General features: G+C 70.8%; 48 protein-coding genes (1 of these 48 running past the window's edge). 26 read left to right on the forward strand and 22 right to left on the reverse strand.

All coding sequences use genetic code 11. The features are described 5' to 3' along the window. Positions 1-210 precede the first annotated feature (210 nt). Positions 211-1,857 (reverse strand): FAD-binding dehydrogenase, encoded by a 1,647-nt coding sequence (locus tag LOY02_RS00410; protein WP_317180333.1) that lies wholly within the window; start codon positions 1,855-1,857, stop codon positions 211-213. 251 nt (positions 1,858-2,108) lie between these two features. Here LOY02_RS00410 and LOY02_RS00415 point away from each other — a divergent pair, with 251 nt between their 5' ends. The 5 genes from LOY02_RS00415 (at position 2,109) to LOY02_RS00435 (ending at position 5,917) form a co-directional block, all read left to right on the forward strand. After that, positions 2,109-2,720 (forward strand): ATP-dependent Clp protease proteolytic subunit, encoded by a 612-nt coding sequence (locus LOY02_RS00415; protein ID WP_317180334.1) that lies wholly within the window; start codon positions 2,109-2,111, stop codon positions 2,718-2,720. Continuing rightward, positions 2,717-3,331, forward strand: a complete 615-nt coding sequence (locus LOY02_RS00420; protein ID WP_317180335.1) for an ATP-dependent Clp protease proteolytic subunit — start codon at positions 2,717-2,719, stop codon at positions 3,329-3,331. Before LOY02_RS00415 ends, LOY02_RS00420 begins: the two co-directional genes overlap by 4 nt. Before the next feature lie 67 nt (positions 3,332-3,398). After that, positions 3,399-3,806, forward strand: a complete 408-nt coding sequence (locus LOY02_RS00425; protein ID WP_317180336.1) for a helix-turn-helix transcriptional regulator — start codon at positions 3,399-3,401, stop codon at positions 3,804-3,806. A 214-nt stretch (positions 3,807-4,020) separates the two neighbouring features. Beyond that, the gene (locus tag LOY02_RS00430; RefSeq protein WP_317180337.1) at positions 4,021-5,064 is read left to right on the forward strand and encodes an ATP-binding cassette domain-containing protein; all 1,044 of its coding nucleotides are present in this window, start codon (positions 4,021-4,023) and stop codon (positions 5,062-5,064) included. Continuing rightward, on the forward strand, positions 5,057-5,917 hold the full coding sequence (locus LOY02_RS00435) for an ABC transporter permease (protein WP_317180338.1): 861 nt from the start codon (positions 5,057-5,059) through the stop codon (positions 5,915-5,917). The genes LOY02_RS00430 and LOY02_RS00435 overlap by 8 nt, the downstream gene beginning before the upstream one ends. Before the next feature lie 115 nt (positions 5,918-6,032). Here LOY02_RS00435 and LOY02_RS00440 read toward each other — a convergent pair whose 3' ends face one another. Together LOY02_RS00440 and LOY02_RS00445 are read right to left on the reverse strand one after the other, a co-directional pair. Then, complete coding sequence (locus tag LOY02_RS00440; RefSeq protein WP_317180339.1) at positions 6,033-6,860, reverse strand: ABC transporter permease; 828 nt, start codon at positions 6,858-6,860, stop codon at positions 6,033-6,035. Beyond that, positions 6,857-7,867 (reverse strand): ATP-binding cassette domain-containing protein, encoded by a 1,011-nt coding sequence (locus tag LOY02_RS00445; protein WP_317180340.1) that lies wholly within the window; start codon positions 7,865-7,867, stop codon positions 6,857-6,859. Before LOY02_RS00445 ends, LOY02_RS00440 begins: the two co-directional genes overlap by 4 nt. Positions 7,868-7,945: 78 nt before the next feature. Here LOY02_RS00445 and LOY02_RS00450 point away from each other — a divergent pair, with 78 nt between their 5' ends. Continuing rightward, positions 7,946-8,755 carry a TetR/AcrR family transcriptional regulator gene (locus tag LOY02_RS00450; RefSeq protein WP_317180341.1) on the forward strand — a complete coding sequence of 270 codons (810 nt, stop codon included), beginning with the start codon at positions 7,946-7,948 and terminating at the stop codon, positions 8,753-8,755. Positions 8,756-8,842: 87 nt separating this feature from the next. On the opposite strand, the gene LOY02_RS00455 is transcribed toward LOY02_RS00450, so the two are convergent. After that, positions 8,843-9,640, reverse strand: coding sequence for a deoxyribonuclease IV (locus tag LOY02_RS00455; protein ID WP_317180342.1), 798 nt, complete (start codon positions 9,638-9,640; stop codon positions 8,843-8,845). 191 nt (positions 9,641-9,831) lie between these two features. Here LOY02_RS00455 and LOY02_RS00460 point away from each other — a divergent pair, with 191 nt between their 5' ends. The 7 genes from LOY02_RS00460 (at position 9,832) to LOY02_RS00490 (ending at position 17,956) form a co-directional block, all read left to right on the forward strand. Then, entirely contained in the window at positions 9,832-11,493 is a 1,662-nt protein-coding gene (locus tag LOY02_RS00460; RefSeq protein ID WP_317180343.1) for an ABC transporter substrate-binding protein, read from the forward strand. Between the two features lie 122 nt (positions 11,494-11,615). After that, the gene (locus LOY02_RS00465) at positions 11,616-12,602 is read left to right on the forward strand and encodes an ABC transporter permease (protein ID WP_317180344.1); all 987 of its coding nucleotides are present in this window, start codon (positions 11,616-11,618) and stop codon (positions 12,600-12,602) included. Between the two features lie 14 nt (positions 12,603-12,616). Next, on the forward strand, positions 12,617-13,546 hold the full coding sequence (locus tag LOY02_RS00470) for an ABC transporter permease (protein ID WP_317180345.1): 930 nt from the start codon (positions 12,617-12,619) through the stop codon (positions 13,544-13,546). 4 nt (positions 13,547-13,550) lie between these two features. After that, the gene (locus tag LOY02_RS00475) at positions 13,551-14,597 is read left to right on the forward strand and encodes an ABC transporter ATP-binding protein (protein WP_317180346.1); all 1,047 of its coding nucleotides are present in this window, start codon (positions 13,551-13,553) and stop codon (positions 14,595-14,597) included. A gap of 110 nt (positions 14,598-14,707) precedes the next feature. Beyond that, positions 14,708-15,718 carry a dipeptide ABC transporter ATP-binding protein gene (locus LOY02_RS00480; RefSeq protein ID WP_317180400.1) on the forward strand — a complete coding sequence of 337 codons (1,011 nt, stop codon included), beginning with the start codon at positions 14,708-14,710 and terminating at the stop codon, positions 15,716-15,718. A 115-nt stretch (positions 15,719-15,833) separates the two neighbouring features. After that, entirely contained in the window at positions 15,834-17,369 is a 1,536-nt protein-coding gene (locus LOY02_RS00485) for an MFS transporter (protein WP_317180347.1), read from the forward strand. A gap of 68 nt (positions 17,370-17,437) precedes the next feature. After that, positions 17,438-17,956 (forward strand): DUF4395 domain-containing protein, encoded by a 519-nt coding sequence (locus tag LOY02_RS00490; RefSeq protein ID WP_317180348.1) that lies wholly within the window; start codon positions 17,438-17,440, stop codon positions 17,954-17,956. Positions 17,957-17,999: 43 nt separating this feature from the next. Here LOY02_RS00490 and LOY02_RS00495 read toward each other — a convergent pair whose 3' ends face one another. Genes LOY02_RS00495 through LOY02_RS00545 form a run of 11 tightly spaced genes read right to left on the reverse strand, consistent with a single transcriptional unit; the run spans position 18,000 to position 29,638 of the window. Then, a complete protein-coding gene (locus LOY02_RS00495) occupies positions 18,000-19,616 on the reverse strand; it encodes a class I adenylate-forming enzyme family protein (protein ID WP_317180349.1) in 1,617 nt (538 codons plus the stop codon). After that, positions 19,613-20,476, reverse strand: a complete 864-nt coding sequence (locus LOY02_RS00500) for an amidohydrolase family protein (RefSeq protein WP_317180350.1) — start codon at positions 20,474-20,476, stop codon at positions 19,613-19,615. The genes LOY02_RS00495 and LOY02_RS00500 overlap by 4 nt, the downstream gene beginning before the upstream one ends. Then, positions 20,473-21,183, reverse strand: a complete 711-nt coding sequence (locus LOY02_RS00505) for a TetR/AcrR family transcriptional regulator (RefSeq protein ID WP_317180351.1) — start codon at positions 21,181-21,183, stop codon at positions 20,473-20,475. Before LOY02_RS00505 ends, LOY02_RS00500 begins: the two co-directional genes overlap by 4 nt. Continuing rightward, positions 21,180-22,262: a hypothetical protein gene (locus tag LOY02_RS00510; RefSeq protein ID WP_317180352.1), complete on the reverse strand. Its 1,083-nt coding sequence runs from the start codon at positions 22,260-22,262 to the stop codon at positions 21,180-21,182. Before LOY02_RS00510 ends, LOY02_RS00505 begins: the two co-directional genes overlap by 4 nt. Next, on the reverse strand, positions 22,259-23,701 hold the full coding sequence (locus LOY02_RS00515; RefSeq protein ID WP_317180353.1) for an amidase: 1,443 nt from the start codon (positions 23,699-23,701) through the stop codon (positions 22,259-22,261). Before LOY02_RS00515 ends, LOY02_RS00510 begins: the two co-directional genes overlap by 4 nt. After that, positions 23,701-24,366, reverse strand: coding sequence for a DJ-1/PfpI family protein (locus tag LOY02_RS00520; RefSeq protein WP_317180354.1), 666 nt, complete (start codon positions 24,364-24,366; stop codon positions 23,701-23,703). The genes LOY02_RS00515 and LOY02_RS00520 overlap by 1 nt, the downstream gene beginning before the upstream one ends. Next, a complete protein-coding gene (locus tag LOY02_RS00525; protein ID WP_317180355.1) occupies positions 24,338-25,369 on the reverse strand; it encodes an ABC transporter ATP-binding protein in 1,032 nt (343 codons plus the stop codon). Before LOY02_RS00525 ends, LOY02_RS00520 begins: the two co-directional genes overlap by 29 nt. Further along, complete coding sequence (locus tag LOY02_RS00530) at positions 25,366-26,352, reverse strand: ABC transporter ATP-binding protein (RefSeq protein WP_317180356.1); 987 nt, start codon at positions 26,350-26,352, stop codon at positions 25,366-25,368. The genes LOY02_RS00525 and LOY02_RS00530 overlap by 4 nt, the downstream gene beginning before the upstream one ends. After that, a complete protein-coding gene (locus LOY02_RS00535) occupies positions 26,352-27,164 on the reverse strand; it encodes an ABC transporter permease (protein WP_317180357.1) in 813 nt (270 codons plus the stop codon). Before LOY02_RS00535 ends, LOY02_RS00530 begins: the two co-directional genes overlap by 1 nt. Then, a complete protein-coding gene (locus LOY02_RS00540) occupies positions 27,161-28,096 on the reverse strand; it encodes an ABC transporter permease (RefSeq protein WP_317180358.1) in 936 nt (311 codons plus the stop codon). The genes LOY02_RS00535 and LOY02_RS00540 overlap by 4 nt, the downstream gene beginning before the upstream one ends. Before the next feature lie 3 nt (positions 28,097-28,099). Continuing rightward, entirely contained in the window at positions 28,100-29,638 is a 1,539-nt protein-coding gene (locus LOY02_RS00545; protein ID WP_317180359.1) for an ABC transporter substrate-binding protein, read from the reverse strand. Positions 29,639-29,743: 105 nt separating this feature from the next. On the opposite strand from LOY02_RS00545, the gene rocD reads away from it, so the two are divergent. The 6 genes from rocD to LOY02_RS00575 all read left to right on the forward strand — a co-directional run bounded on the left by rocD (position 29,744) and on the right by LOY02_RS00575 (position 35,604). Continuing rightward, on the forward strand, positions 29,744-31,003 hold the full coding sequence (gene rocD, locus LOY02_RS00550; RefSeq protein WP_317180360.1) for an ornithine--oxo-acid transaminase: 1,260 nt from the start codon (positions 29,744-29,746) through the stop codon (positions 31,001-31,003). Positions 31,004-31,081: 78 nt separating this feature from the next. Beyond that, positions 31,082-32,341: a hypothetical protein gene (locus LOY02_RS00555; RefSeq protein WP_317180361.1), complete on the forward strand. Its 1,260-nt coding sequence runs from the start codon at positions 31,082-31,084 to the stop codon at positions 32,339-32,341. Positions 32,342-32,470: 129 nt separating this feature from the next. Next, entirely contained in the window at positions 32,471-33,040 is a 570-nt protein-coding gene (locus tag LOY02_RS00560; protein ID WP_317180362.1) for a type 1 glutamine amidotransferase domain-containing protein, read from the forward strand. Positions 33,041-33,109: 69 nt separating this feature from the next. After that, positions 33,110-34,051: a diacylglycerol/lipid kinase family protein gene (locus tag LOY02_RS00565; RefSeq protein WP_317180363.1), complete on the forward strand. Its 942-nt coding sequence runs from the start codon at positions 33,110-33,112 to the stop codon at positions 34,049-34,051. Positions 34,052-34,199: 148 nt separating this feature from the next. Beyond that, a complete protein-coding gene (locus tag LOY02_RS00570) occupies positions 34,200-34,922 on the forward strand; it encodes a phosphatase PAP2 family protein (protein ID WP_317180364.1) in 723 nt (240 codons plus the stop codon). Beyond that, positions 34,912-35,604, forward strand: coding sequence for a phosphatase PAP2 family protein (locus LOY02_RS00575; RefSeq protein ID WP_317180365.1), 693 nt, complete (start codon positions 34,912-34,914; stop codon positions 35,602-35,604). Before LOY02_RS00570 ends, LOY02_RS00575 begins: the two co-directional genes overlap by 11 nt. Before the next feature lie 18 nt (positions 35,605-35,622). Here the strand turns inward: LOY02_RS00575 and LOY02_RS00580 are convergent, their stop codons facing one another. After that, entirely contained in the window at positions 35,623-36,411 is a 789-nt protein-coding gene (locus LOY02_RS00580) for a DUF1206 domain-containing protein (RefSeq protein WP_317180366.1), read from the reverse strand. Positions 36,412-36,577: 166 nt separating this feature from the next. Next, positions 36,578-38,278, reverse strand: coding sequence for an MFS transporter (locus tag LOY02_RS00585; RefSeq protein ID WP_317180367.1), 1,701 nt, complete (start codon positions 38,276-38,278; stop codon positions 36,578-36,580). A 155-nt stretch (positions 38,279-38,433) separates the two neighbouring features. On the opposite strand from LOY02_RS00585, the gene LOY02_RS00590 reads away from it, so the two are divergent. Beyond that, positions 38,434-39,405, forward strand: coding sequence for a zinc-binding dehydrogenase (locus LOY02_RS00590; protein WP_317180368.1), 972 nt, complete (start codon positions 38,434-38,436; stop codon positions 39,403-39,405). Between the two features lie 17 nt (positions 39,406-39,422). On the opposite strand, the gene LOY02_RS00595 is transcribed toward LOY02_RS00590, so the two are convergent. After that, the gene (locus LOY02_RS00595) at positions 39,423-41,966 is read right to left on the reverse strand and encodes a DEAD/DEAH box helicase (RefSeq protein ID WP_317180369.1); all 2,544 of its coding nucleotides are present in this window, start codon (positions 41,964-41,966) and stop codon (positions 39,423-39,425) included. An 88-nt stretch (positions 41,967-42,054) separates the two neighbouring features. After that, on the reverse strand, positions 42,055-42,555 hold the full coding sequence (locus tag LOY02_RS00600; RefSeq protein WP_317180370.1) for a CinA family protein: 501 nt from the start codon (positions 42,553-42,555) through the stop codon (positions 42,055-42,057). A 104-nt stretch (positions 42,556-42,659) separates the two neighbouring features. Between LOY02_RS00600 and LOY02_RS00605 the strand changes: the two genes are divergently transcribed. The 5 genes from LOY02_RS00605 (at position 42,660) to LOY02_RS00625 (ending at position 54,273) form a co-directional block, all read left to right on the forward strand. Next, entirely contained in the window at positions 42,660-47,570 is a 4,911-nt protein-coding gene (locus LOY02_RS00605) for an ATP-dependent helicase (protein ID WP_317180371.1), read from the forward strand. A gap of 248 nt (positions 47,571-47,818) precedes the next feature. Next, positions 47,819-49,132, forward strand: a complete 1,314-nt coding sequence (locus LOY02_RS00610) for a fibronectin type III domain-containing protein (protein ID WP_317180372.1) — start codon at positions 47,819-47,821, stop codon at positions 49,130-49,132. A 184-nt stretch (positions 49,133-49,316) separates the two neighbouring features. Beyond that, positions 49,317-51,221, forward strand: a complete 1,905-nt coding sequence (locus tag LOY02_RS00615; RefSeq protein WP_317180373.1) for a GNAT family N-acetyltransferase — start codon at positions 49,317-49,319, stop codon at positions 51,219-51,221. After that, a complete protein-coding gene (locus LOY02_RS00620) occupies positions 51,206-51,631 on the forward strand; it encodes a cyclic nucleotide-binding domain-containing protein (protein WP_317180374.1) in 426 nt (141 codons plus the stop codon). The genes LOY02_RS00615 and LOY02_RS00620 overlap by 16 nt, the downstream gene beginning before the upstream one ends. Beyond that, positions 51,628-54,273 carry an Npt1/Npt2 family nucleotide transporter gene (locus tag LOY02_RS00625; protein WP_317180375.1) on the forward strand — a complete coding sequence of 882 codons (2,646 nt, stop codon included), beginning with the start codon at positions 51,628-51,630 and terminating at the stop codon, positions 54,271-54,273. Before LOY02_RS00620 ends, LOY02_RS00625 begins: the two co-directional genes overlap by 4 nt. On the opposite strand, the gene LOY02_RS00630 is transcribed toward LOY02_RS00625, so the two are convergent. Next, positions 54,207-55,805 carry a cyclic nucleotide-binding domain-containing protein gene (locus LOY02_RS00630; RefSeq protein ID WP_317180376.1) on the reverse strand — a complete coding sequence of 533 codons (1,599 nt, stop codon included), beginning with the start codon at positions 55,803-55,805 and terminating at the stop codon, positions 54,207-54,209. The two genes, LOY02_RS00625 and LOY02_RS00630, sit on opposite strands and share 67 nt — an antisense overlap. A gap of 91 nt (positions 55,806-55,896) precedes the next feature. Between LOY02_RS00630 and LOY02_RS00635 the strand changes: the two genes are divergently transcribed. Continuing rightward, complete coding sequence (locus LOY02_RS00635) at positions 55,897-56,766, forward strand: Fpg/Nei family DNA glycosylase (protein ID WP_317180377.1); 870 nt, start codon at positions 55,897-55,899, stop codon at positions 56,764-56,766. Here the strand turns inward: LOY02_RS00635 and LOY02_RS00640 are convergent. Beyond that, a complete protein-coding gene (locus LOY02_RS00640) occupies positions 56,757-57,443 on the reverse strand; it encodes an exonuclease domain-containing protein (protein WP_317180378.1) in 687 nt (228 codons plus the stop codon). The two genes, LOY02_RS00635 and LOY02_RS00640, sit on opposite strands and share 10 nt — an antisense overlap. Further along, positions 57,440-57,671, reverse strand: partial view of a putative nucleotidyltransferase substrate binding domain-containing protein gene (locus tag LOY02_RS00645; RefSeq protein WP_317180379.1) — the 3' end only. 1,631 nt of this gene lie beyond the right edge of the window; the window shows 232 of its 1,863 coding nt (coding positions 1,632-1,863); its start codon lies beyond the right edge, outside the window; it ends in the stop codon at positions 57,440-57,442. Before LOY02_RS00645 ends, LOY02_RS00640 begins: the two co-directional genes overlap by 4 nt.

Here is a 57,671-nt window from a genome sequence, read left to right on the forward strand (position 1 = left end):
AACCGCCACCCCCGCGGTCGGCTCAGCACTCCCCGCAGCGCTCTCCTCGGCGCTCCCCCGACCATCGAACATGTATTCGATCCTAGCTGAACCTCAATGTCGGGGCAAGACATATCCACAGCGAATCACGCTGTCGGACAGGGACTTTCGGAATTCCACCAGGGGAACCGCCACGCACCACAGGGAGCGCGCCCAGCGGCATACGGCTCGCTAGAGGTCCGCGGCAGCGGCTCGCCCGGCCGCGCGCCCGCTGAAGAGACAGCCGCCGAGGAACGTCCCCTCGAGGGAGTTGTAGCCGTGCATGCCACCCCCGCCGAAGCCGGCCACCTCACCCGCGGCATAGACGCCGGGCAGCGGCGCGCCGCCGTCCTGAAGGACGCGGGCCGACAGGTCGGTCTCCAGCCCGCCGAGGGTCTTGCGCGTGAGGATGTTGAGGCGCACGGCGATGAGCGGCCCGGCCTTGGGGTCCAACAGCCGATGCGGGGTCGCCACCCGGATGAGCTTGTCCCCCCGGTAGTTTCGCGCCCCGCGGATCGCGGTCACCTGCGCGTCCTTGGTGAACGAGTTGACCATCTCGTTGTCTCGGGCCCCGATCGTGCGCCGGAGGGACGCCTCGTCGATGAGCTCCTCACCGACGAGGCTGTTCATCTTGCTCACCAGCTCTTCGAGGCGGTCGGCCACGACGAAGTCCTCGCCGTGGCGCTTGAAGGCCTCGACCGGCCCGGGGGCGCCCTTCTTCACGCGGCCGAGCACCTGCCGCACGTCCTTGCCGGTCAGGTCGGGGTTCTGCTCCGATCCGGAGAGGGCGAACTCCTTCTCGATGATCTTCTGGGTCAGCACGAACCACGAGTAGTCGTAGCCCGTCGACAGGATGTGACGGAGCGTCCCGAGGGTGTCGAAGCCCGGGAAGAAGGGCGCCGGCAGACGGTTCCCCCGCGCATCGACCCAGAGCGACGACGGGCCCGGCAGGATACGGATGCCGTGGTTGTCCCAGATCGGGTCCCAGTTGCGCAGGCCCTCGGTGTAGTGCCACATCCGGTCCGGGTTGATGACGCGCCCGCCGGCCTGCTGCGTGATCCCGATCATCCGGCCGTCGACATGAGCCGGCACTCCCGCGACCATCCGTGCCGGTGGGTCACCGAGCCGCTGGGGCCAGGCGCGCCGGACGAGGTCATGGTTGCCGCCGATGCCACCACTCGTGACGATGACGGCCTGGGCCGTCATCTCGAAGTCGCCCACCTCGTCACGGGTGGTCGCCTTGCCGCGCGGCGAGTCGTCCGGCGCGAGGACCCGGCCGCGCACACCGGTCACCGCGCCTGCGCTCACGACGAGCTCGTCCACGCGGTGCCGGAAGGCGAAGGTCACCCGCCCGCGCGCCACCCCCTCGCGCACCCTCCGCTCGAACGGCTCGACGAGGCCCGGGCCGGTGCCCCACGTGATGTGGAAGCGCGGCACCGAGTTGCCGTGCCCGTCCGCGCGGCCGTCGCCACGCTCGGCCCACCCGACGACGGGGAAGAGTCGATGCCCCTGCTGCCGCAGCCACGACCGCTTCTCGCCCGCAGCGAAGTCAAGGTAGGCCTCCGCCCACCGCCGCGGCCAGAGGTCCTCCTCGCGATCGAAGCCGGCGCTGCCCATCCAGTCCTGCGTCGCGAGCGCCAGACTGTCGCGGATGCCCATGCGTCGCTGCTCCGGACTGTCGACGAGGAAGAGACCGCCGAAGCTCCAGAATGCCTGTCCCCCAAGGGACTGCTCGCCCTCCTGGTCCACGAGAACCACGCGCTTCCCCGCGTCCGCGAGCTCGGCGGTGGCGACGAGGCCGGCGAGGCCGGCTCCCACGACGACGACGTCGGTCTCCATCAGGTCAGCTCTCCTTGCCGTATGCCGCTGGGCCCGGTCCCGCGTGCGGGTCACGTTACCGACGGGTCGGGCCCGATGGGGAGAGGGTGCGGCAGGACTCGGGCAGCGCCCGGTCTCCCAGGAAGCCGGGAGGGGACGGACGAGCGAGAGCCGGCTCAGCGGCATACAGGCTGAATCCCCTTCGCCTCCGGCGAATCCGCTGGGGGCAGAGACGCACCATGCTGCCGGTCGTCATGCCGGACGCTGGATGCATGACCACAGAGACCAGAGCTCCAGTGATGCTCGACGACCAGCTCGCCATGCAGCTGCTCGCCGAGCGGATCATCGTCCTCGGGGCTGAGGTGGACGACCCGATCGCCAACCGGATCACCGCCCAGCTCCTCCTGCTGTCCGCGCGGGACCCCCGTGCCGACATCAGCCTCTACATCAACAGCCCGGGTGGGTCGGTGACCGCGGGGCTCGCGATCTACGACACGATGCGCGTGATCCCCAACGACGTGTCCACGCTCGCCGTGGGTTTCGCGGCGTCGATGGGGCAGTTCCTGCTCGGTGCCGGCACGCCGGGCAAGCGCTTCGCCCTGCCGAACGCCCGCATCATGATGCACCAGCCCTCGGCCGGCATCCAGGGGACCGCCGCCGACGTCGAGGTGCAGGCCAACAACCTCAAGGAGATGAAGCGGCGCGTCAACGAGCTCCAGTCGCAGCACACCGGGCAGGCGGTCGCCCAGATCACCGCGGACAGTGAGCGCGACCGGTGGTTCAGCGCCGACGAGGCGAAGTCCTACGGGATCGTCGACCACGTCGTCGCCTCGCTCGACGACGTCAAGCCGGCTCCCGCGACCCGAAGGGTGGGCCTCCGATGAGCAGCTACACCATCCCCTACGTCATCGAGCGCACGCCCGCGGGGGAGCGCAGCTTCGACATCTACAGCCGGCTGCTCCAGGAGCGGATCATCTTCGTCGGCACGGAGATCGACGACGGCGTGGCCAACGTGGTCATGGCACAGCTGCTCCACCTCGCCGACGTCGCCCCGGACCGGGAGCTGTCCCTCTACATCAACAGCCCGGGCGGTTCGTTCACGGCGCTGATGGCGATCTACGACACCATGCAGTTCGTGCCCGCCCCGGTCGCGACCTACTGCCTCGGGCAGGCGGCATCGGCGGCGGCCGTCCTGCTCGCCGCGGGGGAGAAGGGTCGGCGGTTCGCCCTGCGGCACTCGCGAGTGCTCCTCCACCAGCCCTCGGCGGGCGGCCAGGGGACCGTCTCCGACCTCGCGCTCCAGGCGGACGAGCTCCTGCGTGTGCGCTCCCAGGTCGAGGAGGTGCTGAGCCGCCACACGGGACGCAGCATCGCGCAGCTGCGCGAGGACACGGACCGGGACAAGATCCTCACCGCCGAGCAGGCCGTCGACTTCGGGATCGTCGACGACGTCATCGAGCGAGCGGCCGAGGCGCAGCTGGCGTTTTCGCCGTAGGCGAAAGTGGCGCGACGTTCCCACCGTCGCCGTGCGACGCTGGACCGGACGACGAACGGAGACCGTGATGAGCCAACCGACGCAGGCCCCCCCGAGAGTCCGGACCATCCAGCCGCTGCTGCGAGAGGTCTACGGCAGGTTGCTGAGGCGCCTGCGGCAGCGGCAGGGCCGCACGCTCGCCGAGGTCGCTGCGGAGGCGGGCATCTCGATGGCCTACCTGTCGGAGGTCGAGCGCGGCCTCAAGGAGCCGTCCTCGGAGATCCTCGCGGCCGTCTGTGGCGCCCTCGACGCGACCCTCGTCGGGCTCGTCGGCGCGGCACACGAGGAGCTGCGCGAGCTCGCCGAGCAGGCCGCTGCCGAGGCCCGGGTGCTCGACCTCGCCTCGCACCGGATCAGGCACACGCGGCGGGTCGACACTGCCTCCACGAGGGTCGGCCCGACGGCTCGGGACGGCGCCCTGCTCCTCGCGGCCTGAGCCGGGCCCAGCATCGGGGCCCGGCGCCTGGGCCCCCGGCGCCTCGGCCCGCGGCGCCTGGGTCCGCCTGCCGTCGGCGTGGGGCCTCGCTGGTGCGGGTGTGATGGTCGGCCGCGCCGATTAATCATGTTGACGGCGTTCACACCGGTTCTAGGCTGTGTCAGTGGGTGCGCGTAGCGTCTGCTGCCCACCTCCACACACAGGGAAGAGCCACATGACCATCACCACCCGTGCCCGACCGACCCGCGAGCGGTTCAGCGGTCCGGCGATCGAGGCCGAGCACCTCGTCAAACGATTCGACGACGTCACCGCAGTCGACGACGTCAGCTTCTCCGTGCCCCAGGGCTCCGTCCTCGGGCTCCTCGGCCCCAACGGCGCCGGCAAGACGACGACCGTCCGCATGATGACCACCCTGAGCAAGCCCACGAGCGGGACGGCCCGAGTCGCGGGCCACGACGTCATTGCCAACCCCGATGCCGTCCGTCACTCGATGGGCCTGACCGGCCAGGCCGCGAGCGTCGACGAGTTCCTCACCGGCCGCGAGAACATCCACCTCATGGGCTCGCTCTACGGCCTGTCGAGTCGAGACATCAAGCACCTGTCGGGCGAGCTCCTCGAGCGATTCTCCCTGGCCGACGCGGGCGACAAGGTCGTCAAGGAGTACTCCGGCGGCATGCGCCGCCGGCTCGACCTCGCCGTCTCGCTCATCGCCGCGCCCCACGTCCTCTTCCTCGACGAGCCGACGACGGGCCTGGACCCGCGCAGCCGCGTCGAGCTCTGGGACGTGCTGCGCGAGCTCGTGGCCGACGGGACCACCCTGCTCCTCACCACGCAGTACCTCGAGGAGGCCGACCAGCTCGCCGACCGGATCGTGGTCATCGACCACGGCCGGATCATCGCCGAGGGCACGGCGCTCGAGCTCAAGGACCAGTCCGGCAAGGCCTCGCTCGTCGTCACCGTGTCACGGGCGGAGCAGCTCGAGACGGCCCGTGGACTGCTCGCCTCCCACGTGAGGGAGGTGCACGTCGACGTCGGCGCCAGGCAGCTCACCGCTCCTGCCGAGGGGCTCGCCGACATGACCCGCATCGCGAGCGTCTTCGACGGCTCCGAGATCGACCTCGACGACCTGGGCCTCAAGCGGCCCAGCCTCGACGACGTCTTCCTGCACCTCACCGGTCACCGGGCCGAGACAGCGGGACCGAAGCCCGAAGGCTCCACCAATGACACCACCCGGGAAGGGGGAGCCTCCGATGAGTGACACCACAGTGCGCGTCGAGGCTGCGATCGACCACGAGGCCGCGCGGCCCACGATCGAGCCGCCGGGCCTCGGCAAGCAGGTCACCACGCATGTCTGGCGCAACATCAAGCACATCCGGCGGATGCCGGAGATGCTCGCCGACGTGACGTTCCAGCCGATCATGTTCGTCGTGCTGTTCGCCTACGTCTTCGGTGGCTCCATCGCCACTGCGAGCGAGTCCGGCTACCGGGAGTGGATGCTGCCGGGCATCATGGCGCAGACCATGGCGTTCTCCTGCTTCATCGTCGCCATCGGCCTGACCAACGACCTCAACAAGGGGATCATGGACCGTTTCCGGTCCCTGCCGATCTCGAGGGCCTCCGTGCTCATCGGACGGAGCATCTCCAGCCTGATCCACTCCAGCATCGGCACAGTCGTCATGGCGGTCACCGGGCTCGTCATCGGCTGGCGCATCCGGTCCGGCTTCCTCGACGCCGTGCTGGGCTTCGCGCTGCTGCTTCTCTTCGGCTTCGCGATGATCTGGATCGGCATCCTCGCCGGCTCGGCCCTCCGGACGGCGGAGGCGGTGCAGGGAGTGATGTTCACGGCGATCTTCCCGCTCACCTTCCTCGCAAACACGTTCGCCCCGCCCGAGCGCATGGTTCCCTTCCTGCGCACGATCGCCGAGTGGAACCCGATCTCCTCGCTCGTCCAGGCCATGCGGGAGCTCTGGGGCAACGCGCCACCACCGGCCGCCGATGCTGCCCTCCCGCTGCACCACCCGGTGCTCTCGACGGTGATCTGGGCCATCGCGCTGACGCTCGTCCTCGCCCCGCTGTCGATCCGGGCGTTCAACAAGCGCACGACCGACTGACGCGCCGCCCGACGACGCTCCGCCGCCACCGGCAACACGCCCGGCAGTCGCACGCTCACCCCGGAAATTGCAGGGTGAGTTCGTGACTGCCGGGCGTGTTGGCGGCCGGGGTCGGCTAGCGGCTGAGCTTCTGGAACGCGCGGACCGCGAGCGGAAGCGTCAGGACCGTGACGACCACCGGCCACAGCACCGCCAACAGTCCGGCGTGGTCCGACAACCAGGTGGCCTCGACGCCGCCGGTGGTCGCCGCTCCGGGGTTGCCATACGTCTCACGCAACGCCGTCGCGGTCCACGAGAGCGGGTTCCACTGGGCGATCGTGCCGAGCCAGGACGGCATCAGCTGGGGCGACGCGAAGGCGTTGGACAGCATCGTCAGCGGGTAGAGCAGCCCGAAGAGTCCGTTGGCCATCTCGGGGCTCGACGCCTTGAGCCCGAGAACGAGGCCGAGCCACATCATGGCGAGGCGCAGGAGCAGGAGCAGGCCGAAGCCGGCGGCGAAGCCGGCCAGTCCACTGTGCCACCGCCAGCCGACGAGCAGCCCACAGCCGATCATGATGAGCAGGCTGATCGCGCTGAACAGCATGCTCGCGATCACCCGACCGAGGACGACCGCTGACGGTGCGATCGGCATCGACCGGAAGCGGTCCATGACGCCCTTGCTGTTGTCGGCCTGCACAGCCGCGACGGTCTCGCCGAGTCCGAACGCCATCGCCTGGACGAACATCCCCGGCATGAGGAACTCCTGGTAGCTGCCGCCGCCCGCCACCTGCATCGAGCCGCCCAGGACGTAGGCGAAGATGAGCACGAAGATGATGGGAAAGACGAGGCCCCACACGATCAGCTGGGGCTCCCGGACCCATTGGGCGACGTCCCGTCCGGCGATGAGCCACCCGTCGCGCAGTGCCCAACGGGCGCGCGTCGTCACCGGGGTGATCGCGGTCATGCGACCACCTCCCGAGCGTCGGTCGGGTCGCTCTCGGCGGCCGCGGTGTCAGCCGAGTGCCCGGTGAGGGTGAGGAACACGTCGTCCAGCGTGGGTCGGCGCAGGGCCAGGTCATCGATCCGTATGCCGCTGTCCCCGAGCTCGGCGAGCACCGCCGAGACCGCGCCCACCCGGTCGGACACCGGGGCGCTGACCTGCTTCAGGTCCACGTCGACCTGGGGCGCCTCGTCGGCCCATCGTGCGATGGCAGCCCGAGCGCGGTCGAGGTCTGCGGGGTCGACGACGGTGACCTCGAGCCGGTCGCCGCCGACGCGCCGTTTCAGCTCGTCCGGCCGACCCTCCGCAATGACGCGGCCATGGTCCATCACCGAGATACCGGCCGCGAGCTGGTCGGCCTCGTCGAGGTACTGCGTCGTCAGCAGGACGGTCGTGCCGTCGGCGACGAGCTGTCGAATCGCGGCCCACACCTCGCCCCGGTTGCGCGGGTCGAGGCCGGTCGTCGGCTCGTCGAGGAAGAGCACCTCCGGGCGGAAGAGCAGGGTGACCGCCAGGTCGAGGCGGCGGCGCATCCCCCCGGAGTACTTCTTCACCGGCTTGCCGGCCGCCTCGACGAGCCCGAAGCGCTCGAGCAGCTCGTCGGCTCTGGCCGCTGCGTCGCGCCTGCCCAGTCGCCCGAGCCTCCCGAAGAGGACGAGGTTCTGTCGGCCGCCGAGGATCTCGTCGACGGCAGCGGTCTGTCCGGACAGTCCGATGCGCCGCCGCACGCCCTGCGGATCGGCTCGCACGTCGACACCGGCGACCCTCGCCTCACCCTCCTGCAGGGCAAGCAAGGTCGCCAGTGTGCGGACGGCGGTGGTCTTGCCGGCTCCGTTGGGTCCGAGCAGTCCCCACACGACCCCGCGGGGCACGCGCAGGTCGAAGCCGTCCAGAGCGCGCTCCCGGCCGTACGTCTTGACGAGTCCTCGCGCGAGAATCGCGTCATCAGGTCCTGGCCCACCGAGTGCCATGTCAGTCCCCTCTGGTAACTTTACGGTGTAAAGCATTGCTGGGACAGATTAAAGTACGCCGTAAGGAGTTGGCAAGCCGTGGTCATCTACGTGGGCCAGGGAGACCCCGAGAAGTCCATGCGCCTGTTGTGGACCGGCTCGGTGGAGCCGGAGAACCCGCAGGTCAGACGCGGTCCCAAGGCCGGCCTGACCGCAGGGAGCATCGTCGCTGCGGCGATCGCGCTCGCCGACGAGGGCGGCATCGACGCCGTGTCGATGCGCGCGGTGGGCCAGCGGCTCGGCAAGACGCCCATGGCGCTCTACACGTACGTGCCCAGCAAGGCCGAGCTCATCGACCTCATGTGGGACACCGCGCTCGGCGAGCTGCCGGACGACTACGACACCGGCGAGGGGTGGCGCCCGGCCCTGCGCCGCTGGGCCCACGACCTGCGCGCATTCCTGCTCCGGCACCCGTGGATCCTCGACGTCTCCGGAGCACGAGTCGGCATGGGTCCCAACGAGACCCGCAACCAGGAGACGTCCGCGAGGATCCTCGCCGGACTCGGGCTCCCGGGCGCAGCCCTCATGTCCTGCATCTGGTCTGTCGGCAGCTTCGTGCACGGCAACGCCCGACCGATGGCGGAGACCCGGCAGGCCGAGGTGGTCACCGGGGTCGGCGAGACGGAGTGGTGGCTGGCCCGCTCGCGGATGCTCGAGGAGGTTGCGCCCGACTACGCCGAGCGTTTCCCCGTGCTCACCCGGATGGCGGCAGAGGGAGCCTTCGACCAGGTCGACCTCGAGGGGTCCTACCTCGAGGCAGAGTACGACACCGTGTTCGAGTTCGGCCTGGAGCGGATGCTCGACGGGCTCGAGCGGTTCATCGACGCACACTCCACCCGCGAGGGCTGACGCGAGGCACGGACCCTGGAAGGACCCGGGCAAGCGAGACCGAGCCCAGCGGCATACGGGAAAGTGGCGTGTCGTCCCCTCAGGTGTTCACCCGACGCGCGAGCGGAGCCACTCGATGTCGGCGGCCTGCCCGGCCGTCCCGCCCGGTGTCTCGCAGACCACCGGTGCTCCCGCCGCACGGATGACCTCGGCGAGCGCGTCGCCGTCGATGTGCCCGGATCCGAGGTTGGTGTGCCGGTCGGCGCCGGAGTCGAAGGCGTCACGTGAGTCGTTGGCGTGCACGAGGTCGATCCGACCGGTGATGGCGCGGACCTGGTCGACGACGCTGCCGAGGTCGTTGCCTCCCGCGTGGGCGTGGCAGGTGTCGAGGCAGAAGCCCACCGCGTCGCCACCGCTCGCCGCGCCGATCGCGTCCCACAGGCGCGCGATCGCCTCCAGTCGGCGGGCCATGGCGTTGTCCCCGCCCGCGGTGTTCTCGATGAGGAGGGGGACCGGCATGTCGAGACCGTCGATGCACTTGCGCCAGTTGTCGAACCCCACGGCAGCGTCCTCCTCGACGCCGAGGTGGCCTCCGTGGACGATGACGCCCTTGGCGCCGATCTCAGCCGCCGCGAGGAGGTGCTGCTGGAGCAGCTTGCGGCCGGGGATCCGGATCCGGTTGTTGAGGCTCGCGACGTTGATCGGGTAGGGAGCGTGGACGTAGAGGTCGACTCCGGCCGCGGCCGCCTCCGCCTTCAGGGCGCTCGCGCCCCCGGGGTAGCGCACGACCGGGCCCTTGTAGCTCTGGGGGTCACCGAGGAAGATCTGCGAGATGGACGCGCCGCGCGCCCGCGCCTCCGCGATGGGGTCCTCCTGGTCGACGTGGGCACCGATGTGAAGAGGCATGCGACCAGCCTACGGGCGACCGGCGACGGGCTCCGGGGACAGGGCTCCGCGGCCCGCGACGTCTCACCTCCTGTCAAAATGGTTGACAACGCTTCCATAACATGAGTGCCCTGAGTTGCGTCACCTGCCGCTCCCGGTGAAAGTGTGTCCCCAACCCCCAGATATCCCCGGGGTTTCACAAGGAGGAGCCGATGAAGGTTCGCAGGTCCGTGAATATCGCGGTCGCAACCGCAATGACGATGATGGTGGTGGCAGCGTGCAGCAGCAGCGAGACACCGAGTCCTGGCGCGACGGGTGGTGGTGGAGAAGCGACGGGTCAGCAGGGCGGTGATCTTCGGATCTATGCCTCTGAGCCGGCGTTCCTGCTCCCGACCGCTGGAGACGACGAGCCCTCGATTCTCGTCATCCGCCAGCTCTACCGCGGTCTGGTCAAGTACAACGCGGAGTCCGGCAAGGAGGAGATGGACCTCGCCGAGTCGATCGAGTCGAGCGACCAGAAGAACTGGACCATCAAGATCAAGCCTGGCTACACGTTCGAGAACGGCGAGCCGGTCAACGCCGACGCGTTCATCCGTGCGTGGAACTACGCGGCGTACTCGCCGAACGCCCAGAACAACGCCTACTTCATGTCGCGGATCGCGGGCATCGACGAGATGACGTCCGAGGACCCGGACGGCGATGGGCCCAAGGAGGCCCCCGAGCCGGCCGCCCAGGAGCTCTCCGGCCTCAAGAAGGTCAGCGACAACGAGTTCACCGTCGAGCTCAAGGAGCCGTTCGCCGCCTTCCCGGTGACGCTCGGCTACTCGGGCTTCTTCCCGATGGCGGACGCGTGCATCCAGGACACGAAGGCGTGCAACGAGAAGCCAATCGGCAACGGGCCCTACAAGATGGAGGGCACGTGGGAGCACAACGTCGGCATCAAGCTGGTCCGTAGCGACACGTGGGCCGGCGACAAGAACGACGCGATGGCCGACAGCCTGTCCTACAAGATCTACGCCGACGTCGACGCCGGCTACGCCGCCTACCAGGCGGGCGAGATCGACGTGATGTACACCATCCCGCCGGCTCGCTACAAGGAGGCCAAGGCCCAGTACGGCGACCTGCTGTACGAGGCACCGGGTGACTCGTTCACCTACGTCGGCCTGCCGCTCTACCGCGACGAGTTCAAGGACAAGCGCATCCGCCAGGCCCTGTCGCTCGCGCTGGACCGGCAGCCGATCATCGACGCGGTCTTCGACGGCCGCTTCACGGCCGCCACGGGTTTCGTGGCCCCGACCTTCGAGGGCTTCCGTCCCGACGTCTGCAAGTACTGCAAGCAGGACGTCGAGAAGGCCAAGCAGCTGCTCGACGAGGCCGGTGGCTACGACGGCAAGCTGACGCTCTGGGCCAACGCCGGTGCGGGTCACGAGCAGTGGCTCCAGGCCGTCGGTGACCAGATCAAGGCCGCGCTCGGCATCGACTACGAGATCCGCGTGAACCTCCAGTTCCCGGAGTACCTCGCCACGGCCGACGCCAACAAGTTCACCGGTCCGTTCCGCCTCGGCTGGGGCCCGGACTACCCCGTCATCGAGACCTACCTCAAGCCGCTCTACGGCACGGGTGGCTCGAGCAACAACTCCGGGTACGCCAACCCGGAGTTCGACAAGCTGATCAGTGAGGGTGACTCGGCGGCCGACACGGCCGGCGCCATCGCCAAGTACCAGGCTGCCGAGGACCTCCTCGGCGAGGACATGCCGGTCATTCCGATGTGGTTCAGCAAGGTTGCGGCTCTCTACAGCGAGAACGTCGACCAGTTCGTCTGGAACAAGATCTCCGACGCTGAGTACGGGAAGATCACGCTCAAGCAGCAGTGACGGCCCGACCCAGCTGACACCAGTTCCAGGCTTGGTGGCGGCGGCGACCCGGAGCAGGGTCGTCGCCGCCACCGGCACGTCGATAGGAGACCCCGACCGTGGGGAGATACGTCATCCGGCGGGTGCTTCAGTTCATCCCGACCGTGCTCGGCACGATGTTTCTGCTGCACTACATCACGTCACTCGGCATCCAGCTGACCGGCAACCCGGTGCGTGCGCTGTTCGGCGACCGCACGCCGACACCCGCCATGCTCGCGGCGCTCTCGGAGCGCCTCAACATGAACGACCCCTGCCTCACGCAGACCGGAAACCCCTGCTTCGGCCTCTTCGCCGAGCGCATCGGCAACATCGCCCAGTGGGACTTCGGCATCAGCCTCGTGGGGCAGCGTGAGGTCACCGACATCATTGCCAACGCCCTGCCCTACACCGTCCGCCTCGCAGTGATCGGCTTCCTCTTCGAGGCGATCGTCGGGGTCGTCGCCGGTGTCCTCGCCGGCCTTCGCAGCGGCGGTTTCGTCGACTACTTCGTCAAGATCTCGACGACGCTCATCATCGCGGTGCCGATCTTCGTGCTCGGCATCGTCATCCGGGAGTTCGTCGGAGTGAAGTTCGGCAACACCCTGCGCTCCGATCCGAGCTTCCCCGAGATCATCTCGAGAGGCATCTTCTCGGCCGGCTACAAGCCGGACTACCCGTGGGCCAGCCTCGTCATTCCGGGACTCGTGCTCGGTGCGACCAGCCTCGCGGTCACCGCCCGCCTGACGAGGACGAGCATGATGGAGAACGTGCGCGCGGACTATGTTCGCACGGCACGGGCCAAGGGCCTGATGCAACGGCGCATCGTGGGGGTGCACACCCTGCGCAACTCACTCATCCCGGTCGTCACCTCCCTCGGCGTCGACCTGGGCGTCCTCATGGGTGGCGCCGTCGTCACCGAGACCATCTTCAACGTGCCCGGCATCGGGCGCGTCGCCGCGCAGAGTGCCCGAACGGGAGACGCCAGTGTGGTCATCGGCATCGTGACCCTCGCTGCCCTGATCTTCCTGGTCGCCAACCTTCTGGTCGACATCCTCTACGCGGTCCTCGACCCACGCATCCGATACGAGTGAGCGGGAGCAGACAAATGAGTGATCTCGTACCCACCGCTTCCGCCGATGACACGGCGACTGCCCATCCCCCGACCTCGGAGGGGCCAGGCACATCCGAGGAAGCGGCCAGCCTGTGGAGCGACGCCCGCAAGCAGCTGATCCGCAACCCCATCTTCTTGATCTCGGCGCTCTACATCCTCGTGGTCGGATCGATGGCGATCTTCCCGCAGCTGTGGACCGACGAGGACCCCCGCAACTGTCCCATCACCCGCAGCCGGCAGCCTCCGCAGGAGGGCCACCCGTTCGGGTTCAACATCCTCGGCTGTGACTACTACTCCCACGCCATCTACGGAGCGCAGCCGTCGCTGTCGATCGCCATCGGAGCCACCGTGGGGATCGTCATCATCGGCGGCACGCTCGGACTGCTCGCCGGGTTCTACGGTGGCTGGGTCGACAGCATCATCTCCCGGATCATCGACATCTTCCTGTCGCTGCCGTTCCTGCTCGGTGCGCTCGTCTTCCTCACCGTCGTCAAGGTGCAGAACATCCTGACGATCACGATGGTGCTGGTCATCCTCGGCTGGACGACGATCGCCCGCGTCATGCGAGGTGCCGTGCTGTCGGCGAAGAACCTCGACTACGTCCTTGCGGCGAGGTCGCTCGGGGCGGGGAACGGGCGCATCATGCTGCGGCACATCCTGCCGAACGCCGTCGCGCCCGTGACGGTGCTCGCGACGATCGCCCTCGGCAGCTTCGTCGCGGCCGAGGCAACGTTGACCTTCCTCGGCGTCGGCCTGCAGCCGCCGGAGGAGTCGTGGGGGATCATGATCACGGCCCACCAGGTCTACTTCCTGGAGTCACCGTGGCTGTTGATCTTCCCGATGGTTCTGCTCATCGGCACCGTGCTGAGCTTCATCCTCATGGGTGACGCGCTGCGCGATGCCCTCGACCCGAAGATGCGGTGACCTGATGACCACCGAAGCCCCAGCCAAGCCGGACTCGTCGGCTCGCTTCCTCAGCCAGCTCGACCTGACCGCCCCGCCCCTCGAGGTGCGGGACCTCCACGTCGAGTTCACCACCACGAGCGGCCGGGCCCACGCGGTCAACGGCATGAACTTCGTGCTCGACCAAGGTGAGACGCGGGCGATCCTCGGCGAGTCCGGATCTGGCAAGAGCGTCACGGCGCAGGCCATCATGGGCATCCTCGACACTCCCCCCGCGCAGATCACCAAGGGCGAGATCCTCTATCGCGGCGTCGACCTGCTCAAGATCTCCGACGAGGACCGTCGGCGGGTGCGGGCCAACCACATCGCGATGATCTTCCAGGACGCGCTCTCGGCCCTCAACCCGGTCTTCACCGTGGGCTTCCAGCTCGGGGAGCTCTACCGGAAGCACCGCGGGATGTCCCGTCAGGCCGCGAAGGCCAAGGCCGTCGAGCTGCTCGACATGGTGCGGATCCCGGCGGCCAAGGACCGGGTCAACGACTTCCCGCACCAGTTCTCGGGCGGGATGAGGCAGCGCGTCATGATCGCGATGGCCCTGGCCCTCGAGCCGGAGATCCTCATCGCGGACGAGCCGACCACGGCCCTCGACGTGACGGTCCAGGCGCAGGTGATGGGGCTGTTGTCCGAGCTCCAGGCCGAGCACAACATGAGCCTGATCCTCATCACCCACGACATGGGTGTCGTGGCTGACGTCGCCGACTCGATCTCGGTCATGTATGCCGGACGGGTCGTCGAGGACGCTCCGGTGCGCGACATCTACGCCCGGCCGGCCCACCCCTACACGAAGGCGCTGCTGGAGTCGATCCCGCGCGTCGACATGAAGGGGCAGCAGCTCGCCGTCATCAAAGGCCTGCCGCCGGTACTCACCAACATCCCGCCCGGCTGCGCCTTCCATCCTCGCTGCAAGTTCGCGCAGGACAACTGCAAGGTCCCGCCGGAGCCACCGCACTACGACGTCGACGTGGACCGGGTCGCCGCGTGCCACTACTGGAGGGAGGTCATCGACTCATGACCGACACCGTCAGCAACCCCAGCAACCCCAGCAACCCGAGCAACCCAGACGACCCGACCGCCCTGAGTTCCCCGGGGACCACGGACAGCACGCGGGACGGCGTGAACCGGATCGGCGAGGTCGTCCTCGAGACCAAGGGCCTGCGCAAGCACTACCCCTTGACCCAGGGCATCGTCTTCAAGAAGCAGGTGGGCGCGGTCCGCGCGGTCGACGGTGTCGACGTGCAGCTGCGCCGTGGCGAGACGCTCGGCGTCGTCGGCGAGTCCGGCTGTGGCAAGTCGACGCTCGCCCGCCTGCTCGTCGGCCTCGAGGAGCCGACGGAGGGGACGATCCTGCTCCAGGGACGGGACCTGTCGACGGTGTCGCCGCGCGACATGCGCAAGGTCCGCCGCAACATCCAGATGGTGATGCAGGACCCCTACACCTCGCTCAACCCCCGGATGACGGTCGGCGACATCATCGGGGAACCCTTCGACATCCATCCCGATGTCGTGCCGAAGAAGGGTCGCACGGCCCGAGTGCGCGAGCTGATCGACCTCGTGGGGCTCAACGCCGACCACATCAACCGCTACCCGCACCAGTTCTCGGGTGGACAGCGCCAGCGCATCGGCATCGCCAGGGCGCTCGCGCTCAACCCCGAGATCATCATCTGCGACGAGCCGGTCAGTGCGCTCGACGTGTCGATCCAGGCGCAGGTCGTCAACCTCCTCGAGCGCCTCCAGGACGAGTTCGGCCTCGCCTACGTCTTCATCGCCCACGACCTGTCGGTCGTGCGTCACATCGCGGACCGAGTGGCGGTGATGTATCTCGGCAAGATCGTCGAGACGGGCAACGAGGACGAGATCTACGAGCAGACGACGCACCCCTACAGCCAGGCGCTGCTCTCGGCCGTCCCGGTGCCGGACCCGACCCTGCGCGATCGCCGGACCCACATCATCCTGGAGGGCGACGTGCCCTCCCCGGCCAACCCGCCCTCCGGCTGTCGGTTCCGCACCCGCTGCTGGAAGGCCCAGGAGATCTGTGCCCAGGAGGAGCCGGCACTCATCACCCGGCCGGGCTCGGACCACCCGAGCGCGTGCCACTTCGCCGAGGCGAAGGACGTCGTCGGCGCGACGCTCTGACCCCTGACCGGAGATTCGCAGGAATCGTCTCGGTGGTCGTGTCGAGATGTGAGCTTCCCAGTCGACTCAGAGGTGAAAGGCAGTGAAACGCCCCACCTGAGTCGGAGGAAGTTCCATGAGCACGACCACCGAGACCGCGTCCGTCCAGCCCGACGGCACCCGGCGACCTTCAGCTCGCCAATGGATCGCCCTGGGCGTCCTGGCCCTGACCGCGCTGCTGCTGAGCCTCGACGTCAGCGTTCTCTATCTGGCCCTTCCCGCCCTGTCGGCTGATCTTGGTGCGAGCACCACTCAGCAGCTGTGGATGCTCGACATCTACTCCTTCGTTCTGGCGGGCTTCCTCGTGACGATGGGCGCCGTCGGGGACCGAGTCGGACGGAAGCGTCTCCTGCTCATCGGAGCGGTCGCCTTCGGTGTCGCGAGCGCCTGTGCGGCCTACGCCTCGTCGCCGGGTCAGCTCGTCATGTGGCGGGCGGTGCTCGGGATCGCGGGCGCGACCCTGATGCCGTCGACGATGGGCCTGATCCGCACGATTTTCACCGACGAGAAGTCGATGACGACCGCGATCGGCGTCTGGTTCAGCTGCTTCATGGGCGGCATGGCGGTCGGCCCGCTCGTGGGCGGTCTTCTGCTCCAGCACTTCTGGTGGGGCTCGGCCTTCCTGCTCGGCGTGCCCTTCATGGTCCTGCTCGTTCTCGTCGGGCACCGGGTGCTGCCCGAGTCCGACCGCCAGACCGGTGTGCGGATCGACCTCGTGAGCGCCGTGCTGTCGCTGGCGATGACCCTTCCGGTCATCAACGGCTTCAAGGAGATCGCCCGGGGCGGAAGCACGACCGCCGCGAGCGTGTGGATCACCATCGGGCTCGGAATGGCGGTCTTCTTCGTCCGCCGTCAGAGGAGCATCGACAACCCTCTCGTCGACCTCGCGCTGTTCCGGAGCAGGGCCTTCTCGACAGCGCTGACAGTGATGCTCATCGGCGGCGTCGTCATGGCGGGGGTCTCGTTCCTCAGCACGCAGTGGCTCCAGCTCGTCGCGGGGCTCGACCCGCTGGGCGCGGGCCTCTGGATGCTCCCGGCCAACCTGGCCCTGCTCGCTGGTTCGTCATCGTCCGCGTTGATCGCGCGCCGGCTCGGCACGGGCCGCACCATGGCCGGCGGTCTCGTCGTGTGCGCGGCGGGACTGGCCCTCTACACCCAGGTCGGACCGTCCGCCGGCCTCGGGTTGCTCGTCTTCGGCATGTGCCTGACCTCGTTCGGCATCATGGTCCCCTCGACGCTCACGATGTCGGTGATGCTGCAGTCCGCACCGCCGGAGCGTGCCGGCTCGGTCGCGTCGATGTCGGAGACCTCAGGCGAGTTCGGGATCGCGGTGGGGATCGCGGGCCTCGGCTCGCTCGCCACCTTCGTCTACCGGGACGAGCTCAGCCCGTATGCCGCTGAGCACGCTCCCGGCGCCGCGACCGTCGCGCTCGACTCCCTCGCAGGCGCGGTCCAGGCCGCTGCGGCCCTCCCCGGTACCGCTGGTCGGGAGCTGCTCTCTGCCGCACAGGACGCCTTCACCACGGGCCTCAACGTCGTTGCGGGGGTGGGCGCCGGGCTCTTCCTCCTCGTCGCAGCGGTGGCGCTCCGGGTGCTTCGCGGGGCCCACTGAGCGCACGGCGGCGTCCACCTGCCGAAATGCACTCGCATAATCGTGCCTTATGTAACACATAATGTGCCATGAGTCTCTCGCGCTTCCCCAGCATCGTCGACGACGTGACCGTCCGGCTCATCGCCGGCGTGGTCCTCCTCCTCTCCGCTACAGCCCTGGGCACCCAGCAGTGGTGGTTGCTCGCCGTCCTCGCGGTCGACTTCAGCCTGCGTGCCGCCCTCGGTCCGCACGCGAGCCCGGTCGCCCGGCTCGTCCAGCACTGGGTCCGGCCCCACGTCACGGCGACACCGCGACCCACGGCCGGCACCCCCAAACGGTTCGCCGCGGCGATCGGTGCGGTGCTGACCGTCACCGCAACCGCTGCGTGGCTCGTGCAGCTCGCCTCGGGATCCGGCGCAGCCTTCGCAGTGCTCGTCGGCAGCACGGTCGTCATGGTCGTCTTCCCCGCGCTCGAGTCCCTCCTCGGGATCTGCGTCGGGTGCGTCCTCTTCGGCCAGCTCATGAGAATCGGTGTGGTGCCCGAGGAGATCTGCCTCGACTGCGCCGACATCACGCGCCGAGCCGCGCTGCGCACCGCATCGTCCTGACGAGCGCCCACCCCGGCGGGCCACTGATGGGCGGTGTGGACCCTCAGGCGTCCTGCCCGACGCGACCCTCAGGACGGCTCAAGGCCCGCAGGGCGACCTTGTCGATCTTGCCGACCGGAAGCAGCGGCAGGTCCCTGCGCAGGTGGAACGTCTTGGGCACCTTGTAGTTCGCAAGGTGCGCTCGACAGTGCGCGTCGAGGTCTCTCGGGGAGATCGCATCGGAGATGGTCAGCACCCAGGCCTCGCCGACCTCGCCGAACATCGGGTCAGGCACTCCCAGCACGGCGGCCGTGCTCACCCCCGGGTGCAGCTCCAGGACCTGCTCGACCTCTCGGGGGTAGACGTTGTAGCCGCCGGACTTGAACATGTCCCGGAGCCGGCCCACGATCCGGAGCCGGCCGTCGGGCCCAACCTCGGCCAGGTCGCCGGTGCGCAACCAGCCGTCGTCGGTGACCGTGGCGGCGGTGTCCTCGGGCCGCCCCCAGTACCCGGTCATCACGGTCGGACCACGGACCTGCAGCTCCCCGGCGGACGGGGGATCGTCCTCGGCCTGCGGCGCCACCCGCACCTCGATCCGCGGGTCCGGCAGTCCGACCCAGTCGACGAGCTCCTCGTCGCCCGCGCCCTCCGGGGAGTAGAGGACCTCGCCGCCCGTCTCGGTCTGCCCGTAGCTCGTGTACAGCCGATCGCAGAACCGGCGGAGCCGCTCCACCAAGGGCCGCGACGCGGCGGCGCCACTCCAGATGAGGACCTGGACGGAGGCGAAGTCCTCGTCCGTGGGGGCTCCGCGGTCGAGGAGCAGCTGGTACATCGTCGGCACCTGGTGGATGACCGTGACACCGCGATCCCGGACGACGGTGGGCAGGGCGACAGGGTCGAACCGCTCCATCAGGACATTGGCCCCTCCGGCCACCAGGGCGTGACAGGCGATCTGAACTGCCCCGCCGATGTGGTTGATCGGGAGGTTGTTGAGGATCCGGAGGGGCTGCGCCCACCAGTGGGCACACTGGATCCGGGCCGTCGTCACCACGGACCGGTGGCTCAGCATCGCGCCCTTCGGCGTCCCGGTCGTGCCCGAGGTGTAGACGATCGCGACGGTGTCGTCGGCCGTCACCTCGGCGACGGCGGCCGCGAGAGCGTCGTCGGTGACCGACTGCCCGGTGGCGAGGACGTCGCGCCAGCCAGTCAGCCCCCGGGCGGCCCCGCCCAGGGACACCACCACGGCATCGGCGAGGCAGCCCTCGGCGAACGCGCCGAAGGTCTCCCGGTAGTCCCTCCCGTCGTACTCGGGCGTCACGACGACGAGCCGCGGCGCGGCGTCGCGGAGCACCACCTCGAGCTCATCGGAGGTGTGCCGTGGGTTGAGGCCCACCCAAGCCGCGCCGATGCGGGCAGCGGCCATGAAGTGTGCCAGGTGCACCGGGCTCGGCGGCGCGAGGATGGCCACCCGGTCGCCTCGCCGCACCCCCTGCGCGAGCATGGCGCGGGCCAGCTCGTTGATCTCGCCGTCGAACGCCTCATAGCTGAGGACGTCGGAAGGGGTGACGACTGCGTCCGCGTGCGGCGTGTGCCGGGCGAAGTACGCCGGGTAGTCGCCGATCCGGTCGAGCGCCGGTGTCCTGTCGAGGCCGGTCGCCGACGCGTGGATCGCCCCCTTCACGGCACCAGGGCCTCGAGCTCGAGCAGCCGCATCGTGTTCTCGCCCAGGAGTCGCCGCCGCGTGCTGTCCTTGAGCTCGATGGCCTCCCACTCGGCGAGCGCCCGGCCGTGGCTGAACACCGGCCAGTCCGTGGCGAAGAGGCAGTTCTCGCTGAGCATGTTGTCGATGAGCGACATCAGCGTCGCCCACCCGCTGTCGGGCCTGCGGAGGTAGCGCGGTGACATCCCACCGAAGTCGAAGGACACCGTCGGATGCCGGCGGACCACGGCGGCGAGCTCGGCGGCCCAGGGCCAGGCTGCGTGGCAGGCCACCAACCGCAGTCCGGGGAAGGCACAGGCGACCCGGTCGAGCAGCATCGGGTGCTCCGCCATCATCGGGCTCTTCCGGTCGTAGTTCACGCCGGTGTGGATGGCCACGACGAGACCGAGCTCGTCGGCCGCCGCATACACCGCGAAGAGCTCGCGGTCATCGATGCTGCGACCGAAGAAGGCCGGCTGGACGTTGATGCCCTTGAGGCCGAGCGCATGGCAACGCCGCACCTGACGAACCATCCTCGTGACGTCCCCCTGCCCCAGCGACACGGTCCCGAAGCCGGTCCGCTGCGCCGGTGCGGTCGCGACGAAGCCCGCCACCGACTCGTTCAGCGCATCGGCGATGTCGCCGAACTCATGCTCGGCGTGGACCACCGCGTGGTCGACACCGGCATCGTCGAGCTCGGCGACGAGATCGGCCTCCGTGCGTTGCAGGGACGCGGAGACCCCCAGGACCGAGTCGTACTGCGGGTAGTGGTCGGTGAAACCGTCGCGGACGTGCGCCGGCCAGAGCTCGAGCGGGAGCCGGACCCGGAAGTCGACGATCATGACCCCGCCCTCGCTGTCGCCTTCGCCCCGACCATGCCGTGGCCCCCGCGCTCCTCGTAGATCGCGAGGTACGGCGCGATGTCGCCCACGCTCACCTGCTCGGCGTCCACCTCGCCGCCCCCGGCATCGGTGGCGCGCAGCAGGCCCAGGCTCATCTGGACGAACCGCAGGCCGATGACGTCCTCCGACATCCGCCCCCGGGGCCGGTACCACGTCGCCACCTCGGTGCACATGCCGAGCAGCGCGAGGGTGGCGAGGCGCGGGTCGGCGACGGCGAACCGACCGGCCTCGATACCCCTGACGATCGTCTCGCGCCACAGGTCCTCGTACTCGTCGCGCATCGCCGTGATCCGCCGCTGGTTTGCGGGGCCCAGCTGGGCGACCTCCCGGTCGACGACCATCGCCTCCATCCGGTGCCGTGCGTGCACGGCCACATGGAGCTGAACGAGTCCGGCCAGGGTCGGCACCGGGTCGCCGCCCGTCGCGCGGGAGAGCTCGCGGGCTGCGTTGACCAGACCCGTCATTGCGCCGAACATCACCTGCTCGAGGAGGTCGTCCTTGGAGCCCATGTAGTGGTAGAGCGATCCCTGGGTCAGGCCCGACGCCACGGCGATGTCGCGGGTGCTGGTCCCGGCGAAGCCCTGGCGGGCGAAGAGGGTGAGTGCCGCCTGCCAGATGCGCTCGCCGGTTGATGCTCGTGTGTTCATGCTGGTCTCCCGGAGATCGGTTCGGACGGGTCGCGCCGCGGTGCCGACGATATCGAGCCCGTCAGGGCCCGCGCCGGGTTGGCGATGAGGAGCTGGTGCACCTCCGAGGAGGTCATCCCCATGCGGTGCATCAGCGGGACCACGCGATGGAGCACGTGGTGCAGGCCCTCCCCGCCGTAGCGACGCAGGTGCACCTTCGTGCAGATGTCCTGGCTGACCAGGACGCGGTCACCGAGTCCTGCGTCGAGCAGGGCACGGATGAGGCGCACCCTGCCGGCGTCGTTCGGCATGCCGGTGAAGCCGGGGACGAAGTAGTAGCTCGACTCCTGGCCGAAGAGGTCGAACTCGAGCATGCAGCCGGTGCGGGCGAGCTCGATCATGGCCGCGACCGAGGTGAGCGTGCGCTCCACGTGGCAGATGATGGTGCGGGTCGGGTCACCTCCCGCATCCTCGACCACCTCCATGGCCGCACGGGGGGAGTCCGGGTGCCGTCCGGGGTGGATCTGCAGCGCCACGCCGGTGCGACTCTGCGCCCGACAGGCCGCGCGCAGGGACCGCAGCTCGACCGGGTGGTGTGGCCAGGACAGGCCGACCTCGCCGATGAGGCCCGCCCGGATGCCGGTGTCACCGACACCGAGGGTCAGGTCGGACTCGATCTCCTCGGCAAGCGACTCCTCGGACCGTTCGTGGGTGTCCTCGCTCATCGACGCAGCGACGTACCATCCGGAACCCATGACGACGTTGACGCCGGTCCGGGTCGAGAGCTCGGCGAGCGCGTGCGGGTCTCGACCGATGCCGATGCTCGTGGCATCCACCACGGTGCGTCCGCCGGCGCGGGCGAACCAGCCGAGCTCGTCGGCGGCGACCTCGACGTCGTCGACCCGAAGCACGTCCTCGTTGAGCAGGTGGGCGGCGAGCTCGTAGCGATTGCCGAGCTCGAGGGGCTCGTCGCGTGCGGGGTCGGGGTCGCGGTCCTCCGGGAGGTACAGCCGGAAGTCGGACACCAGGTGCTCGTGCATCTGGGTGACGCCCAGATCCTCCGCCCGGAGCGGCCCGGTCACGGTCTGTACGACGGTCATGCGACGTGCACCCCTCCGTCCGCGAGGGCGAGCACCGGCACTCGCTGGTGCCAGGGCGCGGCCCGCTCCACCTGCCCTGCCAGCTGGAGCAGCTCCCAGTCTGCCCGAGGAGCGCCGACGAACTGCACACCGCCGGGGAGGCCGTCGGCGCGGACGTGCAGCGGAAGCGAGATCGCGGGCAGACCGAACATGTTGAAGGTGGAGGTGAAGCCGGCGTGGTGGTACGCCCGGAAGAGGACCGACATCGGGTCGACCTCGACCTCCTCGAAGAGCCAGCCGATGGGCGGCGGGCCCGAGGGGGTCGTCGGCGTGATCAGCGCGTCGAGTCGCCCCTCACTCCACGGCGTGAGGCACTGCGCCGTGACGCGCTGCATCGCGGCGACCGCCTCGACCACCGCCGGCACGCTGAGCTGCGCGGCCCGGCGGTGCAGCTCCCTCGTCAGCGGCTCGGTGCGCTCGAAGTCGACCCCGGGGAAGGCGCCATGAGAGGCGATCCAGATCGTGGTGAACAGCCGCTCGATCAGCTCGGGGTCGAAGCCGGGCAGGTCGACCTCGAAGACCTTGTGCCCGAGGTCGCTGAGCAGCGCTGCCGCTGCGTCCACCGCGCGCATGGCCTCGTCCTCGACGGGAACCGGCAGGCCCGGTCGGCGCAGCACACCGATGCGTTGCGGAGCCGGGTCCTCGGTGACGGCGTCTGCGAAGGGCCGGCCGGGCGCGGGGAGCACGTACCACCGGCGGGGGTCCTGGACGGACAGGATGTCGAGGGCCGCTGCGGTATCGGCGACGGTGCGGCTGAGCACCCCCTCCGTCGCGAAACCCGGCGAAGGGGTGTAGAAGTCCGCGACCCGTCCACGGCTGGGCTTGAGGCCGACCAGGCCGGTGAACGACGCCGGCTCACGGATCGAGCCACCCCCGTCACTGCCGTGTGCGATCGGCACGAGCCCGGCCGCGAGGCCTGCCGCGGCACCGCCGCTGGATCCTCCCGGGCTGCGCGTGAGATCCCAGGGGTTGCGGGTGGCTCCATGCATGGCGGACTCGGTCACCGAGATCGAACCGAACTCGGGGGACGTCGTCAAACCGACGAAGACGAAGCCGGCCGCACGCAACCGAGCCACGTACGGGTCATCGGCTTCGGCCGGGACGTCGGGGGTGCCGAACGAGCAGTATCGGTTGACCCAGCCCCGCACGTCGTTGAGACCCTTGACCGACAGCGGAACGCCGAAGAAGGGGGGCAGGTCCTCTTCTCCGCGGGCGAGCCGGTCGCCCATCGCGCGAGCCGCCGCGCGGGCTTCGTCGTCGGCGCGGAAGAGGAAGGAGTTCAGGGACGGGTCGAGCCGGTCGATGCGCTCGAGATAGAGGTCGAGAACCTCCAGCGGACTGACCTCTCCGTTGCGGATGGCGGCACTCCAGTCGAGCGCACTGCTGAACGGGCCGAGCATCAGGAATCCTCTCGTCGTGCGGGGTTGCGGGCGAGGACGCTCGCCGTGAGCGCATCACGGACGAAGGCGAGGACCTCGGCGGTCGCCTTTGCCGGAGTCCCCGAGTCGGTGGGTGGCGCTGGGTCGTACTCCAGTCCCAGCTGCACGGCCTCGGCGTAGCTGCGACCGTGGACGAGCTCGGTCATCGTCAGGGCCATGTCGATCCCGGCGGTGATCCCCGCGGACGTGATCACGTTGCCGGCGACCACCACGCGCTCCTCGCTGACGTCCACACCCAGCGACGCGAGCTCGTCCCGGAAGGCCCAGTGCGTGGCCGCCGAGCGTCCGTCGAGGATCCCCGCGCGGGCCAGGACGGCCGATCCGGTGCACACGGTGCCGAACCACGTGACGCCCTGCTGGACCTCGCGGAGCCAGCCGATCGCGGCCTTGTCAGCCATGGCGGAGTAGGGGTTGGAGCCACCCGGCACGACGACGATGTCGGGTTGCGGCACGTCCTCGAGGCCGAGGGGGACGTGCACCTCGATGCCCGTGTCGCAGACCAGTGTCCCCGGCCTGCTCGTCGCGAGCTGGATGGTCCGGTCAGGCCACCGGGCGAGCACTTCCCACGGACCGACGAAGTCCTGGGCGGTCGGCAGCTCATGCGGGACGAGGAACACGATGTGCATCGTTCTCCTTGGGTTCGGGATCGACAGGACGGACCGGATCGAGGGGGTGGTGACAGGCCAGGCGGTGGCCGCCCTGGGTCAGCACGGGACGGTCGAGGTGACAGATCTCGGTGGCCACCGGACAGCGTGGTGCGAACTGGCAGCCGCCAGGTGCGCTGTCGATCACCTCGCCCCGCAGCTCGAACCGCCGTGGACCGCGAGGCCGGAGGGAGGGCCGGGCGTCCAGCAGGCAGGCCGTGTAGGGATGGAGAGGGCGCTCGAGCACGGTGTCGACGGTGCCCTGCTCGACCAGGCGGCCCAGATACATCACCGCCACCTCGTCGGCGATCCACTCGACGGTGTGCAGGTCGTGGGTGATGAGCAGGACGCCGAGATCGTACTCGTCGGCCAACGTGCGGAAGAGGGCCACGGTCCCCGCCGCAACGGTGGCGTCGAGTGCGGCGGTAGCCTCGTCGGCGAGCAGGAACCGCGGCTTCAACGCGAGCGCTCGAGCGATGGCCACGCGCTGGCACTGGCCGCCGGAGAGCTGGGCAGGGAGGCGGTCCAGGAGCTCGTCGGAGAGGGACACGGAGTCGAGCAGGTCATGCAGCTTCTGGCCTCGACGGGGACCTTCCACGCCGACCACGGCGAGGGCTTCGGCCAACGCCTCGCGGACGCTTCGCCGCGGATTGAGCGAGGCCCGGGGGTTCTGGAAGATCATCTGCACGGCGTGCCGCTGCTCCCGGCTGCGACGGCGGCCGAGAGGGGTGTCGCCGAGCAGCACCTGACCGGCCGACGGCTCGGTGAGCCCGACGATGGCGCGGGCGATGGACGACTTGCCACACCCGGACTCGCCCACGAGCCCGACGACCCTGCCCGGCTCGATCGTCAGGGACACGCCATCCACCGCGCTCACCGTCCTCGACCCGAACCATGCCGGCACGCGGTAGTGCACCGACAGGTCCCGCACCACGAGGTTCACGGTGCTCGCCGTGCCGGGAGCCGGCTTCACCACCGCGTTCACGCTGCACCCCAGACCTGTGGCTCGTCCCGGTCCCGCACGCAGCTGCTGCCGACGCGAATGGCCAGCGGGTCCAGCCGCTCGATGGGAGCGACGCAGTCCGCTGTGGCGGCGGCGCACCGCCGGCGGTAGGGGCAGCCCGGGTCGGTGACGGGAAGCGCGCGGGCCAGGTTCCCCGAGCCGGCATCCTGGGCTCCGGTCGAGTAGGCGTCGATGAGCGCGCGCGTGTAGGGGTGTCGCGGCCGCTCCAACACGGTGTCGATGTCGCCGACCTCGACGACCCGGCCGGCGAACATCACGACGACGTCGTCGACGGCCGACCTGGCGACAGCGAGGTCATGGGTGACGAACACCACCGAGAGCCCCCGGCGGACACGCAGCTCATTGAGGAGGTCGACGATCTGGGCCTGCGTCGTGACGTCCAGCGCCGATGTCGCCTCGTCGCAGAGCAGCACCTCCGGGTGAGTGGCCAAGGCGATGGCCAGGACGATCCGTTGCCGCTGCCCGTTGGACAGCTGGTGCGGGAACGAGGCGGCGATCCGGGCCGGGTCGGCGAATCCGACCTCGGCGAGGAGGCCGTGCACTGTCGCTCGCGCGCGCCGTCGTGACACGTGGTCGTGGTGCGCGACCACCCCGGCTACGAAGGCGCCGACCCGCATCGTGGGGTCGAGGGCGGACAGCGGGTCCTGGAACACCATGGAGACACCGCGGCCACGAAGTTCTGCGGGGTCCTGGACGACCCGGGAGGGCCCGGCGCCGAGGGCGATCTCGATCCGTCCGCCGGCGAGGCGCACGCCGTCCGGCAGCAGCCCCATGAGTGACCGCAGCGTCATCGTCTTGCCGCTGCCGGACTCACCGATGATGCCGAGGGATCGCCCCTGGCCGAGCCGGAGCCCGGCCCCGTGGACGATGGGGCCTGCCGCGGACTCGATGGTCAGGGCCCCGGCACGGAGGACGTCGGTGGCGGTGAGGACGTCGGTGGTCATCAGTACTCCTTTCCGGGGTCGCCGACGCGGCGGGCGAGCCGACCGCTGGCCACGCCCAGAGCGACGAGGGCGAGCCCGGGAAAGACCGTGAGCCACCAGGCGTCCCTCAGGCGTGGGGCCCCGGTGGCGATCATCCGGCCGATCTCGAGGGTCCCGTCGGGGAGGGCGACGCCGATGAAGGCCAACGCCGCGATGGTCTGCACCGCCACACCCACGTGCGCTGCTGCGTAGACGAGCACCTGGTCGTAGCTGTTCGGGCCGACGTGTCGAGCCACGACGACGGTTCGGGGCAGGCCGATGAGCTCGGCGGCCTTGATGTACTCGAGGTTGCGCACGCGGGCGACTTCCGTGCGCGTGAGGCGCGCGTAGGGCAACCAGCCGAACAACGCGAAGCCGATGAGGATGGTCGACGGACTCGGTCCGAGGGAGAAGGCAAGCGCGATGAGGATGAGGGCCACCGGCAGGGCCTGCGTGAGGTCGGCGACCGCGACGAAGAGGCGGTCGAACCGACCACCGAGGTAGCCGGCCACCCCTCCGAGGAGCGCGCCGACGGCGAGGGAGACGAGCACGGCGAGCACGCCCAGGAGGATGTCGACGCGAAGGGCGTGCGCGGTCTGGGCCAGGACGTCCTGGCCGAGCAGGGTGGTGCCGAAGGGGTGCTGCCAGCCCGGAGCGGCAAGGCGGTCGCCGCCCACCGCCCTCGGGTCCGGCCAGAGCACCGGTGCCAGGGCCGCGAGGAGGACGAGCAGCACCATGGCCAGCCCTGCGGGTGAGCGAAGGCCGTGACCGACCGCGCCGGCGGCGCCCCTCACAGGGACCACCTCGGGTCGAGGAGGGCGACAGCGACATCGGCGAGCAGGTTCGCCAGCACGACGCAGATGCCCAGCACGAGGGTCAACCCCTGCACGACAGGGAAGTCCCGCTCGCGGACGGACTCGAACAGCAGGGTCCCGAGCCCGTTGATGTCGAAGCTCGACTCGACGAGCACAAGGCCGAAGACGATGTAGCCGGCTTGCAGGCCGAGCAGAGTGACCATCGGCGGCAGCGCATTGCGGATGGCGTGCCTGCGTACCACCGTGCCCGCGCCCAGCCCGGCTGCCCTGGCGGTCGTCACGTGGTCCGCCGCCATCACCCGGGCCATGGACTCCGACAGGCTCCTCACCAGCACCGGTGCGATCGCGGCGCTGATCGCCACGGTGGGCAGGACCAGGTGCTGGAGCCGGTCGCCCAGACCCTCCCCGAACCCGCCGACGGGGAACCAGGCGAGGCCGAGGGAGAAGACGAGGACGAGCACCAGCGCCAGCCAGTACGTCGGCAGGTTCATCGACACGAGGCTGGCCTGGTCCACGACGGTCCGCTCGAACCGGCTGCTGGTGCCCGCCCAGATACCGAAGGGGAGGGAGATGAGGGCGGACACCAGCAGGCCGAGGGCCGCCAGCCAGGCGGTGCGCGGCGCGCGCTCGGAGATCAGCGTCGTCACCGGTACCCCAGAACGGTTCGAGGTGCCGAGGTCGCCCTGGAGGGCGCGCGCGACCGCCGAGGTGAACTGCTGGACGATCCCGTCGTCGAGGTGGTAGGCCGCGCGAGTCGCGGCGAGCACCGCCTCGCTCGCTCGCGGCCCGGCGATCGCCCGGGCGGGGTCGCCCGGCGTGATCGCCTGCAACGCCACGGTGAGGAACAGCAGCACCAGGAGGAGCGGCGCCGCGCTGACGGCTCGGCGCACCAGGATCCGTGTGACGCGCACGGCTCAGCCGACCGACAGCTCGTCCAGGTAGTACCGGCTGTACGGCCGCACCTTGAGGCCGTGGACCGACTCGCTCACCGGCACCACGAGGGACGTCGACACGAGAGGCACGATGGGCCGTGCCTCGGCTGCCCACGACTCCAGGCCGCGCACCGCGGCGGCCTTTGCGTCCGCGTCAGCCGCCACGGCGAACGTGTTGAAGTGCTCGAGCAAGGGCTCCACCGGAGCGCCGGAGCCGAAGAACTTCGAGACGTACATGTAGAAGAACACGTCACCGGCCGTCGGGGAGACGTTGCTGTAGGTGCCGACCCCGATGTCGTAGTCGCCGCCGGCGACACGTTCGAGCAGGACCTGGAGGTCGAGCTCCTCGACCTCGACGTCGATGCCGACCGCCTCCAGGTCGGCTCGGATCAGCTCGATCTGCGGAGAGTCACCACTCGTCACTTCGGTGACGAGGTGCAGCTTCTCGCCGTCGTAGCCGGACTTCGTGAGAGCGGCTTTCGCGGCCTCCGGGTCGTGTCTCCACGCATCGCAGTCGCAGCCCACCGAACCGATGGTCCCGGGGGGCATGATGCCCTTGACCGGGGTCGCCAGCCCGTCGTAAGCGATCTCCACGAGCTGATCGCGGTTGATGGCATAGCTCACCGCCTCACGGAAGGCCGCATCCCGGCCGAGCTCCGAGGCGTAGTTGAAGATGACGTCGAGGTTCTTCGACGCAGGGTTCACCGTCTGCCGCCGGGACTCCGGCACCTGCCCTGCCAGAGTGGGGTCCAGTGACTCGATGATGTCGGCCTCACCGCTCTCGAACTGTGCGAGCTGTTGGCTCGGCGCGGACACGATCCGGTAGGTCACCTTGTCCAGCGGTGCAGGCTCGCCGTGGTAGCGGTCGTTGCGCGCCAGAACCGTCTCGACGCCTGCGGAGTACGTGTCCACGACGTAGGGGCCGGCGCCGACCGGGTCCTGGTAGAAGGCCTCTCGAGACTTCCCCGCGTAGTCCTTCGGCACGACCGGGGCGATGCCGCTGGCGAGGAAGTCCAGCAGGAAGGTGCTCGGCCGGGTCAGCGTGAGCTTGACGGTCGTCGGATCGACCGCCGTGGCGCTCGCGATGTCGGCGAACATCGAGCCGAGGCGCTCGCCCTTGACCCACTGCGTTGCGGAGAAGGCGACGTCCTCTGCCGTCAGGGGGGTGCCGTCGCTGAAGGTCACGTCCTTGCGGAGCGTGAACGTGTAGGAGGGCTCGGCCGCGTCGAACACCCAGGACTCGGCCAGAGCCGGCTCGATGGTGACGCCGTCCTTGGCCACGCGGACCAGGCCCTCGAGCACGTTGGGAAGGGTCACCCAGGAGGCGACGACTCGCGCCCCGTCAGGGTCCCAGCCGTCGATGTCGTTGGTCCGCAAGATCGTCAGCTCCTTGCGTGTCGGCTTCTCCGAGCTCGGGGAAGCCGATGCCTCGTCGTCCCCGGTCCCGCACGAGGCGAGGAACAGGGACGACGTCACCAGCACTGCAGCAAGCCCTGCAGTCAGCCCACGTCGAATGCTCATGGTGGGTGACGGTAGGCCCACGGAAGCACGTATGTCAATCAATCGACCGAACAATTTTCAGTCGATCGATTGACTGAGAGATGGTGCGGCCCCGATAGTTCTGCCATGACCTTCGACGTGCCAACTGCATTGCCGCCCAGCGCCACCCGTCCATCCTCCTTCGCGGCCGCGGACGTCCTGTGCCTCGACGAGAAACGCGTCGCGCGCACCTACGCGCCGCTGCCCGTCGTCGCTGCGTCCGCGTCGGGGGCCTGGGTCACCGACGTCGACGGGCGCCGTCACCTCGACCTGCTCTCGGCGTACTCGGCGATGAACTTCGGTCACGGCAACCCCCGCATCCTCGCCGCCGCCTCCGCCCAGCTCCACGAGCTGACCCTGGTCAGCCGCGCGTTCCACCACACGCGGCTCGGGGAGTTCGCCGACGCCCTGACCGGCCTGGTCGGCAAGGACCTCATGGTCCCGATGAACACCGGCGCGGAGGCGGTCGAGACCGCCATCAAGGCGGCGCGGAAGTGGGCCCACGAGGTCAAGGGCGTCCCCGAGGGCGAGGCCGAGATCGTCGTCGCCTCCGGGAACTTCCACGGCCGAACGACCACGATCATCAGCTTCTCCGACGACCCCGTCGCCCGCCGCGGCTACGGACCGTTCACCCCGGGCTTCGTGACCGTCCCCTACGGCGATGTCGAGGCGCTGAACGCGGCCGTCACGGACCGCACGGCGGCGGTGCTGCTCGAGCCGGTCCAGGGTGAGGCGGGGGTGATCATCCCCCCGGCCGACTACCTGCCACGGGTGCGCGCCCTGTGCACCGAACGCGACGTCCTGCTCGTCGCCGACGAGGTGCAGTCCGGGCTCGCCCGCACCGGTCGCACCCTCGCCTGTGAGCACGTCGGAGTCGAGCCAGACCTGATCATCCTCGGGAAGGCCCTCGGGGGCGGGGTGGTTCCGGTCTCGGCGGTGCTCGGTGACGCGGACGTGCTCGGGCTCTTCCGACCCGGGCAGCACGGGTCGACCTTCGGTGGCAACGCGCTGGCCTGCGCCGTCGGCCTCGAGGTCGTCGAGATCCTCCGTGAGGGGACCTTCCAGGAGCGCGCCGCCCGTTTGGGCGACCACCTGCGTGCACGTCTCGACGTCCTCGTCGGTCACGGCGTCGCCGCAGTCCGGGTCATCGGACTGTGGGCGGGCATCGACATCGACGAGGACCTCGCCTCCGGCCGGGACGTGTGCGAGCGGCTGGCGGAGCGCGGCATCCTCGCCAAGGACACGCACGGGTCGACGATCAGGTTCTCGCCACCACTGGTCATCGAGGAGGACGAGCTCGACCATGCCGTTGGCCAGCTCGGTGAGGTGCTCGCCGAACTCGGCTGAGCGTCAGGTGCCGGCCACGCGGACGCGGGCCCAGCGGCATACGGCCCCTTGTGTTGACAGTCCTGCAAGGATCGGCACATGGCTGAGTCGCGCACCCACCTCATCGGCCTGCTCCTCGGAGCCGAGGAGGACTGGCCCACGGCGTTCGAGGAACTGCTCGGGCTGGTCGGCCCCATCACCACCGACGACGGAGTCACCCACGAGCTGAGGGCCGAGCGCCTGACCATCGAGCCGTTCGACCTGCGCCAGCCGGTGCGGACCGAGCTCGTCATCGACCGGCTCGCCCACTGGTACTACCACCCGCGCGAATGGCTCAAGAAGGCGGCGCTCGTCGACGACACCTACCTGCTCAACAGCCCGTTCACCTTCCAGTCGATGGAGAAGCACAGCGCCTACTGCGCGCTCATGCGCCTCGGGCTCAAGGTGCCCCAGACGATCCTCGTGCCCTACAAGCACCCCGTGGACAACGTCCGCTGGGCCTACACCAGCGCGAAGTACAACCGTCCCTTCGACCTCAAGCAGATCGCGAACGACCTCGGCTACCCGCTCTACATGAAGCCGTTCGACGGCGGGGGCTGGCGTGGGGTCTCACGGATCGACGACGAGGGCGACCTGGTGCGCGCCTACGACGAGTCCGGCGAGATGCTCATGCACCTGCAGGCCACGATCGACTACGACGTCTTCGCCCGGGCCCTGTCGATCGGCCCCGAGACGATGGTGATGAACTTCCGGCCCGAGGAGCCGATGCACAACCGCTACGCCGTCAGCCACGGTTTCCTCAGCCCGAGCGCCGGACGGGAGACGGCGGCGATCAGCCGGATCGTCAACGCCTTCTTCGGCTGGGAGTTCAACTCGTGCGAGATGCTCGTCACGGGCGACGACGTCTACCCCATCGACTACGCCAACGCCTGCCCGGACGTCGCCGTCACCTCGCTGCACTACTACTTCCCATGGGCCATCAAGGCTCTCGTGCGGTGGACGGCCTACTGCCTCGTCACGGGCCGGCGCTCCAGGACGGTCGACCTCGAGACGCGCCGCTACTTCGACGTGGCCGACCGCGACGACCTCGACGACGACGAGAAGCTCGACGCCTACCTCGCGATCGCGGACGAGTACTTCGAGACCGCTGCCTACCAGGAGTGGTGCGCCCGGCACCTGGCCCACTTCGACGCGGCCGCCCTCGAGTGGTTCCGGAGCGACGCCTTCACCCGGATGCTGCGGCACACCGTCGACGCGACCTATCCCGAGCACGAGCGGGAGCGGTTCCTCGCGCACTTCCACGGCCTCGTCGGCCTGTGGACGCAGGACGAGGGGGCCCGGCTCGACGTCGCCCACTAGGCCGTATGCCGCTGGGCCCGGCGTCCAGCTCGCGTGTCCTTCCGCGTCAGTCGGGTAAGGGCGGGCTGTCCCACCCGTCCAGCACCCATCGACGTCGAGCACGGCGTCCGAGCCGAAAGGGATGAGCCGATGTCCAAGAAGGTCGCGTTCCTCGTCGCCGCCGAAGGGATCGAGCAGGTCGAGCTGACCGAGCCGTGGAAGGCCGTGACCGACGCCGGTCACGAGGCCGTCCTCGTCAGCCCCGAGCCGGGCACGGTCCAGATGTTCCACCACCTCGACAAGGCCGACACGAAGCAGGTCGATGTCACCGTCGCCGACGCCCGGGTGGACGGGTTCGACGCGCTGGTCCTCCCCGGCGGTGTCGCGAACCCCGATGCCCTGCGCCAGGACCAGCAGGCCGTGGCCTTCGTCAGGGAGTTCGTCGCCGCGGGCAAGCCCGTGGCCGTCATCTGCCACGCCCCGTGGATGCTCGTCGAGGCAGACGTCGTGTCGGGGCGGCGGCTCACGTCGTGGCCGAGCATCAAGACGGACATCCGCAACGCCGGTGGCGAGTGGGTCGACGAGCCGGTGGTCCAGGACGGCAACATCACGACGAGCCGCAAGCCTGACGACCTGCCGCAGTTCTGCTCGGCGCTGCTCGAGTCGCTCCAGCACGGCGCAGCCTCCGCTCCGACCGCCGCGGCCGGCTCCGCCTCCTGAGGGAGGTAGTCCGGCGACTCGCTTGGGTACGTCACTGGTGGCGGGGGCCCCGAGCGAGGAAGATGCAGCATGCCGGATTCTCCACGACGACGCAGACGACTCACCGTCGTCTACAACCCGATCAAGGTCGAGGACCTCGACGCCGACCAGGCAGTCGTCGCCGAGGCCTGCCGCCGACACGGTTGGGACGAACCGTCGTGGATCGAGACGACGGCGGAGGAGACCGGCGAGAAGCAGGGCCGTGAGGCGGTCGAGGCGGGAGCGGACGTCGTCGCGACGCTCGGCGGTGACGGCACCGTGCGCGCAGTCGCGACTGCGCTCGTCGGGACCGACGTCGCGCTCGGCCTGCTGCCGGGCGGAACGGGCAACCTCCTCGCCCGCAACCTCGACCTGCCGGTCGACTCGACGGAGCACGCGATGGAGCCCCTCCTCACCGGGTCGGACCTGCGCATCGACGTCGGGTTCGTGACCGCTGACGAGGACCCGGAGGAGGTCTTCCTCATCATGACCGGGCTCGGCTTCGACGGCGAGGTCATGGCGGGGACGAGCGAGCGGGTGAAGGGCGTGCTCGGCTGGCCCGCCTACGTGATGTCCGGCGTCGCGAACCTGTTCAACCGGGGCTTCCCGGTGACCGTGGCCGCGTCGGGCGCGAGTGGCGTCGTCGGCGCCCCCGGCGACCGGCTTCGGCGCCACGCCCGCACCGTCATCGTCGGCAACTGCGGCACGCTCCAGGGCGGGATCGAGCTCATGCCGGAGGCCGTCGTCGACGACGGGATCCTCGACGCCGTCGTCATCGCCCCCCGCGGACTGTTCGGGTGGGCCTCCGTGCTCGCCGACATCAGCACGAGGCATCGCGTCGGGCACCAGCGCCTTGACCGGATGCGGGGCAGCGAGTTCAGCATCGAGTCGGCGCGACCCACGGAGGCGGAGATCGACGGCGACCCCATCGGCGAACGGCGCCGGCTGCAGATCCGCATCGAGCCCCAGTCCCTCCTGGTGCGCCATGCCTGACCGGGCGGCCGACCGTGCCGCGAACCCATCCGTGAACCCGTCGACCGACCCGGCGGGCCGGTCAGTCGACCCGTCCCGGGACTCGGCCGCCCACCGACCCGCACCCGCGCTGGCAGCGCGCTCAGCGGCATACGGTCGGGGTCGACGGATGCTCAAGGCCGTCGGCTACGGCCTCGTCTTCGCCGTCCCGGTGACGCTCCTCGCTTTCGTCGTGCGGCAGAAGTTCCTGCCCGTCATCGAGTTCGACGAAGCCGTCATCGCCGCTGCGACCGACGTGACCCGCGAGAACCCTGGGCTGCGCCAGGTCCTCGTCGTCTGGCAGGAGCTGACGCAGCCGAAGTGGCCCTACATCGCCGCGACGATCCTGTGCATCGTCGTCTGGAAGCGCCATCACCTCAAGACCCGAGCCCTGTGGGCCTTCGTCACGATGATGGTGGCCTGGAACCTCCAGCTGCTCCTCAAGGAGATCGTCCAGCGCGCCCGCCCCGTGGTCAGCGACCCGGTGTCCCACGCCCCGGGCTACAGCTTCCCCTCCGGCCACGCCGCCAACGCCGCGGCGGTCGCCACCATCGTGACCCTCCTGGTCTGGCCGGTCCTCAGCCGGCGCGGTCGTCGGATCATGCTGGTCAGTGCCGTCGCCTATGCGGTGATCACGGCCGCCGACCGCGTGTTCCTCGGGGTGCACTTCCCGTCGGACGTCACCGCGGGCCTGCTCTTCGGCGCGGGCCTCGGCATCGCGTCCTACGTGGGCTACCTCGGCTGGAACCCCAGCCACCGTCACGCCCCGCCGCCGCCCGAGGGCACGGCCGGTCCCGAGCCGCACGAGCTCAATCCCCTTCCCCCTGAAGAAAGCGACGACGATGAGCGTTGACCTCCACCGCTGGCGGCGGGACGAGTCCAGACCCAGCGCGGGGGAGGCGTGGCGCGACGCCGCGGCCCGAGTGCTCGGACCGAGCGTGGCGCTCTTCGCCGTCATCGTCGGCGTGGGCTGGCTCATCATGGGACCGTTCGGCGGCCTCCAGGACGAGATCGCCGTCAACGAGGAGCTCCAGGAGGGGAGGTCGTTCACGCCCTTCTGGAACGTCACGACCGACATCTGGTCACGCCTCGGCAACACCGAGATCATCATCGGCACGTGTGCCGTCATCAGCCTGATCATCCTGTGGCGGACGAGGCAGTGGTGGTACGCCGTCATCCCGGCGATCGCGATCTCGATCCAGGCGACCGTCTTCGTCATCGCCGCGTGGATCGTGGGACGCGAGCGGCCGGACGTCGAGAAGCTCGACCCTGCGCCGCCGACGTCGAGCTATCCCAGCGGGCACGTCGGCGCGTCGACGGCCCTCTACCTCACCTTCGCCTTGATGGCGCAGCGCATCGAGCGGCGCTGGCTGCGTCGGCTCGTCACCGCAGTGTGCATCCTCGTCCCCGTCCTCGTGTCCTACGCACGGCTCTACCGGGGGATGCACCATCTCACTGACGTGCTGCTCGGCGTCGTCAACGGCGTCGTCTGCGCGCTCCTTGCCTGGCACTGGCTGCGTCGGAGGCGCAGCTGAGCCGCTGCTGCGTGGCGGTCAGACTCGCGCCTTCTTCGCCCGCACCAGCGAGTAGATGCCGAAGGCGACGAATCCCAGCGCGACGAGCGTGAGGAGCCACTGGCCGGCGGGCGCCTCGAGCATCGTCTTGAGGGCGCCGTCGAGACCGGTGGCCTCCTCGGGGTCGTTCTGGACGGCGGCGAGGACGAAGAGGCCGCCGACGACGACGAGGGCGACCCCCTTGGCGATGTAGCCGAAGCGGGCGAGCTTCTCGACGGCAGGTCCGGGGTGCTCGACGAGGTCGGACAGGAACTTGCGCTTCCACCCCTTGTGGACGTGGTAGGCGCCGACGCCGATGACGACGAGGCCGACGATGACGACCAGCGCGGTGCCGAGGGGCTGGCTCATCAGGGTGGTCGTGAAGTCAGAGGACTGCTCCGAGCTCGAGGAGCTGCCACCCCGGGCGAACCCGAACGCCGTCCAGGACAGGACGAGGTAGGTGATGCCCTTCGCGACGTACTTGAGCCGCTCCTTCGCCTCGTCCCTGCTGACGATCGCCTGGATGAGCTGCCACAGCCCGAGGCCCAGCCAGCCGATGACGCCGACCCAGAGGATGACCATGCCGACGGTGTTGGAGGCGAGGGCGCTCAGCGCACCGGACTGGTCTGCGCTCCCCGAGCCGCCGAGGCCCCACGCGACCTGGAGCGCGATCCAGCCGATCAGGAGGTGGAGGACCCCGTTGACCGCGTAGCCGGCCCGAGCCGCCATCTGCAGCGCGTCCTGGTTGCCTGCCTCGCGCGCCGCCTGCTTGACGCTGTGTTCTTCCATGTCTCCCTCGTCTCCCGGTGCCGCCGGTGCGGCGTCTGACCCACCATGTACCCAAGCCCCGGCAACACGCCCGGCACTCAGCAACTGCTCCCGGATATTTCACCCGTGCGTTGCGACGTTCCGGGCGTGTTGCTGGGGTCGGGCGACTGGTCAGTCCGGCAGTCCGTCAGTCCGGCAGGAGGTCTCGCGGTTCGGCGTCGACGGCATACGTGGGGGTGCGCGCGAGCCGGGTGCGGGCGCCCTCGAGCATGGACACCGACGCGCTGCCGGTCGTGAGGGCCTCGAGGAAGTCCTCGGCCGTGATCTTGAGCAGGGTGCTCGGCTCGCGCGCGGTGACGGTCGCCGTCCTCGGGATCCGGCGCAGGAGGCCGATCTCGCCGAAGTACTGGCCCTCCGCCATCGACGGGAGCTCCCGCTCCATGGCCTCGCCGCCGCGGGACCGGACCGCCATCGAACCCGACTCGATGACGTAGAAGGCGTCGGCGTCCTGGCCCTCCCGGACGACGTCGGTGCCGGCGTCGACGGTGATCTCCTCGGCGTTGGAGGCGAGGCGCTCGAGGACGGGCCGTGAGGCCTCGGCGAGGATGGCGGCCCGCTGCAGGACGGCGATGCGCGGCTCGAGGGCAGCGACGGTGGCGACGTTCGCGTTGTCCATGCGACGCAGCACGGGCAGGCCGAGGAGGCAGAGCACCGGGATCCCGAGGCCTGCCATCCAGAGCGTGGCATCCAGGGACGTGGCCGCCAGCGCCAATGGGGTGACGAAGGCGCCGAGCGAGATCGCGGCGAGGACGAAGGTGAAGAAGGCGCCGAACACCCGCCCGAGCTTGTCCGCGGGCAAGGAGCGCTGGAGGGCAGTGACGGCGAGGACGTCGACGATGATCGTCCCCCCGCCCCGGACCACCTCGATGGCGAAGGCGGCGACGGGACTCTCGACGACGAGGAAGAAGAGTGTCGGCAGGCAGTAGACCGCCATGCCGGCGAGGATGGCGGTCCCGAGCCGGGGGAGTGCGGAGATCCGGTTGACGAGTCCCGCCGCCGCCAGACCGCCGACGCCGAGCCCGGCGAGCAGGTAGCCGTAGCCGTCCGCGCCGGTGCCCAGCCGCTCGTCGGACAGGACGATGAGCTGCACGGTGTCGACGCCGTAGACGAAGCTGGCGATGACACTGAAGGCACACAGCACGGTGGCGGTCTGGGACGACGCGATGGCCTGGACGCCGACGAGCATCTGCCGGAGCGGGTTGCTCGCGCCGCCCTCGGTGACGTCCACCGGCTGCGACCGGACCGTCATCCGCCCGGTGATGAGCGCAGAGACGAGGAACGTGCCCGCATTGATGGCGAAGACGAGGGCGGGCGAGCCGAGGAGCAGCAGCAGACCACCGATGGCCGGGCCCGCGATGATCGCGATGTTGTCGACGGTGTTGCGGATGGTGTTCGCCGCGGCGAGCTCCCGCTCCGGGACGGTCTGTGGCGTCAGGGCGGCGGTCGCCGGTTCGTAGGTCATGCCGAGGACCGAGCAGACCGCCGCGAGAACGATGGCGAGTGCGGGGTGGCCACCCACCGCCGCGAGCACGGCCAGACCGATCATCAGCGCTGCCGACGCGACATCGATCGAGATCATGAGCCGGACCCGCTCGAAGCGGTCGGCGAGGACGCCGCCGTAGGCCCCGAGGAGGAGCGACGGGACGAACCGGCCGATCGTGACGGCGCCGAGCCAGACGGGCGACCTCGTGGCCTCCCAGACATAGCCCATCAACGCGACGTTGTACGCCCACGACCCCGCGAAGGACGTGGTGAACGCGATCATGAGCAGGCGAAAATCCCTGTGGCGCAGGACTCTCAGCAAGCCGTCCGGTTTGTCGGTCCTCATCTGGCACCCCTTGCGGGCCGTGGCGGTCGCTCGACTGTATGCCCGGGCGCGAGGGCGCCGGAGTCGAATCGCAGGAACTGCCCCGGCGGGCGCCGGGTCGGCCGAGGCGAAAATCCGCTGGACTTCACGTGCGCTTGAGAGTGTGGAGTGTGGCCATGCGAGCAATCAGACTTCACGAGTTCGGGCCGGCGGACAACCTCGCGCCCGAGGAGCTCCCGGACCTCACACCTGGCCCGGGCCAGGTGCGGGTCGCCGTGCAGGCGAGTGGCGTCCACCTCATCGACACGGCCTTGCGACGGGGGGAACCGGGCCCGATGCCGGCGCCGGAGCTGCCGACGATCCCCGGACGCGAGGTCGCCGGGGTCGTCGATGCCGTCGGCGCCGATGTGCCCGGCGACTGGCTCGGCCAGCGGGTCGTCGCCCATCTCGGTCTCGTGCCGGGCGGCTACGCGTCGCAGGCGGTCACTGACCCCGCGAAGCTCTTCGCCCTGCCGGACGGCGTCGCGTTCGCCGCCGCCATCGCCGCTGTCGGCACGGGCCGCACCGCGCTGGGCATCCTCGAGACCGAGCCCGTCCGTGCCGCCGACACCGTGCTCATCCCCTCAGCCGCCGGTGGGCTCGGCTGGCTCCTCGCGCAGTCCGCGCGGGATGCCGGTGCGACCGTCGTGGCCCTGGCGGGCGGCGCCGGCAAGGTCGAGAGACTCCGCGAGCTCGGCGTCGACCACACGGTCGACTACACGGTGGACGGGTGGGCCGACGTCGTGCGTGACGCGGTCGGTGAGGCCACGGTCGTCTACGACGGGGTGGGGGGCGAGGTGGGCAGGCGCTCACTCGAGCTGCTCGGCGCCGGCGGTCGCCTCGTCATGTTCGGCTACTCCTCGGGAGAGCCGACCCAGTTCACGACCGCCGATGTCATCGCTGGCGGACTCACCGTCTCGTGGTCGCTCGGAGCGCGCATGCTGGCCCTGCCCGGCGGGATCCCGGGCCTCGCGGGCCGGGCCCTCGAGCGGGTTGCTGCGGGACAGTGGTCACCCCTGACGACGACCTATCCGCTCGACGAGGCGGCACGAGCCCACGCCGACCTCGAGGAGCGCCGCGCGATGGGCAAGGTCGTGCTCGTCCCCTGAGCCACGGACACAGGGCATCAGCCTCCGAGGCGCTCGAAGCCCGTGACCGTGAGGACCGCCGCCCCGACCTCGTCGCTCGCGCTCAGGTCGACCTCGGCGGTGATGCCCCAGTCCCGGTGGCCCTCGGGGTCGAGCACGACCTGGCGCAGTCGCCAGGTGCCGGGGAGCTTCTCGACCTGGAGCAGGGCAGGCGAGCGGGCCTGCTGGTCGGTCCCGATCGAGTCGTGCTCGTCGTAGTAGGCGCCGAGGGCGTCGTTCCAGGCGCTGGCATCCATGGCGACCTGCTGTGGGGGATCGGTCAGCTCGGCGACCCGTGCCTCGAGCTCGCCGAGCGCCTCCCACTGGTCGCGCGCCGCCAGCTCCACCCGGTGGAACATCGCGTTGCGGACGAGCACCATGAAGGCGCGTTCGTTGGCGGTGATCGGACGGGTGGGTGGCGTGACGTCGTCCTCCCGGGTGAGGACCTGGGCGGGGTTGACGAGGTCCTCCCACTCGTCGAGCAGGCTGGAGTCGGTCTGACGGACGAGCTCGCCGAGCCACTCGATGATGTCCTCGAGCTCCTCGCTCCGATGCGACTCCGGGACGGTGTGCTTCAGCGTCCGGTAGGCGTCCGTGAGGTAGCGCAGCAGCAGGCCCTCGGAGCGGGAGAGGCCGTAGGCGGAGACGAACTCGTTGAACGTCATGCCGCGCTCGTACATCTCGCGGACCACGGACTTCGGTGACAGGGCGTCGGCCGAGACCCAGGGATGGGTCTGCCGGTAGGCCGCGAGGGTGACCTCCAGGAGGTCGGCCAGCGGCTTGGGCCAGGTGACCTCCTCGAGCCGCTCCATGCGCTCCTCGTACTCGACGCCGTCGAGCTTCATCGCGGCGACCGCCTCTCCCCGGGCCCGGTGCTCCTGGGCCCAGAGGACCTGTCGCGGGTCCTCGAGGATCGCCTCGATGACCGAGACGATGTCGCGGGCATGCGTCTCGGACTCCGGGTCGAGGGTGTCCATCACGGCGAGGGCGAACGGGGCGAGGGGCTGGTTGAGTGCGAAGTCCCGTTGCAGGTCGATGGTGAGGGCATGGCGCCGCCCGGACGCGTCGGGAGCCGCCAACCGCTCGACGACCCCCGAGGTGATCAGCTCGCGAGCCAGGACGAGCGCGTGGCGGCCGAGCCGGCGCTGGTCCTTGTCGTCGTGGTGGCTCTCGCGGATGAGCCGGACCGCGTGGGCCACCGGGTTCCCTTGGCGGGCAAGGAGGTTGATGAGCACGGCGTGGGACATGCGCAGCCGGGGCTGGAGCGGCTCCGGCTCGGCCGCGATGAGCCGCTCGAAGGTCTCGCGGGACCAGGTGATGAAGCCGTCGGGGGCCTTCTTCCGCTGGACCTTGCGCTGCTTCTTCGGGTCGTCGCCGGCCTTCTCGACGGCGCGGAGGTTCTCGATGACGTGCTCCGGCGCCTGCGCGACGACCCAGCCGCGGGCGTCGAAACCCGCCCGGCCGGCCCTCCCGACGATCTGGTGGAACTCGCGCGCCTTGAGCATCCGCTGCTTCGTGCCGTCGAACTTGGTCAGCCCGGTGAGCAGCACGGTCCGGATCGGCACGTTGATCCCGACGCCGAGCGTGTCCGTGCCGCAGATGACCTTGAGCAGGCCGTCCTGGGCGAGCTGCTCGACGAGCCTGCGGTACTTCGGCAGCATGCCGGCGTGGTGCACGCCGATCCCGTGGCGCACGAGGCGCGACAGCGTCCGGCCGAAGCCTGCGCCGAACCGGAAGCCGCCGATCCGCTCCGCGATGGCGTCGCGCTCCTCACGCGAGGTGATCCGGACTCCCATCAGGCCCTGGGCCCGCTCGAGGGCGGCCGCCTGCGTGAAGTGGACGACGTAGACCGGGGCGCGTCCTGCCTCGAGGAGCTCCTCGATCGTCTCGTGCAACGGGGTCTCGGCGTAGGAGAACTCGAGCGGGACCGGCCGCTCCGTGCCCGCGATGACGGCGGTGGCCCGTCCGGTGCGTCGCGTGAGGTCGTCCCGGAACATCGTCACGTCGCCGAGCGTCGCGGACATGAGGACGAACTGGGCCTGCGGGAGCTCGAGGATCGGCACCTGCCAGGCCCAGCCGCGGTCGGGCTCGGAGTAGAAGTGGAACTCGTCCATGATGACGAGGCCGACGTCGGCCGCGGATCCCTCGCGGAGCGCGATGTTGGCGAGGATCTCGGCGGTGCAGCAGATGATCGGGGCGTCCGCGTTGACGGACGCGTCGCCGGTGATCATCCCGACGTTGTCGGCGCCGAACTGGGCGCAGAGCGCGAAGAACTTCTCGGACACGAGCGCCTTGATCGGCGCGGTGTAGAAGGAGACGCGGTCCTCGGCGAGGGCGGTCAGGTGCGCGGCGCTCGCGACGAGCGACTTCCCCGACCCGGTGGGGGTCGCGAGGATGACGTTGCTGCCGCTCAGGATCTCGAGGAACGCCTCGTCCTGGTGGGGGTAGAGCGTGAGCCCCTGCTCGCTCGACCACTCGGTGAAGACCTCGTAGAGGCTGTCGGGATCCGGGTTGGCGGGGATCCGCTCACTGAGGTTCTTCACCCCGTGAGTATGCCGCCGGGTAGGCTCGTGCGCCCAACGCGGGCCGTGGTGCGGGGCAGGGGATGGGGCGGAGCGGACCGTATGCCGCTCAGTCGCGGGCGGCGCGTCGCTCGAGGGCGCGCTCGAGGAGGGTCAAGGCGTGCACAGTGGTCCGGTCGAGGATGTCCTCGGGCTCTCCGTCCCAGCGCTGCAGGTCCGTGGTGACCTCGCCGTGGCTGCTCAACCCGAACCACACCGTGCCCGGCGGCTCGCCGTCCTGCGGGTCGGGCCCGCCGACCCCGGTGACGGCGACGGCGAGGTCGGCGTCGAGGAGGCCGGCAACCCCGACGGCCATCGCCGCGGCGGCCACCTCGCTGACCACAGGTCCGTCCGGCACCCCGAGCACGCGGTGCTTGACGTCGCTCGCATACGCCACGAGACACCCCTGGAACCACTCGCTGGAGTGGGGCGCCGCTCCGAGGTGGCACGAGACCTTCCCCCCGGTGAGGGACTCGGCGACTGCGATGGTGCGGGCGTCGCGCATCGCGGCGCGGGCGATCGCCGCCGAGGCCCGCTCGGCCTGGCTGGTGAGGTCATCAGGCGTGCTCATGCCCAGTCCTTACCCGTGATGGCGGTCCTGCGGTCAGCGCGTCGCGACGGTCCGGCCACGGGTGCCGGGGCGGTGTGTCACCGCCAGGTGGCAGGCTGGGCCCGATGGCGACGGCAGACGAGGCCAGCGGCGAGGTGCTCGACCGCTTCTCTCCGGCGACCGCTGCGTGGTTCCGGAGCAGCTTCAGCGCACCCACAGCCGCTCAGGTCGGCGCCTGGGCGGCGATCTCGTCGGGCCACCACTGCGTCGTCGTCGCCCCGACCGGCTCGGGCAAGACGCTGTCCGCCTTCCTCTGGGCCGTCGACCGGATGGCGAGCGAGCCGGTGCCGGAGGACCGACTGGCCCGGTGCCGCGTCCTCTATGTCTCGCCGATGAAGGCGCTCGCCGTCGACGTCGAGCGCAACCTTCGGGGTCCGCTCGTGGGGATCGGTCACGCGGCCACGCGGCTGGGCCTGCCGGTTCCCGACATCGGGGTCTCGGTCCGCTCCGGCGACACCCCGGCCGCTGAGCGCCGCGCCTTCGCCCGGACGCCGACGGACATCCTCATCACGACCCCCGAGTCGCTCTTCCTCATGCTCACGTCGTCGGTGCGGGAGGCTCTCCGGGGCGTCGAGACGGTCATCGTCGACGAGGTCCACGCCGTCGCCGGCACGAAGCGTGGCGCCCACCTCGCCCTGTCCCTCGAGCGCCTGGACGCCCTGCTCGAGCGGCCCGCCCAGAGGGTCGGGCTGTCGGCGACGGTGCGCCCGGTCGAGGAGGTGGCCCGCTTCCTCGCGGGGGGTCGTCCCGTCGAGGTCGTCCAGCCCCCGTCGACGAAGGAGTGGGACCTCGACGTCGTCGTCCCCGTCCCCGACCTCGCGGAGCTGTCCGGCGCCCCGGCGGAGGTCGCGCCGGGCGTGCCCGACCTGTCCGGTCCGGCCGCCGGCAATGCGCCGCGCGCCTCCATCTGGCCCCATGTCGAGGAGCGGATCGCCGACCTCATCGCGGACCACCGCTCGACCCTCGTCTTCGCCAACTCCCGCCGGCTCGCCGAGCGGCTGACCGCACGCCTCAACGAGATCTGGGAGGAGCGGTCGTATGCCGACCCTCGGGGGGCTGCGCCCCCCGAGCGCCCCCCGCACAGCGCGCAGGGCGGGCCCTCGCCGGCCCGGCCGCCTGCGCAGGTCATGGCCCAGTCGGGGGCCAGCCACGGCGCCCCTGCCGTCCTCGCCCGCGCCCACCACGGCTCCGTGAGCAAGGAGCACCGTGCCGCCATCGAGGAGGACCTCAAGGCCGGGCGGCTGCCCGCGGTCGTCGCGACGAGCAGCCTCGAGCTCGGCATCGACATGGGCGCGGTCGACCTCGTCGTGCAGGTGGAGAGCCCGCCCAGTGTCGCCAGTGGCCTGCAACGGGTCGGTCGTGCCGGGCACCAGGTCGGTGCCGTGAGTCGCGGGGTCCTCTTCCCCAAGTTCCGGGGCGACCTCGTCCAGACCGCGGTCGTCGTCGAGCGGATGCGGTCCGGGGCCATCGAGAGCCTGCGCGTGCCCGCCAACCCCGTCGACGTGCTTGCCCAGCACATCGTCGCGATGTGCGCCATGGACGACTGGACGGTCGAGCAGGTCGAGGCGCTGGCCCGTCGCACCGCGAGCTTCGCCGCCCTGCCGAGGTCGGTCCTCGAGGCGACCCTGGACATGCTCGCGGGGAAGTACCCCAGCGACGAGTTCGCCGAGCTGCGCCCGCGCATCGTCTGGGACCGCGTCACCGACACCCTCTCCGGCCGCCGGGGGGCCCAGCGGCTCGCCGTGACGAGCGGTGGGACGATCCCGGACCGGGGCCTGTACGCCGTGTTCCTCGCGTCGGGGGACGGGCCGGGACGGCGCGTGGGCGAGCTCGACGAGGAGATGGTCTACGAGTCCCGGGTGGGGGACGTCTTCACGCTCGGCACGTCCTCCTGGCGGATCGAGGACATCACCCATGACCGCGTCCTGGTCACCCCCGCGCCGGGACTGGCTGGGCGCCTGCCGTTCTGGAAGGGCGACCAGCAGGGCCGTCCTGCCGAGCTCGGCCGTGCGGTCGGCGCCTTCGTCCGCGAGGTCGTCGGACTCGGCCCGGAGCAAGCGCGCGCCCGGGTCCGGCAGGCCGGGCTCGACGAGTGGGCGGCGGACAACCTGCTCGCCTACCTCGAGGAGCAGCGCGAGGCGACTCGTCACGTGCCCGACGACCGGACCATCGTCGTCGAGCGGTTCCGGGACGAGATCGGCGACTGGCGCGTCGCGGTGCTCTCGCCCTTCGGGGGACAGGTCCACGCGCCCTGGGCACTGTGCGTTGCGGCGCGGATGCGGGAGCGCTTCGGGATCGACGTGCAGGCCATGCACGGCGACGACGGGATCGTCTTCCGCCTGCCCGACCTCGAGTTCGACGCGCCGGGCGGGGTCTCCGGTCCCGTGGGTTCGAGCAGTGAGATCGGGCGCCAGCTCGTCGAGCTCGTCACGCTCGAGCCCGAGGAGGTCCAGCAGCTCGTCACGGCGGAGATCGGCGGCTCGGCCCTCTTCGCCGCGCGCTTCCGGGAGTGTGCTGCGCGGGCCCTCCTGCTGCCCCGCCGTCGTCCGGACCGCCGCCAGCCGTTGTGGCAGCAGCGGCAGCGGGCGGCGCAGCTGCTCCAGGTCGCCAGCCAGTTCCCCTCCTTCCCCATCGTCCTCGAGGCGGTGCGCGAGGTCGTCCAGGACGTCTTCGACGTGCCCGGGCTCGTCGAGCTCATGACCGACATCCGGTCGCGGGCGGTGACCGTCGTCGAGGTCGAGTCGGCCCAACCGAGCCCCTTCGCCAAGTCGCTCGTCTTCGGCTACGTCGCCCAGTACCTCTACGAGGGCGACTCGCCCCTGGCGGAGCGTCGCGCCGCCGCGCTCGCGCTCGACCCGAGCCTCCTGTCCGAGCTGCTCGGCCATGGTGACGCGCTCGCCCTGCGTGACCTGCTCGATCCGGAGGCCATCGCCCGGACCGAGGCCGAGCTCCAGCGGCTCGCACCGGAGCGCGCGGCCCGGGACGCCGAGGACCTCGCCGACCTCGTCCGCGTCCTGGGGCCGCTCTCGACGCGCGACATCCTGGCCCGCTGCGCGGACGGCTTCGAGCCGCCCGACGTCGAGTCTGCGCTCCGGTCCCTCGAGCAGGCGCGCAGGCTCATCGCCGTCCGCGTGGCGAGCGAGGATCGCTGGGCGGCGGTCGAGGACGCCGGGCGCCTTCGCGACGCCCTCGGCACGGCCCTGCCCGTCGGGGTGCCGACCGCCTTCCTCGAGTCCGTGCCCGACCCGCTGGGCGACCTCGTGGGGCGCTTCGCCCGCACCCACGGGCCCTTCACCGTGCAGACCGTCGCCGAGTGGTGGGGGCTCGGCCCGGCCGTGGTCCACGACGCCCTGAGGCGACTCGTCTCGGCCGGTCGCATCGTCGAGGGTGAGCTGCTGCCGACCGAGAGCGGCGGTGGTCACGGAGCCGAGTTCTGCGACGCCGAGGTCCTCAGGCTCCTGCGGCGACGGTCGCTCGCCGCCCTCCGCCACGAGGTCGAGCCGGTGGCACAGGTCGAGCTGGCCCGGTTCCTGCCGCACTGGCAGGGCGTCGGTGGCGGCCAGCGCGGCCGAGAGGGCCTGCTCCGCGCCGTGGAGCAGCTGACCGGCGCCGTCGTCCCGGCCAGCGCGCTCGAGACCCTCGTGCTGCCCGCCCGGGTCGCCGACTACCGACCGGCCCTGCTCGATGAGGTGATGAGCTCGGGGGAGGTCATCTGGCGGGGCCACGGGTCGCTCCCCGGCGATGACGGGTGGGTCAGCCTCCACCTCGCCGAGACCGCGCACCTGACGCTGGCGCCGCCCGAGCAGGCCGACCTCACCGATGCCGAGGACACCGTGCTCGAGGCCCTCGAGGGCGGGGGTGCCTGGTTCCTCCACGCGCTCGCCGACCGCCTCCGGGCGTCGACGTCCGGCGGCAGGGAGCTGGGCGACGCAGAACTGCTCGAGGCGCTCTGGTCCCTCGTGTGGGCGGGTCGGGTCACCGGCGACACCATCGCGCCCCTCCGGGCCCTGCTCGCCGGAGGGCGCACCGCGCACAGGAGGCCGACCACCGCGCCACGCTCGGCCCGCTACGGCGGCCGGCGCACCTCGCTCGGCCGTCTCGGGTCCCTCGGAGGGGTGTCGCGTGAATCCTTGGCCGAGGCGGCTGCGGCGGCCGAGGCGTCGGCTGCGGCGAGCGCGCTGCGGGCCGGGCGCGCTCTCGGCTCGGCGCCGCCGACCGGGGTCGGCCGCTGGTCCCTGCTGCCCGTCGTCGAGACCGATCCCACGATGCGGGCCGTGACGAGTGCCGAGCTGCTCCTCGACCGCTACGGCGTGCTCACCCGCGGCGCGGTCGTCGCCGAGGACGTGCCCGGGGGCTTCGCCGCGGTCTACCGGGTCCTCGCCGCGGCCGAGGAGGCCGGCAAGGTCCGGCGCGGCTACTTCGTCGAGTCCCTCGGGGCCTCGCAGTTCGCCTCGACGGGCGCGGTCGACCGGCTGCGCTCGTTCGCGCGGCTTCCCTCGACCGACCGGAGCGACCAACGGGGGACGCACCCCCCCGGGAACCGGTCCCCGGGGCCCCGGCCCAGCGGCATACGGCAGGATCCCCGGGCCGACGCGCTCGTGCTCGCCGCGAGCGACCCCGCGAATCCCTACGGCGCGGCCCTCTCCTGGCCCGACCGGCCCACGGACGGAGCCGGCGCGCGCAAGGGTCACCAGCCCGGCCGGAAGGCCGGTGCGCTCGTCGTGCTCGTGGACGGGGCGCTCGTGCTCTATGTCGAGCGCGGCGGCAAGACGATGCTCTGCTGGTCCGATGATCCGGACGAGGTGCAGGCCGCCGCCGATGCGCTCGCACTCGCCGTCCGTGAAGGAGCGCTCGGGCGGATCACCGTCGAGAAGGCCGACGGTGCGTCGGTGCTCGGCTCCGACCACCCGCTCGTCCACGCGCTGTCGGAGGCGGGGTTCCACATGACACCGCGGGGACTGCGGCTGCGTCGATAGACGCGGGACCAAAGCCTCTGGCGGCCGTTCCGCCCCGATGATGGCCTGACAGTGGCACCACGGTGTGGTTTCCAGTTCGGTTGCCATGACGTGGTCCGGGCCGAGAGGAGGCCACCATGTCGACCCCGACGACAACATCGCCAACGGCTCCGGCGCCCCGGCCGGTGCCTCCCCAACCACCCCAGCCCTCCTCCGCGGAGTCCGGCGCTCACGGACACCGACCCCGATGGGTCCTCCCGGTGGTCGCGGTGGCCATCCTCGCTGTCCTCGGCGTGGTCGGCCTCCTCGTGTGGAACAACTGGGTGCCCTCGGCTCCCGGTGGTGCCAGCGCCGGCACCCCCACGGCGACGTCCGTGGAGCTGACGTGGACCGCGCCGACCGAGGGTCCCGACGTGGACCAGTACCTCGTCCTGCGAGGAGGCAGCGAGGTCGCGACCGTGCCCAGCGAGGTCACCAGCTACGCGGATGACGGTCTCCTGCCCGACTCGACGTACCACTACACGATCGTGGCGGCGTCCGGATCGAAGCGGTCGGATCCCTCCGCCGAGATCACCGTCCACACCATGCCGGCCGCGCCCACCGACCTGCGCGGGACCGCGGTCACCGACACCTCGGTGACGCTGCGCTGGGCCGAGCCCTCCGAGGGCCCGCTTCCCGACGCGTGGGTGGTCGCGCGTGACGGGGCCGAGGTGGGGACGGTCGTCGGCGAGCAGACGTCGTTCGACGACGACTCGCTGCAGCCCGGAACGCGCTACACCTATGTCGTCGTCGCGTCGTCCGGGACCGCCCGCTCCGAGCCCTCCGACCCGCTCGGCGTGCAGACTCTGCCGAGCGCGCCGACGGGCCTCAAGGTGACGGCCCGGACCACATCCACCATCACGCTGCAGTGGGCCTACCCCGACGGCGCCGCCGTCGACCAGTTCCGGGTCCTCCGTGACGACGCCGAGGTCGCCACCGTGCCAGGAACGGCTCGGACCTTCGCGGACAAGGGCCTCTCGCCCGGGCGCTCGTACTCGTACCAGCTCGTTGCCCTGCTCGCGGGCACGTCCTCGGAGGAGAGCGGGGCCCTCAAGGCCACGACCGCCACACCTCCGGTGTCCGACGCCAGGCTCACCGGCACCTACGACGTGGACGGCAAGATCACGAAGAGCTCGAGCACGCTCACCCTCGGCGGCGACCCGGCCCTCGGCCAGACGATCGCGGGATGGTGGCGGATCACCCCGAAGTGCGACACCGGTGCCTGCGACGCGGTCCTCAAGGGCAGCCTGGGCGGCCACGCGTTCACGATCAACCTCGACCGTGACGGCGCCGAGTACACCGGCTCGACCACGGCGCAGATCTCGTACTGCACCGGACCCAACGGCAAGATCGAGGTGACCGACACCCTGACCTTCACGGGAACGGTGACCAAGGCCGGCCTCGTGGACGACGTCTGGGTGGCGACCGCGTGGAAGGGCACTCTCGCGATGAAGGCGCCCTACACGTCCGCCGGCACCGTCGGCAACATGCGGTACTACTGCCCGGCCGGCAGCCTGACGGCGACCGTGAGCGCCACTCGCTGAGCGCCGGGTTGGAGGAGGGACCCGGACCGACAGGCCCGGGTCCCTCCGCGTGTTCTCCGGTTCCGCCGCGGTGGACAGTCCGACCGTGCCATTCTCGGGCAAGGGATCACTCGCGGTGGCTCGCCGGAGGCTGTGCACTTGAGCGACGCCGACTCGTCGCCGCCCGAGGCCAGGGAGGTGCCCGGTGAACGCGACGCCCTTCGAGGGAACCGATGTGACGGCTGGAGCCTCAGGGTGGCGCGCGAGGGTGGTGAGCGCCGAGGATGCCGCAGCAGCGATTCCCGCGGGCTCGACGGTCTACGTCGGCAGTGCGTGCGCGACACCGCGCACCGTGGTGCGTGCGCTCGAGGACCATCCTTTCGAGCACCTCGGCATGCGTCTGGTCCACCACCTCACCGACGGTGTCCGCAACGCGCTCTCCACGGGGACCAACTTCGAGCACCGCACCCTCTTCGTCGGCGCCGAGCTCGCCGACCTCGTGAGCAGGGTGCAGCCGCACGGGGTGTCGGTCGACTACGTGCCGATGAGCCTCACCGACCTCCCGGCCAGCCTGCGGAACGGGCGGGTGCGGATCGATGCAGCGGTCGTCCAGGTCACGCCGCCGCGCGACGGCCTGGTCAGCCTCGGCGTGTCGGTCGACGCCGCACCCGCGGCCATCGAGTCGGCCGGCCTCGTCGTCGCCGAGGTGAACCCGGCCATGCCGTGGACCGAGGGTGCGAGCACGGTCCCCGTCGACCGCATCGACCTCTTCGTCGAGGTGCCCGGTCCCGTCATCTCCTACGAGCACCCGGGCGTCGGCGACGTCGGTGAGCGGATCGCGGGCTACGTCGCGCGGGTCATCGACGACGGGGCGACGATCCAGGTCGGCCTCGGCCGCATCCCGACCGCCGTGCTGGCGCACCTCACCCAGCGCCGGGATCTCGGCATCCACTCCGACGTCATCACCGACGCGGTCCTCGACCTCGTCGAGGCGGGCATCGTCACCGGGACGTCCAAGAGCGTCGACGTCGGGGCCGTGGTGACGAGCGCGGCCATGGGGACGCAGCGCCTCTACGACGCCATCGCAGACAACCCCCGCTTCCAGTTCCGCCCCATCGACGAGGTGCAGGCGGGGCTCGCGGCGCAGCATCGGCTCGTTTCCGTGACGCAGGCCTTCCGCGTCGACCTCACCGGGCAGGTCTGCGTCGACGCGCTCGGCGGGAACCTCTACGGGGGGCTCGGCGCCCAGGTCGACTTCCACCGGGCGGCCGCCCAGTCACCGGGCGGCAAGGCCATCGTCGCCCTCGCCTCGCGGCAGCCCGACGGCTCCCCCGCGTTCGTCGCCGACCTCGGCCCGAACGAAGCGGTGGCCATCCCGCGACACGAGGTGCGTTGGGTGGCAACCGAGTTCGGGATCGTCTACCTGCACGGCCGGTCCCTCCGGGAACGGACCATGGCTCTCGTCGAGCTGGCCCACCCCGACGACCGCGAGGCCCTCCTCGGCGCCGCCAAGGCGGCTGGTCTCGTCCCACCGGACCAGAAGTTCCGCTCGCGCCAGCAGTACCCGGCCGCAGAGGAGCGGCGGGTCGAGCTCAAGGACGGCAGCGTGGTCCTGATCCGTCCGACCCACACCGGTGACGCGCCGCTGCTCCAGGACCTCTTCTTCCGGATGCGTCCCGAGGACGTGCGCACCCGCTTCTTCCGCAACCTGTCCTCCTTGACGCGCAACGCTGCCGAGCACCTCACCAACGTCGGCTACGACTCCGAGATGGCGTTCGTGGCCGTCCGGGGGGAGCGGGAGAACGAGGAGGTCGTCGGGTCCGCGCAGTACTACGTCGACGCCGACAGTGGCTGTGCCGACGTCGCCTACATGGTCGACTCCGCCTGGCAGGGACGCGGCCTCGGGCGCGCCCTGAACCGGATCATCTCCGACTACGCGGCCCGGCACGGGGTCCGCGCCTTCACTGCGGACGTCCTCGTCGGAAACGACGCGATGCTCCACGTGCTCACCTCCGGCGGAGACGTGGAGGTTCGCACGGCAAACGGCATCCACGAGCTCCGCGTCCCCACACGGGCGCTCGCCGAGGGGGAGTCGTGGATCGCCTCCTGACCGTCGACCGGGTGGCCATGCTGCGCCATGTCGGGATCTTCGCCGAGACCCCTGGCCGGGTCCTCGCCGGTCTCGCGGGGGCCCTCACCGAGGAGTCCTTCGTCGCGGGTGAGGCGGTCATTCGCCGGGGCGCAACCGAGGACTGGCTCCACGTGGTGACGTCGGGAACCATCGAGATCATCCGCGAGGACGGACGGATCCGCGCCGATGCCCCGGTCGTCGTCGGAGATCTCGCCGTCCTCGACCCGCAGCCCCGGTCCGCGACGGTGCTGGCCGTCACGGACGTCGCCGCCCTGCGGCTCGCGAAGGCGGACTTCGACGAAGCGCTCGAGAGCCGCCCCGAGATCGCGCGCGGCGTCATCCTCGCCCTCGTCGAGCGGCTCCGCGAGAAACGCGAACCGCACCCGTGAGGCTGCGGCTGCTCGCGCTGCTCGGCGGACAGGCGGTCGCCCTCGGGCTGACCGTCGCCTTCCTCGTCGTCCCCGCGAGCGCCGTCTTCCTCCACACCTATGGCGCAGGGGCCCTGCCCTACGCGTACCTGACGGTCGCGGTGGGCGGCGTCGCCGTGTCGTCCGCCCTCACGGTGGCGCAACGCCGTATGCCGCTGGGCCGGCTCGCGCTCACCGTGCTGAGCCTCTATGTGGTGCTCGTCTTCGGGGCCTGGCTGCTGCTGAGCCGGTGGGACATGGCCTGGGTCACCTTCGTCCTCATCGTCCTCTTCCCGCTCTCGATCCCCACCGGCTTCCTCGTCGTCGGCTCGCAGGCCGTGCGGCTCTACGACGTGCAGACCCTCAAGCGGGACTTCCCGCGGATCGTGTCAGGCTTCTCGATCGGCTTCGCGGCCGGTGGTCTGGCGGCTGCGGCACTGGTCGAACCCCTCGGAGCGGCGACGCACCTGCTCCTCATCGACGTCGCCATGGCCCTCGTCTTCATCGGGGTCGTCTGGGCCACGAACCGGCAGTACCCCGGCCAGCTCCTCGCAGCGCCGTCCGAGACGCGCCGGCCCACGGAGCCGAGGCGGTCCACCCCCCGGCTGGCCGAGCTGCGGCTGCTCCGCGAGCCCTTCGTCCTGCTCGTGCTCGGCTACCAGATCCTCTCAGCTGCCGTGACCCAACTGTTCGACTACGTCGTCTGGGAGCGAGCCGCCGCCTACTACGAGGACCCGGAGAGCCTGGCCCAGTTCATGGGAACCTTCGGTGCGATCCTCAACATCGTCGCGGTCCTCTTCACGCTCCTGCTGGCGGGGCGCCTCCTCGCGCGCTTCGGCATCGGATTCGGCTTGCTGGCCAACCCGTTCGGCGCCCTCCTGCTGACCATCGTCGTCCTCGGGGTGGGCGCGGGCCCGGGCATCGCGACCTTCGCCTACCTCGTCGCCGTGTGCGCGGCCCAGGTCGTCGACATCACGTTGACCGACGGCACGACCCGCACCTCGATCGCCGCGACCTACCAGGGCATCCGGCGGGCCGATCGGCTGCGCGCCCAGACCTTCGTCGAGGGGGCGGGGATCCCCATCGCCGTCGGGCTCGTCGGGGCCTTCCTCCTCGTCGTCCGAGCCCTGGGCCTCGACGTGCGGGCCGTCGTGTGGACCACCGGAGCGCTCACCCTCGTCTGGATCTGGCTGGCGGTCCGGGCACACCGCCGCTACGGTCAGCGGCTCGGCACGGTGCTCACCGACCGGTCCTGGGACCCGGTGGCGCTCCGGGTCGACGACACGGCGGCCACGGCGGTCGAGCGGCTGCTCGAGAGCCGCGACGCTGTCGATCGGTGCACGGCGATCGAGGTCCTCAGCGACGCCCGCTCGCCGGCGGTCGTGCCCGTCGCCATGGAGGCGCTCTCGGACGTCGCAGCCGCCGTGCGCAGCGTCGCGGTCGAGGCGATCGCGGGCGCCGATGCCGCGGCGCGCCCTGAGGTCGCGGAGCGACTCGTCACGCTTCTCGCTGACCCCGACGCCGGGGTGCGCGCACGGGCCGCGGCCGCCGTGTCGCGAGAGGGATCGGACCGGCGGGAGGACGGGCACGGGGTGTGGCGAGAGATGCTCGCCGACACGTCGACCAGGGTGGAGGCCCTCCTCGCCGCGGCCGCGGTGCCCAGCGCCGTCCTCGTCCCGGACCTCGTCGGCCTGTTGGGCGACCAGCGCATTCCACCCGCACTCGATGCCGCACTCAGCGCCCACGGTGACCATCTCGTCGACGAGCTCGCCGGGCGCCTCGAGGGCGGCCCCGCGACCCCGGGGACGGCGATCCTCAGCACCGCCGTGGCGAGAGGCGGCGGTGAGCGGGGTCGAGCGCTGCTCCTTGCCGCGCTCGTCGACGACCGCGCAGACGTCGCGGCAGCGGCGGCCACCGGCCTGTCCCGCGTGCCGCGCGAAGGGCGGGCCGCGGCCCTCGACGCCCGCGCCAGACGCGCCGTCGCCACGGCCGTCGACCGGGAGCTCCTGCACGCCGGTCATCTCGTCGACGCGCTCGACGCTCTCGATGCGCTCGAGGCGAGTGTCGATGCGGCGCCCCTGCGCGAGGCGCTCGCCGACGAGCTGGCCGAGTCGTCCCGGCGGCTGCTCACGCTCGTGGCTGTCGTCGTCCCCGGCCTCACGGCGGAGCGGGTCACGGCGGGCCTCGGGTCCAGCGACGAGCGCACGCGAGGACTCGCACAGGAGCTGATCAGCGTCGCACTGGGCCGACGGGCCTCCCGGGTCCTCGCGGTGGTCACTCCCGGCCTGGCCCCGCGGGAGCGGCTGGCCGGCCTCGGCCGGGCCGGCGCGGTGACGGACCCAGCCGCTCTCGTGGTCGACATCGCGCGCGGCGCGGAGGTGCCTTGGCGCGATCCCTGGCTGCGGGCGTCTGCCCTGCGGGTGCTGCCCGGCATGGCGCCAGAGGCCGTCGACGAGGTCGTCGCCACCCTTCGCACCGAGCGACGAGCGGGGGCCGGCGCCTCCGCCGCGGGATCCACGCTGGACTGGGTCGTCACGGAGACGGTGCAGTGGCTGGATCAGGCGGAGGCGTCGGTGGCGAGTCGGAAGTCCGCCAGCGCCTCGGCCGACCCGGAGCTGCCCTGAATCGCAGTGAGGAAGTCGTCCCTGCCGAGACAGTAGGTCGTCAGGTTCCCGGGAGCCGTCACCGTGGCGGTCCGCCTGCCCTTCCGGAGCAGCGCGATCTCACCGAAGCTGTCGCCGGGACCGAGGCCGGGACGCGGAGCCCCGCCCACGGCCACTTCCGCGGTCCCCGAGGCGACGATGTGCACCGTCTCGCCCTCGTCGCCCTCCCTCATGACGACATCACCGGCGCGATAGTCACACCGCTCGAGTCGACCGGCGAGGTGTTCGACGACGACCACCGGGAGGGGCTCGAAGATGGCCACCCCGGAGAGCAGCTCAGTGGTCCCCTGCGCCTCGCCGGCGGAGCGGTCGACGGCCCCGAAGGCGCCGAGGTAGCAGATCGCGAGGACGGCGACGACGACCCCGATCGTGAGCAGCGCCGCGCGCACGGGCACGACCTCGATGACGACGGGTGCGACGGCCGCCCCGACGGCCATTCCCGTGCACGCAACGATCTCGACCGCACCCAGGGCCTGTGCTGCTGAACCCCGGGGCGCAAGGCGGGCCACCGAGGTGAAGAGGCTCGCGTCCTCGACGGCGTTGCCGACGCCGATGACGAGCATGCCGATTCCGGCGACCCACGGGCTGCCACCGACGGACAGGACGGCCAGCCCGACTCCCCACGCGAACACGCCACCGACCATGCTGCGGCCGAGCCGCGAGACGTGCAGGACCCGCGTGCCCACCGCCGCGCCGATGAGGCCGCCGACCCCGAGGGCGGCCCAGAGCCATCCGACGACGTCCTCGCCGAGCCGCAGCTCCCCCAGGACGAGGATCACGAGCAGCACCGTGAGCACTCCCCGGGCGAAGGTCTGCGCGAAGACCAGCGCCGGTGCCCCGCCCCCGCGGACGACGCGGGCGAGCACACCGAGCCCAGCGGCAAAGGACCTCTGTCGGGCTTCCCCGCGATGGCGCAGGTAGGCCTCGGGCAGCTGCACACGGGACAACGGCACGAGGGCCAGCGCGAGACAGACCGCTCCGATCGCGAGCGCCCGGTCGGGGGTGGTTGCGAGCAGGGCCGCGCCGGCGAGGGCGGGGCCGACGAGTGCTGCCGTGCTCTCGATCCCGGTCGACGCGACGTTGGCCACGGCGAGCTCTCGCGGCGTGTGGACGAGCCAGGGGAGGATCGCTGCCTGGAGCGGACGATACGTGCTGAGCAGCCCGCACGCGATGGTCCCCAGGGCCAGGACGACGAGGACCGGCCACCCGGCCATCGCCGCTGCGGCCGCCACGCACAGCGCGCCGATCGCGACACCCACGACCCAGCGCAGGAGGGTGCCGAGGTGCATGCGGTCGCCGGCGTGCCCCACCAGGGCGGACATCGCTGCGCCGATGACCGCCAGCCCGGCCGAGGTCGCAGCCAGCAGTCCGGGCCCACCCCGCTGATAGGCCAGCACGAGGAGGACCACAGGTGAGAACAGCCGCGCGGTTGCCGCGAGCCCCCAAGCGGTCTGGAGGCCTCGTCGTGGCGACAGGAGCGTGCCCCAGCCCATTCCCGCATTGTCTCGCTGCGGTGACGAACGCGGAACCCGTCATCATGGAGGTGGGGCCGGGCAGTGGGCGCGCGAGGGTGAAGGAGGTGCTGTGCCGGAGGGTGACACCGTGTGGCGCACCGCTCGCCGTCTCCACGAGGCCCTGGCCGGGCGGGGGATCGTCGAGTCGGACCTGCGCTGGCCCTCGCTCGCGACCGCCGACCTGTCGGGTCGGCGCACCCTCGAGGTGGTCAGTCGCGGCAAGCATCTCCTGCATCGGTTCGAGGGTGGTCTCACGCTCCACTCACACCTGCGGATGGAGGGCCAGTGGCGGATCGAGGCGACCCCACGGCTGCAGCCGCGGTGGCGTCGGTCGCCGGACCTCAGGGCGCTTCTCGCCGCATCCGAGTGGACGGCGCTGGGCCTCCGGCTCGGGATGCTCGACCTCGTGGAGACCCGTCAGGAGTCGGACCTCGTCGGGCACCTGGGCCCGGACCTGCTCGGACCCGACTGGGACGCGGAGCGCGCCGTCGACAACCTCGCGACGTCCGGTATGCCCCTCGGGGAGGCCCTCCTCGACCAGCGCAACCTCGCCGGCCTCGGCACCCTGTGGACGGCGGAGACGCTCTTCGTCCTGGGGATCCACCCCTGGACCACCGCGTCCCAGCTGGACCGGGCGACGCTCGAGCAGGTCGTGGCCCGGGCCCGCCACCTCATCGACCGCGGCCGACGCGATGCGGTCCAGTCCTCGACCGGCTCACTGGCCCGGGGCGAGTCGACCTACGTGCACGGGCGCAGCGGACGACCCTGCCGACGCTGCGGTGCGACAGTGCGCGTCGCCCTCGTCGGGGAGCCGACCCGCGAGCGGACGATGTTCTACTGCCCCTCCTGTCAGGGCGGACTCGGCCCGACCGACGACGGTCGCCCGCAACGGCCGCTCGGCTCGGAGTCCGGGCGGCGTCGCGTCACGGGTCAGCGCTGAAGGGCCCTGAGCGCCATCGGCCTGCCGCCGCTGAGCCGCGCCACCTGCGCCAGATAGAGCTCTGCGCAGGCGAGGGCGTCGGTCAGGGCCTCGTGCGCCACGTAGCGGGGCAGTCCGAGGTGAGCTCGGGCCGTCGCCAGACGCAGCGCCCCCGGCGGCAGGTCGGCGCCGGAATGACTGCGCAGCACGCGGGCCTGCAGCTCCATCGTGTCGACCACCTCGACCGGGAGCGGTACCCCGTGCGTGCGCTCGCACCCCGCGGAGAGGAACTCGGTCTCGATTCCTGCGTGGTGGGCGAGCAGCACCCGGCCCCGCAGCGCGTCCGCAACACGGTCGATGATCTCCGACAGCGCGATGCCCTCGTCCAGGGCGTCGTCGGTGATGCCGTGGACGGCGGCGCTCTGGCCGACCTCGGCATGGGCACGGCAGAGGAGCCGCTGTGCACCGGAGAGGTCGATGACGAGCCCGTCGACCGGCACGAAGCCGACCGAGACGACGTGGTCGACGCGTGGGTCGAGGCCGGTCGTCTCGAGGTCGAGGGCGAGGAGCGGCAGTGCGGCCACGTCCGTGCGGGAGGAGGGGCTCGGAGTGGCGAGGCACTCGCGGACCGGCCCCGGCGGAGCCTGTCCCGCAAGCCGGGCCCGTCGCCGGTCCCGGCCGAGCAGCGCACGGATCACGTCAGGTGCCCGAGCGGATAGCTCTGGACGACGGTCTGCTGGGCCGATCGGACGATCTGGAAGGCGTCACGCAGGTGGCGCTTCTCGAAGCTGCTCAGCTCACCCGGAGCGACGAAGTTGTCGGGCTCACGACCCTCGCGAAGCTGGCGCGCCTGGTGGGTGAGGCGCACGTAGCGGATGAACTCGAAGGCGTCGTGCAGGTCGGCCGCGGTCTCGGATGAGAGCGCA

Origin of the sequence: Intrasporangium sp., from assembly GCF_032907665.1 — a bacterium.
In the GTDB taxonomy this organism is placed as follows: Bacteria; Actinomycetota; Actinomycetes; order Actinomycetales; family Dermatophilaceae; genus Intrasporangium.

Coding starts and splice junctions, on each gene's coding strand:
- LOY02_RS00605 (WP_317180371.1), top strand. CDS start 42,660: ATGGCGACGGCAGACGAGGCCAGCGGCGAGGTGCTCGACCGCTTCTCT.
- LOY02_RS00630 (WP_317180376.1), bottom strand. CDS start 55,805: ATGGGCTGGGGCACGCTCCTGTCGCCACGACGAGGCCTCCAGACCGCT.
- LOY02_RS00530 (WP_317180356.1), bottom strand. CDS start 26,352: ATGACCACCGACGTCCTCACCGCCACCGACGTCCTCCGTGCCGGGGCC.
- LOY02_RS00505 (WP_317180351.1), bottom strand. CDS start 21,183: ATGAACACACGAGCATCAACCGGCGAGCGCATCTGGCAGGCGGCACTC.
- LOY02_RS00470 (WP_317180345.1), top strand. CDS start 12,617: ATGAGTGATCTCGTACCCACCGCTTCCGCCGATGACACGGCGACTGCC.
- LOY02_RS00520 (WP_317180354.1), bottom strand. CDS start 24,366: ATGCACATCGTGTTCCTCGTCCCGCATGAGCTGCCGACCGCCCAGGAC.
- LOY02_RS00555 (WP_317180361.1), top strand. CDS start 31,082: ATGGCTGAGTCGCGCACCCACCTCATCGGCCTGCTCCTCGGAGCCGAG.
- LOY02_RS00460 (WP_317180343.1), top strand. CDS start 9,832: ATGAAGGTTCGCAGGTCCGTGAATATCGCGGTCGCAACCGCAATGACG.
- LOY02_RS00490 (WP_317180348.1), top strand. CDS start 17,438: ATGAGTCTCTCGCGCTTCCCCAGCATCGTCGACGACGTGACCGTCCGG.
- rocD (WP_317180360.1), top strand. CDS start 29,744: ATGACCTTCGACGTGCCAACTGCATTGCCGCCCAGCGCCACCCGTCCA.
- LOY02_RS00420 (WP_317180335.1), top strand. CDS start 2,717: ATGAGCAGCTACACCATCCCCTACGTCATCGAGCGCACGCCCGCGGGG.
- LOY02_RS00585 (WP_317180367.1), bottom strand. CDS start 38,278: ATGAGGACCGACAAACCGGACGGCTTGCTGAGAGTCCTGCGCCACAGG.
- LOY02_RS00455 (WP_317180342.1), bottom strand. CDS start 9,640: ATGCCTCTTCACATCGGTGCCCACGTCGACCAGGAGGACCCCATCGCG.
- LOY02_RS00565 (WP_317180363.1), top strand. CDS start 33,110: ATGCCGGATTCTCCACGACGACGCAGACGACTCACCGTCGTCTACAAC.
- LOY02_RS00475 (WP_317180346.1), top strand. CDS start 13,551: ATGACCACCGAAGCCCCAGCCAAGCCGGACTCGTCGGCTCGCTTCCTC.
- LOY02_RS00415 (WP_317180334.1), top strand. CDS start 2,109: ATGACCACAGAGACCAGAGCTCCAGTGATGCTCGACGACCAGCTCGCC.
- LOY02_RS00410 (WP_317180333.1), bottom strand. CDS start 1,857: ATGGAGACCGACGTCGTCGTCGTGGGAGCCGGCCTCGCCGGCCTCGTC.
- LOY02_RS00570 (WP_317180364.1), top strand. CDS start 34,200: ATGCTCAAGGCCGTCGGCTACGGCCTCGTCTTCGCCGTCCCGGTGACG.
- LOY02_RS00575 (WP_317180365.1), top strand. CDS start 34,912: ATGAGCGTTGACCTCCACCGCTGGCGGCGGGACGAGTCCAGACCCAGC.
- LOY02_RS00440 (WP_317180339.1), bottom strand. CDS start 6,860: ATGACCGCGATCACCCCGGTGACGACGCGCGCCCGTTGGGCACTGCGC.
- LOY02_RS00425 (WP_317180336.1), top strand. CDS start 3,399: ATGAGCCAACCGACGCAGGCCCCCCCGAGAGTCCGGACCATCCAGCCG.
- LOY02_RS00500 (WP_317180350.1), bottom strand. CDS start 20,476: ATGATCGTCGACTTCCGGGTCCGGCTCCCGCTCGAGCTCTGGCCGGCG.
- LOY02_RS00545 (WP_317180359.1), bottom strand. CDS start 29,638: ATGAGCATTCGACGTGGGCTGACTGCAGGGCTTGCTGCAGTGCTGGTG.
- LOY02_RS00590 (WP_317180368.1), top strand. CDS start 38,434: ATGCGAGCAATCAGACTTCACGAGTTCGGGCCGGCGGACAACCTCGCG.
- LOY02_RS00485 (WP_317180347.1), top strand. CDS start 15,834: ATGAGCACGACCACCGAGACCGCGTCCGTCCAGCCCGACGGCACCCGG.
- LOY02_RS00435 (WP_317180338.1), top strand. CDS start 5,057: ATGAGTGACACCACAGTGCGCGTCGAGGCTGCGATCGACCACGAGGCC.
- LOY02_RS00445 (WP_317180340.1), bottom strand. CDS start 7,867: ATGGCACTCGGTGGGCCAGGACCTGATGACGCGATTCTCGCGCGAGGA.
- LOY02_RS00510 (WP_317180352.1), bottom strand. CDS start 22,262: ATGACCGTCGTACAGACCGTGACCGGGCCGCTCCGGGCGGAGGATCTG.
- LOY02_RS00430 (WP_317180337.1), top strand. CDS start 4,021: ATGACCATCACCACCCGTGCCCGACCGACCCGCGAGCGGTTCAGCGGT.
- LOY02_RS00580 (WP_317180366.1), bottom strand. CDS start 36,411: ATGGAAGAACACAGCGTCAAGCAGGCGGCGCGCGAGGCAGGCAACCAG.
- LOY02_RS00600 (WP_317180370.1), bottom strand. CDS start 42,555: ATGAGCACGCCTGATGACCTCACCAGCCAGGCCGAGCGGGCCTCGGCG.
- LOY02_RS00515 (WP_317180353.1), bottom strand. CDS start 23,701: ATGCTCGGCCCGTTCAGCAGTGCGCTCGACTGGAGTGCCGCCATCCGC.
- LOY02_RS00560 (WP_317180362.1), top strand. CDS start 32,471: ATGTCCAAGAAGGTCGCGTTCCTCGTCGCCGCCGAAGGGATCGAGCAG.